The sequence below is a fragment of the Sporosarcina sp. genome (assembly GCF_029257255.1).
Lineage (GTDB): Bacteria > Bacillota > Bacilli > Bacillales_A > Planococcaceae > Sporosarcina.
The window spans coordinates 1-57,671 of the sequence record NZ_JARICI010000026.1 but is presented as its reverse complement, the minus strand read 5'-3'; the positions used below and the strand labels follow the sequence as shown (position 1 = coordinate 57,671).

The following is a 57,671-nucleotide window of genomic DNA, read 5'->3' as shown; positions in this document are numbered from 1 at the left end:
GCCGCCACCTCATCGCGTAAATCTAAGGCTCTCTTTTGCAAACGTATATCCTTCATAACCGACTTATAATCAGGATGATAGCGTCCAAAACGCTGAACCTCTTCATATTGTTCCTTCACTCTATTAAAATTAATGATCTCTTTCCGCAGATCAGAATTAGAATACACACGGTTGTATGCGTCTTGATAGGTTTTCACAACCTCAGAACGCAGCAGCATATCGGAAAGCTCTTCCGCCATATCGATGACATTCATCCATTCATCCGTCATCATCATAGATTGCCGCACCTCCTATCCCATCCATCATACCAAAAATCGATCGGTTCGACTATTCATTAAGAATCTTCTTCCGCTACCGCTTTATCAGTGAAAGCCAATTTCACCTCATCTATATCGCAGAAAGGCTCCGTTCGCGTACCAATTTGCTGTATTTTCTCATGTCCTTTTCCAGCAATCAATACGATATCTCCCTTTCCAGCCTGCCGAATTGCATAACGAATCGCAAGCTTACGGTCGAGCAGTACATCGATCGGCACCGCAAAACCCAAAGTGCCTGCCAGGATATCTGTAATGATTTGCGAAGGATCCTCCGAACGCGGATTATCAGAAGTCAAAATAACATGTGAACTGTACTGTGCTGCTACAGCTCCCATTTGGGGTCTCTTCTCGGGATCGCGATTACCTCCGCAGCCGAATACCGTCACGACATTCCGAGTTTTCTCTTCGCATAAAGTTTCAAGTACCGCCCGTAAAGCATCCGGTGTATGAGCATAATCCACAAACACATCTACCCCGCTCTGACTGTACTTTTCCAAACGCCCTTCAGGCAACTTCAGCACAGCCAGTTTAGAGACAGCTTTTTCGAATGAAAAGCCCACGGCCTGCAACGCACAAACCGCAGCTCTTGCATTCATCTCATTATGTTGTCCCGGAACCTCCACCCTAAATCCATTTATTGATGTGAGAATTCTGTTTATGTGAGTTTCACTAAAATACATCACTTTCCCCGTCGCTTCTCTACTCATCTCTACGCATACCGGGTCACTTTCATTCACAACTAATTGATCCGCCAATGAAACCAGACGTTTCTTCGCATCGATATATGCCTTTCTACCGCCATGTTCCGCATAGTGATCCACACCTACATTCAAAAGAATACCAATTGTTATAGAGCAGTGAGCAAGGCGATTAGAAGAAAGTCCGATTGAGGAGGCTTCGAGGATGACATGTGTCACCTGCTTCTCTATACATGTGCGCAATAGAGGATGTAGCTGCTCTGCCGGCATCGTCGTCAGCGAATCAGCAGGTGTCCCGGTCAGGACGCCGTCTATGAAGATCCCTGTCGTTCCAATCACCGCTGCTCTCACTCCATGTACCGCCAGCAACTGTCCGATAAAATGACTGACTGTCGTTTTGCCGTTTGTTCCAGTCACCGCAATCACTGTTAATTCGGAAGCTGGATTGCCTGCTAATTTCGCACTTGCGAACGAGATAAACAAAGAACTGTCCGGTACAACAAGTATGGTAACGCTGGGATGTATATGGCATAAATCCATGTTCACTCGATCCAAAACTATAGTAGTCGCACCTTTCGCTATTGCTTCTTCGATAAATTCCAGACCGTCGCGTAACGTGCCTTTTCTGACGACAAATACATAATCCTTCTTTACTCGCTTCGAATTTTCCGTAATACCTCCGACGATCTGCCGGATTGACCCTTGCAGCAATGTACACGGCCACTCCTTTATCAATTCAGATAAAAGCAAGGTGTCACGCCCTTTCCCGAACATTTTAATTACCACAGAATATAATGAAACGAAACATAATTTCACTTTATCTTATGAAGGTAATAAGAAGAATGTCACGAAGAAAGTTGGGATTCTATGATTATCCAGAAGTTCGGCGGGATCGCCATGCAGAATCAGCAACAGCGAGCAAAATGCATTGAGCATATTAAACATGGATTAGTAAAGTATCAATCGGTAGTTGTCGTTGTATCCGCAATGGGACGGGGAGGGGATGCATACTCAACAGATACTCTATTGAAAGTAACAGATGCCTTAAATCATTCAGGTGAAGCAAAGGACTTGGCCGCTGCCTGCGGAGAATTAATTTCATCGGCGGTGATGTCTGCTGAATTATCTAAAGAAGGAATCGACAACACGATCATCTATGGACAAAATACCGGAATCCGAACGCATGGTGAATTTTGCAATGCAACGATTGAAAAAGTTAATACCTCCCATATACTCAATACACTGCAGACACACTCATGCCTCATCGTCCCAGGCTTTCAAGGCATGAACGAGCAAGGACAGTTCATGACACTTGGCAGGGGCGGCAGCGACTTGACAGCCATCGCACTCGCAGAAGCACTGCAGGCAAGCCATGTTGAATTTTACAAAGATGTACCTGCTGTCATGTCCGCAGATCCTCATACGAACTCACATTACATCCGCTATGAGCGATTGTCGTTTACAGAGTTTCTCCCGCTATTAGACTGTCAGCATCCGATTATCCAAAAAAAAGCGGCGCTCTACGCAAAAGAACACGCGACACCTCTTCATATTCGAGGCATCGCGTCTGATGAGAAAGGTACATGGATCCTCCCTTAATTGTTCAAATCGCTCTTCTTTGTCTGCGCAATAAAGGACTGTGTATAGTATTTATTATAGACACCTACCCCTGTATGGGTAAAAGTAGGATTTAGCAGGACGTCCCGGTGCTTAGGTGAGTTCAGCCAGCCGTGAACTGTTTCAATTGCATCAATATAGTTAAACGCTGTATTTTCCCCAGCCTTGATTGAAAGAATCTCTGCCGCTTTCAAACGTTCTGCATAGTTTTCAGTCGGCTCATCCTCACGTGAACTGTATTTTTGAAAAGTCATTTCTTGGCTATGCTCCCATGACAGCGTAGCCAATTTTGAGTCTTCAATTAAAGCATTCACGCCATGTTCAACACGCAGCTGATTCGTCAATTCCAATGTCTGCCGTTCCATCGCGCTGTCTACTTCTGTTTGCACAGCGGAGGATGGCTTAGGCGCTTCAATCATTTCGCCTAAATAAGTCATATCATAAGGCTGATGCTTTACCAGCGTACTTGGGCTGATAAAACGAATCCCTTCCAGCTGCTCATCTACCTCGTCAATATATAATTGAACATATAAGTCCTGATAAGGTATTAAAATTCTATTTTTAATGTCTTCACTATTCAATGAAAAAGTATACGTATTATCTTTTATGTTTACATCGATTTCCGACTCGATCGGCGTAAAGCGGTGAATCTCCTGAACATTCTGACCAATTTCAAATGGTGCTGTATCTGCTGATTTATCTGCTGTATAAAGTTGAATGACCTTACCATTCAGCACACCTGCCATAAAGCTCGGTTTCCCTTTGTAAATCCACCACTCATATTGAAAGCTTGATGGTTCCACTATCGTCGGCTCTCCATATTCATTTATCAGGTTTTCTGCTTTTTGACCGACGTAAAGAGACATCCCTTCTTCTGGTCTCGGACCACCCTGTACGCCCATCGGTTCCCCTTTTTCCGGCACCGCAACAGGAGAACCGTGTTGGACAGGCGATTCAAGCGGTTCATTGACACTCACCCTATCATTCATAAAATAGAATACTCCCATGACCACCAACAACATTAGTAGTATCTTCCAGCCTACTCTCCACATGAAATCTTCCTTTCCTTTCTTTTATCTATCTCTGTCTTTAATTCATCAGTTATAAACCGTACATATTAATCGACTTTCGTTCTGAGTACAGATGATCATTTACTTTATTGTACAGAATAGATTTGCCCCCGTCATCTTTATCATTCCAGAAGAAAGCGTTGACACAATGTTGTCATTGCAAGTGATTTTAATTTGTTCTATGATATAATGGTATAAGTATTCGTTTGGACGAACATGAAGGGGGATTTACAGATGTATATTGAAAATATAGGCATTGATGGCCTTGTGTCTGACTTAAAGGTTATGGAAGAAGTTATGCTGAAGAACGGCCTGGTTCTTGAAGGTCAATGGGATTACGAGCGTGTAACTTTCGACAAGAAATTTGTCATTCGCGAAGGTACATATTATATGCGCATCTTCGGCACATTAGTAGAAGGCGATATTGATGGCAGAAAAGCTACAGTACGCTTAAAACAGCCAGTTCTTGGTAAATACTACTATCCTTTTGGTGTAGAATACGGCGAAGAAGAAGACTTCCCAGCCAGCTTAGTAAAAGATTGCGAATTAACAGCCAAAGCAGTCTTTGATGAATTAAAGCAATATACAGTGTAATAAAATAAAAAAGCCGAAGAGCACTATGTTCCTCGGCTTTTTCCTATTATTACGTCTATCGTTTGGTTATAATAAACTCAGTACGTATGTGGAGGACGATGACCTTTGAAATTGCTGACCAAACGAAATTTGATGATCATATTAAGTATTGTTGTTTTACTATTAATTACATTTTTTATCCTGCCCGTTTCCATACCCATTATTTTGGCTCTGTTGACTGCACTTTTTTTAGATCCTCTTGTAAAATGGGTCGAGCGAAAGTTTAAATGGAAGCGAAAGCTCTCTGTCATTGTCAACTTCATTGTCTTTGTGGGTGTCAGTGTTTTTCTTCTGTTTTACACGGTGAATACACTCATCGGGAAAATCGTTCATTTTACAAAAGAAATTCCAAACTACTTAAATTCACTTTCAAGCGTTTGGATCAATACCCAAAGTAAACTATTTCAATATACAGTAGGGATGCCGGAAGACATCATTTCGATGCTGGAGAATGAATTCAATGATATTATTGAATCTTTCCGTGTTTCGCTGATCACACTACTGAGTTATGATAAAATTCTGGGACTGATTTCAGAAATTCCAAACTTCTTGGTGAGTTTCATTGTATTCATGATCGCTTTGTTTTTGTTCATGTTGGAATTGCCGAACCTGAAAAATGCATTTTATCGTCATCTAACAGAAACAACCGCACAAAAAGTGCATTATATGACGAGCAAATTAAACAAAGTCATTTTGGGATTTGTTAAAGCTCAGTTATTAGTCAGTCTAATTGTTCTAGTCGTTTCGTTTATCGGACTGCTCTTGATTATCCCTAAATATGCCGTCGTTATGTCTCTGGTCATTTGGATCATAGATATCATACCAATTTTAGGATCCATTATCATCTTAGCTCCCTGGTCGATTTATCAATATGTATCAGGAGATATAGCGATGGGTACAAAACTTGCCATCCTGGCTGTTATCCTGCTGATCATCAGACGTACAATTGAACCAAAAGTGATGGGTTCCCAAATAGGTCTCTCACCTTTGCCTACATTGATTGCCATGTTTATTGGATTAAAACTATTTGGGGTACTCGGCTTTTTTATCGGGCCAATGCTCGTTATTCTTTTCAATACCGCAAGAGAAGCAGGCATCATAAAATTGAATTTCAAAGTGTAAAAAGGGTATATCTCCCTCTCGGAGATATACCCTTTTTTAGTAGTTAGAATCCTAAAATCGCTTTAAATACAGAAGTGGTTTCCCCTCCTGTATAAAACACATAAAGCAATAAAAATACAGCTACTCCTGTAATCGCTGTGAAAAACCAGATGATACTTGTGACTGGTCCCATTTTACGGTGGCGGTCCAGATTATTTTTAAATCCGGCAACCATTGTAATAACACCTAACACTGCTCCTGTTGTCGCAAGTATGATATGGAAAATCAAAAAAACTGTATAGTAAATCTTCAGTTCATCGGGACCGCCAAACGCTGTATTCCCGATAAAAATAGTTCTCGAAATATAGATGATTAAAAATAAAACAGCAGATACCGCCGCTGCCACCATGACTTTCTGGTGAGCCAGCTTTTTCTTCTGCAATATTAAATACCATCCAATCGCGACCAAAACAGCGGATAATACGATTAAAAATGTACTGATGGTCGGTAATAATGGAAGTCCCATCCCTGTTAACCCCTTCTTCTTTTACTCAGCCATGCATGGTTAAATTTTGACGTTTAATCAAGTCTTGACGAGTAATTTCATCTGCATTTTCTCTTTCGTATTTAGCCCAGCTTATGAAGATTCGTCCAATAACTACAACATAGACAATCTCCTGGATAACTTTCATTAAAATACCACCTAGTTGTTGATCATAAAGGGTTGGCATGTCCGTAAATAATTCAGGCCCTGACATTCCTAAACCCGATAACCCTGCGAGCGTGCTGCTAGGCACACATAATGCCATTGCTTTTAACCAAGCTTCTCCGCTGTTGTAAGTTTCGTATACAGGAACATCTACGAAGATAATTAATGAACAGGCAGGAGTGATTAACAGTGCACTCAGGATGACATACCCTATCTTTTTCAAACCATGAAGCTGAGGCTGCCCCTTTACTGTATTAACAACAGGCCACCATAAAAAGATTGCTGACATGAAAAGCGTAACTGTAAAAATGGTGTGCAGCGGCATGCTTAATTTAACCTGGTCTAAAATTAATGGATAGTGATACATAGAAAACATCAGTGTAAAGAGCAATAAACTAATGACTGGTCTCGTCAACAGCATAAATACCTTTCTGATTGCTGTCACAGATAAGAACTTTTCCCAAACCCAATTTGGAATACCCATGATAAAGAGCGGAGCAACCATTAATAACAAAATAGCCATTTGTGCCATATGAACCGAAAACAGAATATGACCGATCAAATCCATTGGCGATCCCTTCACGATATATAAAAGAACCATTGAAGACAAGAAATAAATCATATGATGTTTCGTTACAGGTTCAGATCCTTCAAAACGATCTCTCCATTTAACAGTAATTAAATAATATAATACGACGCCAAGAACGATAGCTAGTAAGAAATAAGGACTCCACAAAGCCCGAAAACCAAAAATACTTAAAGGCAAAACGGTCACTCTCCTTTTATAGTCAACCTGCTGTCAACATGTCGGTTATTCGATGCTGAGCAATTAATTATACATCAGCACGGATAAGTAAATGTATCTTTACCATTATACGAGCAACTATGACATAACTCAATGTACGAACTTTGACAATTTCATTACTATATAACCTTAGGCACGTTGATTTCCGCCGGCACAGCCTCAGCCAATCGAAAAACGAAGCGTTAGGAGCACATCTTTGCATTTCGCCACCTTCCACTCCAAACAACAACGTGTGGCGTAAGCTAATTTGGAGTCTACGCTAAAAACGTAACTCATCAGATGCAAATTGTTTTCTCATCTCGTATAGAGGATATTTACAGTGATAAAAAAAGGAGCCTATGGAATACATCCATAAGCCCCTACTTATTATTACCACCAAACGATTGTGACAAATGCTAAAGGAATCAAGAATCCTAAAAGAGCACCTGTAAACATAAACATCTGCGGAATGCCATGTCCTTTTTCGTTCATATGCATGAAGTAGTAAAGCTGGAGACCAACTTGTACTGCTGCAAACAAGAACAATGTAGGAATGACAAAGAATTTTGAGAATCCGGCAACGTCAGAAAGGTATGCGACTACCATAGAAAACGAAACGAGTGTTAAGAAAATCATCAAAGCAAACATCGCCACTTGATTACGCATAGATTCTTTTGCCCGTCGCTGCTGAAGTAATTGCTCAGCTGGAGATCGTTTAATAACTTGAATATCTGCCATCTTAACCCACCACTCCCATCAAGTAGACTACAGTGAAGATAAATACCCAAACTACGTCAATGAAGTGCCAGTAAAGTGAGAATGTATAATATTTTGTCGCGTTATACAAGTTCAGTCCGCGCTTGGAATTACGGAAAATCAATAATGTAATCCATACTAAACCAACCGCCACGTGAAAGCCGTGTGTACCTACCAGTGTGTAGAAAGAGGAACTGAACGCACTGTTATTGAACGTAAATCCTTCTTTAACATAGTGAGAGAACTCATAGACTTCTAACATCAAGAACCCAAGTCCTAAGAATGCAGTCAGGCCAAGCCATAATTGCATCTTTTTAAAATTGAAGCTCTTTAAATGATACATTGCGTAGACACTTGTCAATGAAGATGTCAAAAGAAGCATAGTCATAACAAATACTAACGGTAAAGTATATAGATCCTGAGTGTTAAAACCAAAGCCGCTAGGACCTTTATTTTTCAACGCCATATATGTTGCAAACAACGTAGCAAAGAGAATAGTTTCTCCACCTAGGAAAAGCCAGAAACCAACGAATTTGTTCTTTGCTTCCAAGGTAGCCTTCTCTGGATGAGCCGGCCATGTTTCAGGGGTGAATTTTTTGTTCAAATCCATTAGTTACGCCCCCCTTTGTTCTTTAAATCTTGCATGATTTGCTCTTTCGTCACGTAGAAGCCAAGGTCATCTTTCAATGAACGTACAGCCATACTAACAAAAGTAAATGCAAGTCCGAAAATTAATACAGGAAGTCCCCAAGATGTTTCTTGATGGAACATGGCACCAAATCCTGCAATAAACAGACCAAGTGACATTAACATCGGAATGATTGAACCGTGCGGCATATGGATATCCGTAATTGGTTCAGCCGCTGTAATTGACTCCTTACTGCCTTCCATTTTCTCGATCCATAGTGTATCCAGACCGCGAACTAACGGTGTTGCAGAGAAGTTATAGAATACAGGAGGTGATTCGATCGCCCACTCAAGTGTACGTCCGTCGCCCCATGGGTCATTTCCAACACGCTCATTTTTGACAGTTGTCATAATGATATTGATTACCATTACGATAAATCCAATTGCCATCAAAAGCGCACCGATTGTACTGATCATGTTTGCTATATTCCAGCCCTGTCCGTCCATATATGTCCAAACACGACGTGGCATTCCCCAGAAACCTAACCAGTGTTGAATTAAGAATGTCATGTGGAAACCAATGAAGAAGAATACAAACGTAATCTTTCCAAGGAATTCACTCAACATTGTACCGAACATTTTTGGCCACCAATAGTGAATTGCCGCAAATATTGCCAGTACTACCCCACCAACAATAACGTAGTGGAAATGAGCAACGATAAAGTACGTATCGTGTAACTGATAATCTAGTGGTGCTGCACCTTGCATAACTCCGGTAACTCCACCCATTACGAATGAAGGAATAAAACCTAGAGCATAAAGCATCGGAGTTGTAACTTTAATGCTACCACCCCAGATAGTGAGCAACCAGTTAAAGATCTTAACACCTGTAGGTACGGCAATTGCCATTGTGGCAACAGCGAAGATTGCGTTTGCTGTCGGCCCAAGGCCAACTGTAAACATGTGGTGAGCCCATACCATGAAGCCTAGGAAACCGATTAACACTGTTGCGAAAACCATTGCAGTATAACCGAAGAGACGCTTACGAGAGAATGTCGCAAAGATCTCAGAGAAAATACCGAAAGCAGGCAAAATCAAGATATATACTTCAGGGTGACCGAAAATCCAGAAAATATGCTCCCAGATAATCGTGTTTCCGCCCATTGTATGATCAAAGAAGTTACCACTGAACATACGGTCAAATGTCAAGAAGAACAATCCAACTGTCAATGGAGGGAATGCGAAAAGAATCATCGCTGACGCTACGAACGTAGTCCATGTAAACAATGGCATACGCATGTAAGTCATCCCTGGTGCACGCATGTTGATGATTGTAACAAGGAAGTTAATCCCTGCTATTAACGTACCACCACCGGCAATTTGTAAACCAATTGCATAGAAGTCAATACCATGACCAGGTGAATGTAGTGATAAAGATGCGTATGATGTCCATCCTGCATCTGGAACTTCACCGAAAAGCCATGAAATATTTAGGAATAAACCACCAAAGATGAACATCCATAACCCTAATGAGTTAATGAATGGGAATGCTACGTCACGCGCTCCGATTTGAAGCGGTACAATGGCGTTCATAAAACCAAATAGAATCGGCATCGCTGCCAAGAATATCATGGTTGTTCCGTGCATTGTAATTAAGTCGTTGAAAAGCCCTGCGCTTACGAGATCATTGTTTGGCGTCATCAACTGAAGACGAATGATCATCGCTTCGATACCACCAAGAACGAAGAAGAATAATCCCCCAAGGAGATACAGTATCCCAATCTTCTTATGGTCGACTGTCGTCAGCCAATCCCAGAGTGTTGCGCCAAAGCCTGTTTTTTGAGCAACTGAACTCACTATGTTACCTCCTATTCAATTTCCATTTGAAAATTATTTTTCGACTTTTAAGCCTAATAAATATTCAGTTAACGCATCCAGTTCAGCATCAGAAATCTGATCTTGACTGAATGAAGGCATTATGTTGCCTGGTTTATGTTTCTGTGTATCACGAATCCAGTCTTTCAGTTCCTTTTCATCGTGTTTTAGGAAACCTGCTACACGGTTACGGTCACCGAATGTCGCTAAGTTCGGGCCTTGTGCTCCCGACTCACCTACACCAGAAACTGCGTGACAGCCGATACAGCTTTGAGAGAATACTTCCTCACCGTCAGCATTCGCAACTACAGGGTCTTCAGCTGTTTTTTGCATAGCAGCTACCCAGTCATCAAACTGATCTCTTGGTAAAGTTTTTACTTTGAAGTCCATCAAAGCGTGGGAAGGCCCGCAAAGCTCAGCACATTTTCCGTAGAAAACGCCGTCTTTCAAGCCTTCTGATTCTTTTTCGAAACTTAAATAGAATTTATTGACGTTCTCAACGTTTGTATCCATCTTACCGCCAACTGCCGGTATCCAGAATGAGTGCTTAACGTCTGCAGCAATTAAGTTAAAGTACACTTTTTCATCTGTAGGTACAACCAGTTCCTGAGCAGTAACAATTCCTAAATCAGGATACTCGAATTCCCACCAATACAATTTTGCTGTTACGTCAACTACAAGGTTTTCGGCATTTCCGTCTTCATCGACAGCTCCCATTGCTTGTACGTCACCCAGTTTATACGTGTAATAAACTGTAGGGACAGCAAGGATCAGAACCAAAAGGATTGGAATGAATGTCCATACCATTTCAAGAGTGTGACTTCCTTCCACTTGTTCAGGTATATGATCTTCACCCAACTTGGAACGTCTGAAGCGTACTATTGCAATAGTAAATATCGCCACTACTACAACAATGACTAGTAACATGATTCCTGATGCTAACAGCAGCAAGTTAAACTGATCCTGAGCGACTTGGCCAGCTGGTTGGAATGTTGAAAGCTGCTCTTGTCCACAACCTGCTAAGAAAACTGCGAAAACTGCTAATAATGAAAAGAGACGCCACTTTTTGAGTCCTTTAATCATCGCTAACTAATACCTCTCTTTCTAAAAAAATGTTTTTCTACTATGGAGGACTAGAAGCCTCTCTATGATGAATTCCTGTTTCAAAGAAAGAATTCCGAAACGTTAGATGAATATAGAGAAAATAATCATGGAGACAAATAAAATTGTCATGTAATTCAATGAGTAGATAAACATTGAAGTGGCCCATTTCAAATCTTCTTTAGCTTTAAATCCTTTTAGGGCGAGATAAAGCCATCCGACATTCAACAAGGTTGCAAATACTACAAATCCTGTGCCTAGCTCTTGCAGCAGGAATGGCAGCGGGAATAGCAACAATACCCACATGAGCATAGATTTCTTCGTGCGTTCAAAGCCTTTTACTACAGGCAGCATCGGGATGTTTGCTGCACGATATTCCTCAGTTCTGCGCATAGCCAGCGCATAAAAGTGCGGAGGCTGCCATACGAACATAATCAGGAACAATGCCCATGCGCCCATCGACAGTGCAGGATCAACCGCAGCCCAACCGATTAAAGGTGGAACGGCACCTGACAAGCTTCCTACTACCGTGTTGCTGACATGCTGGCGTTTTGACCACATGGAATAAAGTACAACATAAGCTAATACTCCAATGATCCCCAACCAGCCAGCCATTGCGGAAGCAGAAAACAAAAGAACTTCCCCTGCCACGAGAAATGTAATGGCCAGCGTCAGCACAGCAGGCGTTTTAAATCTGCCTGTTACTGTAGGTCTCGACTTTGTTCTCGACATGATTGGATCGATATCCCGGTCAATCAGATTATTGAGTGCTCCGGAAGCTGCAATGATCAACCCGGTACCCAGAATTGCAAATACCAACAAATCGAAATTATGGAGAAAACTTTTCCCAGTGAATTGAAATGCCAAAAAAAGACCGGTGAACGTAGTGATCAAATTCGAATTGACGATGCCTATTTTGATAAGCGCCAAAAAGTCTTTCCATAAGGTAATCGGCTCCAATTTGGGATCTGCAACCGTCGAAAGCGTTCGACCGTTTGACATAATAACCCTCCTTTCAAAGTTTTCAGCAAAGACCCTAACACTTACTATATCGAAATTCGTCAGTAATTTCTAGACCATTTCGCAATTTATAGCTGTTTCGTGCAACCTAAGCGTCTTTGTCCTACACCTACTATATAGTAAAGCATTTCTATAAGACAATTGTGAAGTTAAAGAGGCTTTTTTATGAACAATTTGTGAAAAACCTTTCACCTCGGAGCTTTATCAGCTCCCGGTATTGTGTTTCAAAGTGATTTTCGATATTATAAAGCATGAAACGAATGATTCAACTGCATGGAAAATACAGACAGCGGCTTTGGCAGCATGCTGTGTTTTTCTATGTAATTGGATAACACAACAATAGATCGGCCACTAACAAAAGGTCAATTCATAGAAGAAGGTGTCTCATACTTGCAATATAATCGGTTTTTAAAATGGTTCGGCGTAGCTTCCACCATAGGCATGCTAGCTATCTTGCTTGGAGGAGCGCTCGTAACAAAGACAGACAGCGGGATGGGCTGCGGCAGACACTGGCCCGGCTGTAACGGACAATTGATTCCTGATGAAATTACCGCTGAAGTTCTCATCGAGTTCTCCCACCGCCTTGTAACAGGCAGCGTCGGCATATTAATTGTTATTCTGGCTGTATGGTCCTGGAAAGCCCTTGGACATATACGCGAAACAAAGTTTCTTTCTTTCATGGCTGTGTTCTTTTTAATTCTTCAGGCTCTAATTGGAGCAGCTCAAGTATTATGGGGACAAGGCGATTTCATTCTAGCTCTACACTTTGGCATTTCACTCATTTCATTCTCAGCTGTCTTTTTACTGACGCTGCTGATCTTTGAAGTGGATCAGAAATTTGATGCAGATAAAATAAGGATAGGTTCTTCACTCAAGTTTCATACAATTGGAGTAACCATTTATTCATATTTCGTCATCTACACAGGAGCTCTCGTGCGCCACACCAGTTCAGGACTTGCTTGTTCCGACTGGCCGCTGTGCCGTAATGGCGAATTCCGATTACCTCAGGACATGTATGAATGGGTACAGATGGGCCATCGCCTCGCAGCTGCCCTTATCCTTGTTTGGATTGGTTTCATAGCGATTAAAGCAATCAGACACTATAGTGACCAACGTGTCATTTACTGGGGTTGGATCAGCGCCTTTATATTAGTTCTGGCACAGGCAACGACTGGTATGATTGTCGTATTAACTAGATTGAATCTCTATGTTGCGCTCCTTCATTCATTGTTCATCACATTACTTTTCGGTTTACTCACCTACTTAGTACTGCTCGTTTCACGTAGCCATTCAAAATAACTACCTACATTACTTTTAAAGGCGCTCACTGCTGTTTAACACAGCTGAGCGCCTTTTTATATACATTTACCTACACAAAGACTCCTGCAGCCATAAACGGACTGCAGGAGACGAATATTAATGTTCTATTTCAATTAGCAAGTCACCTGTCGAGATAGAATCTCCAGGGCCCACATAAATCTCTTTCACTACACCATCAAATGGAGCCTGAATAGTTGTTTCCATTTTCATGGCCTCCGTGATGAGCAGGTGCTCTCCGCGTTTAACTTTAGCACCCAGAGAAATCGCTACCTGTAATACCGTGCCAGGCATTGTTGCTGCGATATGTGCTTCATTCGTCGGATCCGCCTTTTGTTTCTTCACATCTTTTGTTTCAATATGCATGTCTTGGATCACTACTTCACGCGACTGACCGTTCAATTCAAAATACAATACGCGCGTACCGTTCGGCTGTGGCTCACCAATGGAGACAAGTTTCACGATCAGAGTCTTCCCTACTTCAATCTCAATTTCGATCTCTTCGCCTAAACGCAGACCGTATAAAAATTGAGGTGTACCGATGACCGAAACATCACCAAACTGTTTTTTCGTCTCGATATATTCTTCGAAAACTTTTGGATAGAGAACATATGCCAGAGCATCGTGCATCGTTGCCGGCTTTTCCATCTTCACCGTTAATTCTCCCAGTACTTTTTCAAAATTAACAGGTTCAAGGAGTTCTCCCGGACGTACTGTGATTGCTTTACGTCCTTTCAGAATGACATCCTGCAATTCCTTCGGGAAACCGCCGTATGGCTGTCCAATCGACCCTTCGAAGAATTCAATAACGGATTCAGGGAAGTCAATTGTCTGCCCGCGAGAAATGACTGAGTGTTCATTCAGCTCGTTTTGAACCATAAAGAGAGCCATATCCCCTACCACTTTGGAAGAAGGTGTCACTTTAACAATATCTCCAAATAAGAAGTTTACGCGGGTGTACATTTCCTTAACTTCTTCCCAACGCTCGCCAAGTCCGACCGCTTTTGCTTGCTGCTGCAGATTGGAATATTGACCGCCCGGCATCTCATGCACATAAATCTCTGAATGCGGACTATTCATACCGCTTTCAAACGGCTTGTAGTACTTTCGGACATCTTCCCAGTAGTGTGAAAGCTTCTCAAGCGATTCTGTTTCTGCACGAACCTGACGCTTGCTGTCCTGCATCGCATAAGCAAGTGAATTGGCAGAAGGCTGAGATGTCATACCTGCCATGGAACCGATTGCAGTATCGACAATATCTACACCTGCTTCAATCGCTCTTGCATACATGAAGATTCCGTTACCGCTCGTATCATGAGAATGTAAGTGAATCGGCAGTTCAGTGGAATCTTTTAATTCTGAAATTAAACGATATGCCGCTTCCGGTTTCAACAGACCTGCCATATCTTTAATCGCAAGAATATGCGCACCGACTGCTTCTAATTCTTTAGCCATTTCTTTGTAGTAATTGACTGTATATTTCGCACGGCTGTCATCGAGAATATCTCCTGTATAACAAATTGCTGCTTCTGCAATTTTTCCCGATGCGCGGGTTTCATCGATTGCTACCTCCATACCTTTGATCCAGTTCAAGCTGTCAAAGATTCGGAACACGTCAATACCTGAAGACGCAGACTCTTTAATGAACTCCCGGATTACGTTGTCAGGATAGTTCGTGTAACCTACTGCATTTGCCCCTCTGAAGAGCATTTGGAAAAGCACATTGGGAATTTGCTCACGCAATCTTTCCAGACGATCCCATGGACTTTCCTTCAAGAAACGGTAAGCGACGTCGAATGTAGCGCCTCCCCACATTTCAAAAGAAAACAGATCAGGAAGCAAATGTGCGCTTTCTGTTGCGATCTGCGTTAACTCTTTTGTTCTCATACGTGTTGCCAATAAAGACTGGTGCGCATCACGGAATGTTGTATCCGTCAATAATACATCCTCTTGTTTGCGTACCCAATCGACAAGAGCATCTGCGCCCTGTTCATCCAAAATTTGCTTTGTTCCCTTTGGAAGCGCTGTCTTTAGATCTATTTCTGGAATCCTGACTGGATGTAAAACAGGTCTTGTCGGATCATCGATTCCCGGGAATCCGTTAATCGTCACGTTACCCAGATAAGAGAGCATCTTCGTACCGCGGTCTTGTCTGTTCGCAAACTCGAATAGCTCAGGTGTCTGATCAATAAAGCTTGTATTGTAATCTCCTGATAAGAAGTCTTGGTTGCATACTACATTTTCCAGGAATGGAATATTGGTTTTGATGCCGCGTATTCTGAATTCCTTCAAATTTCTGAGCATTTTAGCTGCAGCACTGCTGAATGTCGGTCCCCAAGTCGATACTTTTACAAGCAGCGAATCATAATAAGGACTGATGACAGAGCCTTGGTATGCGTTTCCTGTGTCTAAGCGAACTCCGAAGCCGCCACCTGAACGGTATACAGACATTTTGCCTGTGTCCGGCATGAAATCATTCAACGGATCTTCTGTAGTAACACGTGACTGTATCGCGTAACCGAAAAGCGGAATATCTTTTTGCTGTGGAATATTGATTATTTCAGAATGAAGCTTTTCGCCTTGCGCAATAAAAATCTGTGACTGGACAATATCAATACCGGTAATCATTTCAGTAATCGTATGTTCCACTTGAATGCGCGGATTGACCTCGATGAAATAAAATTCATTGTCAGCTACTAAAAATTCGACAGTACCAGCGTTTATATATCCAACATTCTTCGATAATTTGACAGCTGATTCACAAATAGCATCTCTCAATTCATCGGTTAATGAGATAGAAGGTGCAATTTCAACTACTTTCTGATGACGACGCTGGATCGAACAATCACGCTCGTACAAATGGACTATCTCTCCATATGTATCTCCAAGTATTTGCACTTCAATATGTTTTGGCTGATTAATATATTTCTCTACATACACTTCATCTGAACCAAAAGCGGATTTCGCTTCGGATTTCGCACGGTTATACGCTTCATCCACTTCATCGGCAGATTCAACGATCCGCATACCGCGTCCGCCTCCGCCTAGCGAAGCTTTGATAATGATTGGATACTTATTCTGAGCACCAAATTCACGAACCTCTTCTACAGACGTTACAGGTCCATCACTTCCGGGAATAACTGGGATATCTGCAGCAATTGCCTGCTCCCGTGCTTTCACTTTGTCACCGAACATTTGTAAATGTCTGGATGTCGGTCCAATGAAAATAATACCTTCTTCTTCCAAACGTGCAGCGAACTCTGCGTTCTCAGCCAAGAATCCGTAACCCGGGTGAATTGCATCGACATTTGCTTTTTTGGCAATCTCGATAATTCCTTCGATATCAAGGTAAGCATCTATCGGTTTCTTTCCTTCACCAACTAAAAATGACTGATCAGATTTATAGCGATGCAAAGAAGCTCGGTCTTCTGCTGAATAAATCCCCACTGTTGCGATATTTAATTCTGTACACGCTCTGAATACTCGGATCGCAATTTCGCCTCGATTTGCGACCAATACTTTCTTAATCTCTCTTCTCTCCACCAACAACACATTCCTCTCTACTTCGTTTTTTCATACTTCACAAACATCGTTACGTTCATCAGTATACCCAGCGCAATAGACAAGAAGACAACAGACGTACCGCCATAACTGATGAATGGCAGCGTAACACCTGTTAATGGGATCAATCCTGTTAAACCACCTAAGTTTACAAGAGTCTGAATGGCTATCAGGCTACCAACACCAGCTGCCAGCATACGTGCATGTGCATCTTTCGTGCGCAAAGCAACGATAAACGCTTTCATTACAATGAAAAACAAACCGCCAAGGACAATGGTTGTCCCTAATAACCCCATCTCTTCAGATATCACTGCCATAATGACGTCGGTATGAGGTTCCGGTAAATATCCAAGTTTCTGTATAGAATTTCCAAGCCCCACCCCTTTCAAGCCGCCGGCGCCGATTGCTATATAACCGTTGACTATTTGTAGTCCTGACCCCTGCATATATTCAAAAGGGTCAGTAAATGCAAGAATTCGTCCGACACGTGAACCCGTCATGACATCATCCCACTTTATCCATAAAAGGAGGCCTAAACCCACCCCTAGTACAGCAAAAAAAGCACTGATTTTCATATAATTCTTCCACTTCATACCACTGGCTGCAATTACAGACACAGCGATTAAAAACAAGATCATCGTTGCCCCAAAATCAGGCTCTAAGATTACTAATATCAGTGATATTGAAAGTATTGAAAACGTCGGCACTATAGTCGTTTTAATTTCATCGAGGGTGCCGGCATAAAATTTATTGGCAAAAACACCTGAAAAATAAATGATGAAAGCAATCTTCGCTACTTCCGTTGGCTGAATATTACCTAATTTTCCTAAAGCAATCCAGCTTTTTGCACCGACAGAATCACCAAATCCGATAAATTTGACAATAATAAGCAGAGCAAACATCACCCCGACTGTCGCATAGAGGAATTTTTTATTGCGGTAATGCCTGTAAGGTATGATTGAGGCAGCTAAGAAAGCTGGAATCGCAATGGCTAGACTGATGATCTGCTTGCGATAAAAACGTGTTGGTTCATCATTATATATATTTACTGACCAAACCATGCTGGCGCTATATATCATTATTAAACCAAATAGACATAATAACAAATATACTGCAAATAGGGAATAGTCAAAATTTCTTAAAATTCGGTTCATATAAGTCTTCATTACTAGCTACCTCATCGTCCTAAATAAAAAACTCAAACCGTTTTAGAAGTTTGAGTCTTTCATTTATTTTTTTGTATACAGTTCGTGCAAAATATTTAACTCTTTCTCTAACATAGTAAGGATTTCCCTGCCCTTTTCCTGCTCCACAAGACCAAGCTTCACAGCAAAATCAATCTCACGGGACAAACCGTACATTTGTGTATCAAGCACTTCCTCGTATAACGGACATTGCGGCATCGTTAAATTATCCATCTGCACTTTAATTAACTTCGCAATTTTATCCGCATCCGTATGAAGCTGCTTCATTGCTTTTTCTTTGTAAGTATCTTGAACTTCTATATCCATGGAGACGCCCCCATTATTCATTATTCCCGCAAGGTGTTAATGTCTAAATTGTATCTTTTGCAATTAAAAATTGCAAGTATTACTCCATGAAAAGTATAGATCTGTATGAAATCCTTTTCACTTTCATAATGAAAAGGTATACTTGAATTAGTTGAAAATGATTGAGGAGGAAGTATTTTGGAATTTATAGTACCTATCACAGGAAATGTAAAACATAATATTACTTTAGATCCGACCGTTTGGATTTTTGATGACAGACGCTTAGACTTAGATATTTTCTTTACAAAAGAGTTCGTGGAACGCGATGAAATGGAAGAGTATAAAGAAAAAATGGGCAAGCATTGGTCCCGCGAAATTATGGAAGGCAATACATTTCCTCCAACATTAAAGAGTGAAAAACGCTACGAGAAAGATAAAATGCTGACAGCAAGCTTCGCAATCGTTGTAGAGCCTTTTATTAAAAATGCCGAGCCAAATGCCGGTGCAAAGACATTTACACTCATTACAAAAGACAATGAAAAATACACGTATCCACTGGCGGAGTCTGCAAATATTCTGTTTAAATTCAGCCACGAAGGCAAGCCTTTACGCGAAGACGGGCCTGTTCATGCGCTGTTTAGAGACGGTTCGAACAAAGAGTCGCCGATCCGTAATGTGCAAGCGATCCAGGTGGACTGAAGGAGATGACCGCATGCGTGTCAAATGCGTCCTGTGCGACCAAATCAACCAGTTAGAAGATAGTGACCCTCTTGCTAAAAAGCTGAGAAACAAGCCAATTCACACGTATATGTGCCCTTCATGCAGGGAGCGCATCAGTGAAAAAACAGAGGCCCGCATAGCAACAGGCAACTTCATTTTCTACCGAAGTTCCCACTTAACTGAAAAAGATTTTTGATAGGTAAACTCCGCTGTGCAAGTTTTGTGCAGCGGGGTTTTTACTTCTAAAAAAGTAACGGGTTGCAGTTGAGATACCGTTTCCCTGCGTTACAGACGGACGCGTTCCGGAGGGCCCGCGGTGAGCCGACTTGGTCGCTTCGCTCCCCCAAGTCGTCTCACCTGTCGGGCTGATCCTCCCGGAGTCGCCGTCTTCCACTTCGGTACACTGGAGTGTTTTACAATACTTATTACGCTGAGTTCTATTTGAATAACATTGCAGGTTATTTAAGATTAACTTTTAATATTATGCAATTTCATACCTTAGTAATAGTTTCATTTTCTATAATTATCTAAGTTGTTCCAATTGTAATAGCGCAATAAAATTATAGAAAAATTCATTCAGGTGAAAGTAAAAACATGATCTCTATGCTGCAATTTCACATAAATAAAAACTGATCGTAGCGTAATTTGTTTCAAGTCGAGTCTCTTATTTCTCTTAAAATTATATTGAATACTACATTTTCTGTTACAAACACTATATTCTAAGCAACACTATTGAGAGTTCACAATAATAATTGCAAGAATTACTTTTACAACACTCGGTAATCCAAAATTAAATTTGCGAGCTTATTTCTAACCGCGAAACTGATAAATGTGGGGATTAGTTACTTCTTAATTAATACAAACTAGTGGACCGCAGCGTAAGGCGGCGACTCCCGGAGGATCAGCGTGCGCCTTGAGACCCCGCAGGAGCGCAGCGACGAGGAGGCTCAAGCCACGCCCTCGGGAAAGCGTCCGCCTGAAGCGCAGGGGAACGGTCTCCTACTACTTACCTGCATTGCCCTTAAACAACAAAAAAACTCCGCTGTTTATTGCACAGTGGAGTCTTTTTTGTATTCGTTCATTCGGCGTACGCGGTAAATTATTAGAATGGCAGCGGCGACGATCAAGCCTTCCATGATCGGAAGGAAAAAAGCCAAGAACGTCAGAACCAAACAGCCAATAAATAAAAACGTATAAATAACCGCGTTTTGCCAAAAGCTGATCTTTTTCGCAAAACCAAGCTTGTATACAATAGCAGACATGATGAAAATGAGGGCCAACAGAATATAGCCGGCTATGTCGAAATTTGGAGCCAGTTCATAAACCATGCGCGCAATTCCGGACATCCGATTGTAGACCATCTCTGAATCCTCTACTCTCATTCCATACATTCCCTTCTATCTAAATTATTCCCCAAGTTTTTTTCTTTTATTTGCCCGGTCACGTTCACTCTTATCAAGAACCTTCTTACGTAAACGGATCGTTTGCGGCGTAATTTCACAATACTCGTCGTCTCCAATATACTGAAGCGCCTCTTCAAGTGACATAATACGAGGTTTTTTCGTTGTAACCGTCTGGTCTTTCGTAGCGGAACGAACGTTTGTCGCATGCTTGATTCTCGTCAAGTTGATCGTCAAGTCGCTGTCACGGTTACTTTCTCCAACTACCATACCTGCATAGATCTCAGCACCCGTTTCAACGAACATTGTGCCTCGGTCTTCCAATTGCATAACACCATAACCTGTAACTGTTCCGTTTTCCATAGAAACAAGAACTCCGTGACGGCGGCCGCCAATTTTACCTGTTGTTACTGGCTTGTAGCAATCAAATGTATGATTCAAAATACCATATCCGCGAGTTAGTGTAAGGAATTCTGTTGTATAACCAATCAATCCGCGTGCCGGGACTAAGAAAATCAGACGAACTTGTCCATTTCCATTATTGATCATGTCGATCATTTCACCTTTACGCTCACCGATAGATTCGATAATTGAACCTGTGTGCTCTTCAGGAATGTCAATTTGTACACGTTCGAAAGGCTCTGAACGCACACCATCAATTTCGCGGATGATAACTTGCGGTTTAGATACTTGCAGCTCATATCCTTCGCGGCGCATATTTTCAATCAAGATCGACAAATGTAACTCACCGCGTCCTGAAACGATCCATTCATCCGGAGAATCTGTTGGATCTACACGTAAAGAAACATCTGTCTCTAACTGCTGATCTAAACGCTCCTGGATCTTACGGGCTGTCACCCATTTACCTTCGCGCCCTGCAAAAGGACTGTTGTTTACTAAGAAACGCATTTGAAGTGTTGGCTCATCAACGTGAAGTTCCGGAAGAGCTTCTGGATGATCAGTTGGACAAACAGTCTCTCCGACGTCAATATTACCCATACCTGAAACGGCAACCAGATCTCCTGCGTATGCTTCTTCAACTTCTACTCTTTTAAGGCCCATAAAGCCATATAATTTTGTAACTCGAAGATTTTTCACAGAACCGTCACGTTTCAAGACGGAAACTTGTTCTCCAACCTTCATTGTACCACGGAAAATACGTCCGATACCGATACGTCCGACATAGTCGTTGTAATCCAAGAGTGATACTTGGAACTGCAAAGGCTCATCGCGGTTATCAACAGGCGTGGGAATGTTTTCTAGAATGGAATCATAAAGAACACGAAGCGTGTCTTCCTGTTCAGCCGGATCCGGAGACAAACTTGCTGTTCCGTTAAATCCTGATGCATATACAACAGGGAATTCCAATTGCTCATCGTTCGCATCTAGCTCGATGAATAATTCTAGTACTTCATCTACTACTTCTTCAGGACGTGCAAAGTCGCGGTCAATTTTATTGACAACCACGATTGGCTTCAAATTCGTTTCAAGTGCTTTCTTCAGTACGAAACGAGTTTGAGGCATACAGCCTTCAAAAGAATCGACAACAAGGATAACGCCGTCTACCATGCGCAGGATTCGCTCTACTTCTCCACCGAAGTCAGCGTGTCCAGGTGTATCCATGATATTGATTTTTGTGCCTTTATATTCAATAGCTGTGTTCTTAGCTAGAATCGTTATTCCGCGTTCACGTTCCAACTCATTCGAATCCATTGCGCGATCATCCACGTGCTCATTTGATCGGAAAATACCTGATTGTTTTAACAGCTGGTCAACTAAAGTAGTTTTACCATGGTCTACGTGGGCAATAATTGCTATATTTCTAAGATCTGTACGTACGTTTGTCATTTTTTCACTCCGTTTATCTTTATTTCAGATGTTCAACTGTGTTATTATAGCACAAGATAGTACAATTCAATAATATTTAATTTTATATGGAGGGATTTTTTTGAAAGACATTAAGTGGATTTTCGTAATTTATTCACTTGCAGCCGTTTTATCTATGTCTGCAATTGGCGTTGGAATAGGCATGCGCAGCATTTTATTAGTCGTTCTTGCCATCGCCGCCCTCATCTTTATTATGGGTAATGGTTTTAAAACAAAAGCACGTATGCGCAGAGAAGGTACTCTTTAAACCCATTTTTATATACAATTTCGTCGAATATATAGGTAAAGGGACTGCAGATTAAACCACATTGGTTTAACAGACAGCCCCTTTTTTATTTTAGTCGGATATAATTTGTCAATATTTCTTTATGCAAGTTTGGTCTTGTCACTATAAATGAGTCCGTACCAAGCAAATGTGGTGTTTCCCCCTGTAAATTCGTAGCCATCGCTCCTACTTCCTGCGCGATGACAATGCCCCCCGCTATATCCCACGGCGCCAAACGCATGGAAATATATGCATCAATTCTTCCAGATGAAACGTAAGCAAGCTCTATTGCAGCTGAACCATAGGAACGCGTCCCCCTGCAGCGAGTGACCAATTCAATGATTTTATCATTATCCACTCTGCCGTTCGGTACTACCCAACTCGCATTGATGCCAATCACCGCTTCTTCGAGAGGCGTAATTTCCAGCTGCGGAAGCCGCTCATCATTAAAGTAGGCGCCCTCGTCTTTTGCTGCATGGTATAAATCATCCGCCATTACATCATATATATAGCCCAGCATCCCCACGCCGTCTACATAAATCCCCAATGAAATCGCAAAGTTTCTTTTTTGATGGATGAAATTCATAGTCCCGTCAATCGGGTCTAAAAACCAAACTATTCCATCTAATGAAGAAATTCGATCTCCAAATCCTTCTTCTGATACAATTTTGTGATCAGGAAAGTCTTCTTTTACACGCTCAATGAAGAATAGTTCCACTTCTTTATCAATATTCGTCACTAAATCGTTGGCATCAGACTTCGAATCAATGTCTATCGTATTAAAAAATGACACACGTATTTTGTGGCCAGCCTCTTTTATCAACGATTTTGCATAGCGATCGATTGCATTAAGATTCATCTTGCCACCTCTTCCCATTCCGACTAGTGCTAGTATAACATAGAGCAGAAGGAACAAAAGAGAAAACGGTTACACCTAATTAAGTAAAAAGGCATCCCGTCACATTTTCTTCAATTCTGAAGGAAATGAGGGATGCCTCTTACTGATTGACTCTCACGCTGTGAAAACATCTAAAGTCTCCAACTCATTATGAATTTCCGCTAAACGCTCTTTACTTTTCTCGACTTGTTTTGTATCTTCTTCTTGCAGTGCATCAAACAGAGTAGCTAATTCGTAATCAAGTTCCAAATGCAGTGTACGGAGATATTCTCTTTCTACGTCTTCTTTACGAATAAAATGAACAACTTGTTTCATGAGTAAGCACCCCTTTAATTAGTATTAGCTGAACTAACCGTCTTATGATAAGGTATGTGAAAATTCCGACTTTAAGTGGTTAGAAGCCTTGTTATTTTAAATTATTCCCCGTTTATTGATAAGATAAACGTAGACATTTCAAACTGGAGGAGAATTTTATTGACTAGTACCTATTGGACAGCAAAGGATTTTGATGTTTTTACGATTGAAGGACTCGAATATCGGATGGAGGCATTGCAGCAAAAAATTCAGCCAAAGTTCAGAGAATTGGGAGACCATTTTTCACACCACCTTTCTGCGCATGGTAAAGGAGAGTTTTTCCCGCACGTCGCGCGACATGCTAGACGGACCGTAAATCCACCTAAAGATAGCTGGGTCGCATTCGCACCCGCAAAGAGAGGATACAAAGCGCTGCCTCACTTTCAGATTGGCTTATGGGGCACTCATTTATTCATCGTGTTGGCAATTATTTATGAAAATCCTGATAAGAAAGGCATTGCCGAACGACTGAAAAAAAATGTAGACGAACTTCTTTTGCTGCCCGACGATTTTATTGTTTCCGGCGATCACATGAAGCCTGAAGCTGAGGCAATCTGTGAAACAAATAAAGATGGACTTGAGAAAATACTGGAACGACTGCAGACTGTCAAAAAGGCAGAGTTCCTTGTAGGGCGTCATCTACCGAAGGAACAAGCAGTCAAAATGACAGAGGAAGAGTTTTATCGCTATGCAGATGATACGTTCAATCGCTTACTTCCAATTTACGATATTGTGATCCATTCTTCCGATTGCTATTCATTAAAATGAAAAAACGATGACCGGAAAATTTCCAGGTCATCGTTTTTTTACATTTTCAACAGATCGCCAGACACACTTTCCTTTGCCAATTTCACGACTTGAAAAGCGACATATCCGCTGCTCTCTTCAAACTCTTTACAGAGCGTTTTTTCTTCTGCCATTGAAGGAACTACTTTTTTAAATAAACGGTAATGATTCATGAATTCTTCTCTTTCAACAGAAGATTCATAGGCCTTCTCTACTTTTGTAAAAAAATCGATTACTTTCACAACTTCGTCAGTCGACCAATCCGCACGCAACGGATACTGATACTCAGCCATCTATTAACCTCCTATACTTCGCCCCATTTTTTTCGTACTGTTTCAGCTTCACTGCGCATGCGGGCAAACAGATCCGCAACTGTCGGGACGTCATCAATCATTCCAGCAATTTGGCCCGCCCAGCCGAAACCTTCCTGCATAGAACCTTCATGAATGAATTTACAGTTAGCTTCCCCGCTAATATAACTTTTTAACCCTTGATAACCCGCACCTTCAGATTCCAATTCTAGAATTTTTGACGTCCAATCATTTGAAAGCGCCCGTGCAGGAGCACCAATTGTCCGCTTGATTACCGCGGTATCTTGCTCAGAACTGGCTAGCAGCGCTTCAATGTAAGCCGGCGATGCATCGACACATTCTTTAGTTGCAATGAAACGTGTGCCCATTTCAATACCTTCAGCACCTAACGCTTGTGCCGCCATCCAGCCACGCCCGTCTCCTATACCACCCGAACCGATAACCGGAATGCTCACAACATCTGCTATACGTGGAATCAACACCATCGTGCCGATGTCATCGCGTCCAAGGTGGCCACCGCCTTCCTGACCAACTGCAATGACAGCATCCGCACCGATTTCTTCAGCTTTTTGCGCCTGCCTTCTTGCAGCCACCAACACCAGCTTTTTCACAGTAGTTCCTTTCAGCATATCAAATAGAGGCGCTGGATTTCCACCCGTTACAGAGATAATCTCTACATTTTCTTCGAGAGCAGCTTCCACCATCGCTTCAAACGATCGGCCGTGGTTGCCAATTGCGAAGTTCACACCAAATGGTTTAGCAGTCTTCTGCTGCACTCTATGAATCTCCTGCTTTAATGATTCTGGTGAAGGCAAACTCATAGCAGTTATCTGCCCCAGCCCGCCAGCTTCAGACACTGCTGCAGCAAGATCGGCGTATGCTAAGTATGCAAGTCCTCCCTGCACAATCGGATAATCGATCCCGAATAACTCTGTCACTCTTGTATTCCAGTTCAAGATCTCACTCCTTCTCCATTTAAAAACAACCCATGAGAAGTAATTCCCATGGGCTGTTATATCATGTTGTTTTATTTTGTCATCATGTGGATCGGTTTACCAAGAGCAACTTCAGCTGCTTCCATGGAAATTTCACCTAATGTAGGGTGTGCGTGGATCGTCATAGAGACATCTTCAAGTGTCATGCCTGCTTCAATGGCTAAGCCCATTTCAGCAATCATGTCAGATGCATTTTCTCCAACGATTTGTGCTCCTAGAAGCAATCCATCTTCCTTGCGTGCAACCAGCTTCACAAAGCCTTCTGTTGCATCCAATGAAAGCGCACGGCCATTAGCTGCGAACGGGAATTTACCGCTCACTACTTCATAACCTTCGTCTTTAGCCTGTTGTTCATTCAGACCAACTGTTGCAAGTTCCGGATCAGTAAAGCAGACAGCAGGAATTGCCATGTAGTCCACTTCAGACTTTTCTCCAGAGATTGCTTCAGCAGCAACTTTCGCCTCGTAAGAAGCTTTGTGTGCAAGCTGAGGACCTGCAACGATATCACCGATTGCATATACATTCGGTACGTTCGTACGGCACTGCTTGTCTACTTCTATAAGACCGCGGTCAGTCATCTTCAAGCCAAGTCCTTCAAGACCGATTTCGTCTGTGTTCGGACGACGTCCAACTGTCACTAAACAGTAGTCCGCTTCAACTTTCACTTCTTCACCTTTTGCTTCATACGTAACGACAACGCCGTCTTTTGTTTCTTCAACGCCTTTTGCAGATGCTTTCACAACTACTTCAACGCCTTTTTTCTTAAGGCCCTTTTTAACGATTTGCGTCATTTGTTTTTCAAAGCCCGCAAGAATATCGTCAGCACCTTCAAGAATCGTAACTTCAGAACCGAGGTTCGCATAAGCAGAACCAAGCTCAGTTCCGATGTATCCGCCGCCGACTACTACTAACTTCTTAGGTAGTTCCTTCAATGCAAGTGCACCTGTAGAGTTGATAACACGGTCAGTGAATTTGAAAGATGGAATTTCAACAGGACGTGCACCCGTTGCAATAATCACGTTATTGAATTTATATGTCTGGGCAGATTTCTCCGTCATAACGCGTACAGTATTCGCATCAACAAAATATGCTTCTCCGCTTACTGTTTCCACTTTATTCCCTTTCAACAGACCTTCAACGCCACCTGTCAATTTAGAAACTACACCTTCTTTAAACTTCATTGCTTTAGAGAAGTCGAGTTTGACAGATTCCGCAGTGATTCCCATAGTATCAGACTCTTGAGCTGCTACTAAACGGTGTCCTACAGAGATCAATGCTTTGGACGGAATACATCCAACGTTCAAACAAACGCCGCCAATCGTATTTTTTTCTACAATCGTAACCTTCTGTCCAAGTTGTGCTGCTCGGATTGCTGCAACATATCCTCCTGGGCCTGAACCTACTACGAGTGTATCTACTTCAATTGGAAAATCTCCTACTACCATGTGCTTTACGCCTCCATTAATAAAAGTGATGGGTTACCTAGTAATTCCTTAAGATAGTTTAACGCTAATTGACCCGTTACGCCATCAATTACTCGGTGATCGAACACCAAAGATAATGCTAACATAGGTGCGGCTACAATTTCACCATTTTTCACAACAGGTTTCTCAGAAATTCTTCCGACACCTAGAATTGCTACTTCAGGGTGATTAATAATTGGAGTGAACCACAGTCCTCCAGCAGAACCGATATTCGTGATCGTACATGATGCATCCTTCATTTCTGCGGCTTGAAGTTTTCCATCACGTGCTTTTCCAGCCAGTTCATTCACTTCATTTGAAATATGGAATACGGATTTACGATCTGCATTTTTCACGACCGGCACCATCAGGCCTCGATCTGTGTCTGCAGCGATTCCGATATTGTAATAATGTTTCTGAATTAATTCATCTGTCGCATCGTCCAGTGATGTATTTAACTGCGGGAATTCACGGAGCGTGGCAACCAGTGCTTTCACTACATATGGCAAGTACGTTAATTTAATATCGCGTTCTGCCGCAATCGCCTTGAATTCTTTACGATGTGCTACAAGCGCCGTGACATCTACTTCATCAAGCAATGTGACGTGAGCTGCTGTATGCTTCGAATTTGACATCGCTTTTGAAATAGCTTTTCGCATAGGAGAAAGCTTTTCGCGTGTTTCCGGGAATTCTCCTTCAAATACAGGTTGATTAGGAGCTGTTGTTTCTTCAGCTGTTTGACCGGATATTTCCTGAGTTTTAGCTGTTTCAGAAACCACCTGCTGCCCACCTGATTTGAATGTATCGATATCTTCCTTCAATACTCTGCCATTTTTCCCGCTTCCCGCCACTTGTGCAATCGTAACGTTTTGTTCTCTTGCATATTTACGTACTGACGGCATCGCAATAACTCTGCGGTTTTCATCTGGGCTGTCGGCTGGTTTCACAGTTGCTTCCGGCTTGGAATCAAGCTGTTCATCAGCTGGCTGATCAGGTTTCTTAGCCCCTTCTACACCAACTGTTTCCTGCACTTGCTCATGCGATTTTTCTGCACTTTCTTCTGTAGATGAATCTGAACTATCGCCATCTTCGTGATCAGGAATATCATGGTCCGGTGCATCGAAACGAACTAACTTATCTCCAACTACAGCCACCGTACCTTCGCTGACATAAATTTCTTCAATAGTCCCTGAAACAGGGGATGGTATTTCTACAACTGCTTTATCGTTCTGAACCTCTAATAGCGTATCATCTTCCTGAATTGTATCGCCGGCTTTAACAAACCACTTTACGATCTCACCTTCATGTATACCTTCTCCAATGTCTGGTAAACGAAATTCATAGGTCACGTAATTCACCCTTTCTGGATTATCCAGCATTCACTTCCAATCAACTTCATTCGAAATGAACACTGGACTCAATTAAAATGTTAGGACTTCTTTTGCTTTCGCTGCAATATCTTTAGCGTTTGGCAACCAAGTGTTTTCACCGGCAGCAAATGGATACACTGTATCTGGAGCTGTTACCCGTAAAACAGGTGCTTCTAAACTTAAGATTGCGCGTTCAGTAATTTCCGCCACTACGTTCGCAGCGATTCCTGCTTGACGCTGTGCTTCTTGTACAACTATTGCACGGTTTGTTTTTTCTACTGATTTAATGATAGTTTCTACGTCTAACGGCTGAATAGTGCGCAAGTCGATTACTTCAACTGAGTAATCTTCTTTTTCTAATGCTTCTGCCGCCTTCAAACTTTCTTGAACCATCGCACCGTATGCAATGATCGTCAAATCTGTTCCTTCGCGCTTCACATCTGCTTTACCTAAAGGAATCGTATACTCCTCTTCAGGAACTTCCTGTCTAAATGAACGGTATAATTTCATATGCTCTAGGAAAATTACAGGATTATCATCTTTTATTGCTGAAATGAGCAATCCTTTTGCATCGTACGGAGTCGAAGGAATAACTACAGTCAGACCTGGCTGTGAAGCTACAATTCCTTCCAAACTGTCCGCGTGCATTTCAGGAGTCGCTACACCACCGCCAAATGGCGCACGGATTGTAACCGGTGCGTTAAAATGACCGCCAGTTCTGAAGCTCATTCTCGCCATCTGTCCGCTAACGGAATCCAGTACTTCGAATAAAAATCCAAAGAATTGAATTTCCATAATAGGACGGAAGCCGGTTAATGCTAAACCAATTGCCAGTCCGCCGATACCGGATTCTGCAAGTGGCGTATCAAATACACGGTCTTCCCCAAATTCTTTATGAAGACCTTCCGTCGCACGGAAGACACCTCCGTTTGCGCCTACGTCCTCCCCGAATAGTAAGACTTTTTCATCGTTTTTCAGTTCTGTACGAAGCGCATCTGTGATCGCTTGAATCATTGTCATCTGTGCCATTGGTCAATTCGACTCCTTTCGTGCGTACTCATCTGCTTGTTCTTGTAAGTTAAATGGCATATCGCCTTTATACATAATTTTCATAAAGTCAGTTGCTTTTTGCTTAGGTGCTGCATCAGCTTTCTTTATAGCTTCTTTAATTTCTTCTTTTGCACGTTCAATCACTTTTTCTTCTTGTTCTTTAGACCAGATGCCCTTTCCTTCCAAATACGCTCTGAAACGGACGATTGGATCTTTCTTTTCCCATGCATCATCGATATCAGAAGTACGGTAACGTGTCGGGTCATCCCCAGCCATTGTATGTGGACCATAGCGGTAACACATTGTTTCAATAAGTGTCGGTCCGTCTCCATTGACCGCCCGCTGCCTTGCATCACGAGTCGCTACGTATACTGCTAGCGGATCCATCCCGTCTACAAGTACACTCGGCACACCTGCTGCCACACCTTTTTGCGCTAATGTTTTAGCTGCAGTCTGTACATCAACATGAGTGGAAATCGCATATTGGTTGTTCTGAATAATGAAGATCGCAGGCACCTTGTAAGCTCCCGCAAAGTTCAATCCCTCATAGAAGTCACCTTGAGATGTTCCGCCGTCACCTGTATAAGTGATAACAACTGATTTTTGCCCTTTTTTCTTAAAGCCCAGCCCAACACCAGCTGCTTGAATATATTGTGCACCAATTATGATCTGTGGAGGGAAGATATTTAAACCATCAGGAAGAATACTGCCTTCATAGTGTCCTCTTGACCAAAGGAAAGCCATTTCCAGCGGCCAGCCGTGGAATAGAAGCTGAGGAACATCACGATAACCAGGAAGAATAAAGTCATCCTTTTCCAACACATACTGAGATGCGAGCTGTGAAGCTTCCTGCCCTGCAGTTGGCGCATAGAAACCTAACCGCCCCTGTCTATTCAATGAAATAGAACGCTGATCCAAAATTCTTGTATACACCATGCGATCCATTAACTCGACTAATTCATCATCAGAAAGTTTCGGATCTAAGTCTTTATCAACAATTTTTCCTTCTTCATTAAGAATTTGTACCATTTCAAATTGGCTTTCAATCAATTGAAGCGCTTTCACTGGATCATACTGATTTCCTTTTTTAGCTACCATATCTTGATCTCTCCTTCATATCTGTATTATACTATTTTCGAATAAAATTAATACAACGTGGTATATTTTTAAGTATACTCAAAACTGAGCGCATGGTCAACCATTGTAATAACAGAGTTTTAGTAATTAAACACTGTTTCACAAAAAAACACTGTACTAACACAATATCGAAACTGTAATGGTACAGTTCTTCCGTGTTCACTGTTTTTCCTATTACATCTACTTCCCTTAACTCCATAAAAAAGTAGGGAGAAACCCTCCCTACTCTTTACTTTCCTTAATCTACGTCTTCTAAACTTTCCAAGACACGCGTTCCTAACCGATTAACCTCAGCAGTCGAAGCATTAAACTCTTCAACCGACAACTGAACCGTAACAGCCAATTCGTTTATTTCTTTCACTTTTTTCTGAAGTTGACTCGCACGAACCTCCCGATCCTCTAATTGAGTATATAATTGAGTTTGTGCATCAATTAGGTTTTTATAATCCAATATAAATTTTTCATGCAAAGTATATCGCTCTTCCAGAGTCGCAAGCATTTTCTCAGTTTTTTTCTTATCTTCGCGTTTTAACGTCTTCAGCAAATCCGCTACTTCGTTCGTTTCATCTCTCGCCTCGCTGACAGTCATCTCTTCTTTTTCTATCATTTCTGTTCTGTTCCTGGCTGATTTTTTTAATGAAGCGACCTGCTTTTTCACTTCAGGATATTGGTCCTGCGTCAGCTCCATCGTTTTAGCAAATATTTTTTGCTCTTTCTCTTCCTGCTGATTCAGCTTCTTTACAACGCTCAGACTTTGCGATTCCTTTTCATTAATCACAGCAAGTGCATCTGTCAACCGCTGTCTTTCTGAAGTTTCATTGGAACAAGCCACCAGTATAAGCGCAACTGAAAAAAATACTAAGATGTTCTTCAAAATAAAACCTCCTATTAAATGCGTACATTTCCCTTTAACCATTTTTACGCTTCGTTTATACTTAACATATACTATCTAATAGCCACCATATCCGAAGGGAAGAATAAAAATGATTTTAATGAATGATATTATACGTGAAGGGCACCCTACATTGCGCGTTAAAGCAAAAGAGATGTCCTTTCCATTAAGTACAGAAGACCGCCAGTTATGTGACGACCTACTTGAATATATCGTCAACAGTCAGGATGATGAGCTATGCGAAAAATACAACCTGCGCTCAGGAATTGGCTTGGCAGCACCGCAAGTGAACGTTTCAAAAAGAGTTTTTGCCCTGCATATTCCAGATGAAGAGCCACCGCTGACGAACTTTATTGCCATTAACCCGAAGATTATCAGTCATTCTGTAGAAAAAACGTATCTGTCATCCGGCGAAGGCTGTCTGTCAGTCGATCGTGATGTAGAGGGATATGTACCTCGCTATTCACGAATTACAATTAAAGCTTATGATAAGGAAGGCAACCAAATAAAGAAACGTCTTAAAGGTTTGCCTGCTATTGCATTCCAGCACGAGTTGGATCACTTAAACGGCATCATGTTCTATGACCATATCGACGAAAGTGCTCCTTACAAGGATATCGATGGAGCTACGCCATTCGAAAGAGAGTAAAGGAAAAAACCTTGACAGATCAACAGAATTATGGTACACTCTTGTCAAGGAGTGATGACGCCATGTACAAACGTCTGAAACGTAAATTACTTAGACGACTTAATGGCCTGCTCGGTAAAAAGACGATTGCTTAGATATTTACGCCTGCCAAGTAAATTGGTGGGCTTTTCTTTATTTTAAAGCGGTTAAATGCTATTATTGAAAATATATCTTATATCGAACGAAAAAAAGGAGAGTTCACTATGATTTTTAAAGTTTATTACCATGAAAACGTACACCAAGTTCCAGTCCGCGAAAACACACAAAGTATGTACGTAGAAGCAGAAACAGAGAAAGCAGTGCGCGATCAGTTACAAGATCGTAAAATTATGATTGAATTTATTCAGAAGCTGGAAGGCGAGCATTTAGAGTATGAACAAGCTTCTCCGCACTTCCAGGTTGAGCAGGTCTAATTTATGAAATCGATTAAAAATAACGAAACAGCCGTTTTTGCTCTAGGCGGACTAGGTGAAATCGGTAAGAATACGTATTGTGTGCAATTCCAAGATGAACTTATCATCATTGATGCCGGAATTAAATTTCCTGAAGATGAACTGTTGGGCATTGACTATGTCATTCCAGATTACACATATCTTGAACGCAATGTCGACAAAATCAAAGGACTTTTCATCACACACGGACACGAAGACCATATCGGCGGTATTCCTTATCTTCTGAAAAAGATAAATATCCCGGTATACGGCGGGAAGCTCGCCATTGGATTATTACGCAATAAACTGGAAGAACACGGTTTACTACGCACAACAAAACTTCATGAAATAGAGGAAGATGATTTCATAAAGTTCCGTAAAACGTCCGTCTCTTTCTTCCGAACGACACACAGTATTCCCGACGCATACGGAGTCGTAGTAAAGACACCATCAGGAAATATTGTTCATACAGGCGACTTTAAATTCGACTTTACACCTGTAGGCGAACCTGCCAACTTGCATAAGATGGCTAAAATTGGCAGTGAAGGTGTGCTGTGCCTTCTTTCCGACAGTACAAATGCTGAAATTCCGAACTTTACAATGTCCGAAAGAAAAGTCGGCGATAGTCTGAACGATATCTTCCGTACAGTAGACGGCCGTATTATTTTCGCGACGTTTGCATCGAACATTCACCGTTTGCAGCAAGTAATTGAAGCAGCACAGAATTTCGACCGCAAAGTTGCTATCTTCGGACGAAGTATGGATAACGCAATTACAATTGGACGGGAACTCGGTTACATTGACGCACCGAAAGACTTATTCGTTGATGCACAGTCCCTCAATCGTCTTCCAGCTAACAAAGTCATGATTCTATGTACAGGAAGCCAGGGAGAACCTATGGCTGCTCTGTCACGTATTGCTAACGGTACACACAGACAAGTACAGATACAGCCGGGAGATACGGTAATCTTTTCTTCCTCCCCAATCCCAGGCAACACGCTTAGTGTAAATAAAACAATTAACTCCCTGTTCCGTGCAGGTGCTGAAGTAATTCACGGGCCATTGAACAATATCCATACATCAGGTCACGGTTCACAGGAAGAACAAAAACTGATGCTGCGTCTTATTAAACCAAAGTACTTTATGCCGATTCACGGTGAGTACCGAATGATGAGTATGCACTCAGAACTCGCTGTCGATTGTGATGTAGAACCGGATAATATCTTTATTATGGGGAATGGCGATGTGCTTGCACTTACAGGCGATTCTGCAAGGCTTGCAGGCCGTGTACCTTCCGGTGATGTTTATATTGACGGAAGCGGTATTGGTGATATTGGAAACGTTGTACTGCGCGATCGTCGAATTCTATCAGAAGACGGATTAGTTATTGTCGTAGCTACTATAGATACAAAGAAAAACAGACTAGTATCCGGTCCGGATTTGATTTCCCGTGGATTCGTTTACATGCGCGAATCAGGAGCGATGATCAACGAAGCACAGTATATGCTGTCTAAGACATTGCAACGTAAACTGGCAAGTAAGCCCGACTCCGTTAATCAACTGAAGAGTGAAATTATAGATACACTGGTTCCATATCTTTACGAGAAGACGAAGCGTAAGCCAATGATTCTTCCAGTCATTATGGAATTGTAAAAGAAACACAAAAAGCAAGTGCGAATATGCACTTGCTTTTTTTGCTTTTCATCAAATTGTGTTCAGTTTTGCAACTTAGAATTAATATGTATGGACCCGTTGCACAAATTAGCAATAGGTATGAATGTAGTGTGAGTTTGCAGTTTAAACCCGCTTCGGCGCTGGGGGATTGCCTTACGCTATGAGCCAGCTGGCAAAGAACGTACATCACTGCCTTAATTTCTGAAAGAACCAGAAATACGGCAAATCGAATCCTTCGCAGTTCGATTAGCAACGGCCGACCCCGCAGTTGTGCCTTCGCTGGTTTGTAAAGGTATCATTCCTTTAGGTTCAAACTGGTTGTAATTCATTTTTTCTCTAGGCGAATGTTGCGTAAGACACTTTACCATTACCGTAGACTTAAATGATATGTTCAAACTGCCACTCACATAAAAAGTATTGAAACACCACCCAGTGTACCGGAGTGGAAGGCGGCGACTCGGGGAGGATCAGCCCGATAGGATGAGACAACTAAAGGGAGCGAAGCGACCAGTTGGCTCACCGAGGGCCCTCCCGAAAGCGTCCGCCTGGAACGCAGGGAAACGGCCTCTTTCCACTTAACCATCTTTCACACACACTATAATAAGCCCAGACAGCAATACAACAGGTTGGCACTTGTTGTTTAAACATCCACCAGTAGTATCTCGAGGCCTAAAACTCTATTTCAATTAATGCAATGCTTTACGCTCAAACCGATGGATGTCCAAATCAGAACCTATGACGATCAATACGTCATTCACTTCAATTTGCTCAATCGCTTGCGGTGATACCAAAATATGCGTACCCCGTTTAATAGCAACGATGTTGACACCGAACTTTGCACGAATATCCAAATCGATCAAAGAAGAACCGGCGATATGATCATTCGCCTGAATCTCCACGATAGAATACTCGTCAGACAGCTCCAAGTAATCCAAAATGTTATTCGACACCAAATTATTCGCAATCCGTTTCCCCATATCCCGTTCAGGATGGACGACCTGATCTGCTCCAATTTTCCGCAGCACTTTTTCATGATAATCATTTTGTGCTTTCACGGTAATTCGCGGCACACCTATTTCCTTCAAAATCAACGTTGTCAGGATACTAGACTGTATATTCTCCCCGATCGCAATCACCACATGCTCAAAATTCCGAATACCTAAAGACCGTAAAGCCGCTTCATCTGTCGTATCAACGGCTACTGCCTGCGTAGCGATGTTCGCATACTCTTCTACGCGTTCCTGTGAAATATCAATTGCCATGACATCTGCTTCCAGCTCAATCAGTTCTTTGACGATACTGCCACCAAACCGTCCAAGACCGATCACCACGAATTCTTTTTTCATCACATTGCTCCTCACATTAGGGTCTCAGTTATCGCAATCCCATCTTAAATTTCAGGAATAACTCATTATACACTCCCAGTGTCTCTAAACCTAAATTTTCATAAACTTCGAGATTTTCCCTCGCCTCTTCGTCGGGATAAAAACGTTCATCATTTACCGTTTCTTCATCCATGAAAGCAAGAGCTGCCTTATTAGGTGTGGAATAGCCTACATACTCAGCATTTTGCGCAGCCACTTCCGGTTCCAGCATAAAGTTAATGAATTTATAGGCACCCTCGATATTTTTGGCGGTTCTCGGAATCACAATATTGTCGAACCATAAGTTTGACCCTTCTTTGGGCACAACATAATCGATATCTTCATTTTCCGAGATCATATCCGCCGCCTGCCCTGACCAAGTTAACGCCACGGACGCTTCATTATTAATCATCAGCTGTGTCACTTCATCACCGATTACTGCTTTCACATTAGGCCCCATCGTTTCCAGTTTATCCGATGCCTCTTTTAATTCTTGCAGGCTGGTAGAGTTCAGTGAATAGCCACGTGAGTTCAATACGACTCCAAGAACTTCTCTCGCACTGTCTACGATAATCAGTCTCTGTTTTAGAGATGCATCCCACAAGCTTTCCCAACTTTCAAAAGTCTGACCTTCCAAAAGCGATTGATTAAAAGCGATGCCTACCGTTCCCCAAAAGTAAGGAATAGAATACGTGTTGTCTGTATCAAAAGGTAAATTCATAAAATAGGGATCGATATTTTTGATATTTGGAATCTTACTGAAATCCAAAGGAATCAGCAGTTCCTTGTCCTCCATCATTTGAACAGCATATTCAGAAGGAACCGATAGATCGTAAGAGGTTCCCCCCTGCTCGATTTTCCCCATCATGCCTTCATTCGAATCAAAGGTTTCATAGATGACTTTGATCCCTTCACGCTCTTCAAACTGCACCAGAAGGTCGGGATCGATATACTCGCCCCAGTTATAAACTGTAATCGTATCTTTTCCAGCACTACCTGTTTTATGTTCCAGCTGGTAATTGGTAAATAGTAAAGCGCAAGAAATGAGCAGAATAACTGCAGCACTGCTAATAAGTCCCTTCATCGCTTCACCCCCTGATTAGATGACTTTGTCCGGTTACCGATCATATAATAACCAAGCACCAAGAACATTGTGATGACGAAAATCAAGCCTGACAGCGCATTAATCGTTAACGTAATACCTGTACGGGCCATAGAGTAAATTTCTACGGACAGGGTAGAAAAGCCATTTCCTGTGACGAAGAAAGTTACCGCAAAATCATCCAGTGAATAAGTCAATGCCAAAAAGAATCCGGCGAAAATACCCGGCTTTATATAAGGAAGCACAACACGCGTCAACACATCTTTGCGAGATGCGCCGAGGTCAAGAGCTGCGTCCACTAATGTCGTGCTCATCTCAAATAGCTTCGGCAGCACCATAATCACTACAATCGGAATACTGAACGCAATATGTGAAATCAGTACAGATGCAAAACCGAGTTTCACGCCAATTAAGGTAAATAAAATTAGGAATGAAGCGCCTATAATTACATCTGGACTGACAATTAAAATATTATTGAGTGACAGAATCGTCTGGCGCATAGATTTATTACGCATGAAGTAAATCGCAAGTGCACCGATCACACCAATCGTTGTCGACAGGAGAGCAGACAGCAATGCGATGATGACGGTGTTCATGACAATGATCAGCAAACGCGTATCCTGAAAGACAGCTTGGTAGTGTTCTAATGTAAAGGATTCAAATTTCGACATGCCGCCACCCGAGTTGAATGAGTAGTAAATCAAATAAAAGATCGGAGTATACAAAATTAGAAAAACGGCCGCCAGATAGATTTTTGGCAGACTACTTAACTTTCCCATTTGTATTACCTCCTTTCTCTTTTCCGGATGTAAGCGCCATAATTAAGAACATGAAAATGATTAGGAATACGGCAATCGTGGAACCCATCCCCCAGTTTTGTGTGACCAGAAACTGCTGTTCAATCGCCGTTCCGAGAGTAAGAACTGTATTCCCTGCAATCAACCGTGTGATCATGAACAAAGACAGCGCTGGAATGAATACGACTTGCACGCCCGATTTCACTCCATCAATCGTCATCGGCCAGATCACCCGCTTAAATGTTACCCACGCATTCGCACCCAAATCTTTTGAGGCATCAAGCAGTGCCGGATTAATTTTATCCAGGGAGTTAAAAATCGGTAAAATCATAAACGGAATGAAAATATAAACAGAGACAAAAACAAAACTAAAGTCAGTAAACAGGATTTGCTGACTTCCGATCCCAATCGTCTCTAAAAAGGCATTAATCGGTCCATACAGTCCCATCAATCCAATGAATGCATACGTCTTCAGCAATAAATTAATCCAGGAAGGAATGATGATCAGCAATAGCCATAACCGTTTATGTCTGGTTTTCGTTAAAAAATAGGCTGTCGGATACGATATGAGTAGTGAAAAGAACGTAATCAAAAACGCATACCAGAACGAACTCATCGTCAGTTTAAAATAGACGGACGTGAAAAAGTTTCGATAATTGCCGAGCGTCAGGTTCCCTGATAAATCGAAAAAGGAATAATAGACAACGACCGCTATTGGCGCCAGTACAAAAAGCAGCATCCACACAGCATACGGTACGGCAAAGACAAAGCGCAGCGGATTATTCTTCATCTTCCGCCACTCCAAACGACTCAAGACGCGCATCGAAATCTTCTTCTGATTCATTCAAACGCATGACATGAATATCAACCGGCGCAAAATCCAAGCCAATCATCGTGCCGACATCCGCTGGCTTCGTTGAATGGACAAGCCACTCATTGCCGTCCGCATCATATGTAGACAGTTCATAATGGACTCCTCTGAACAATTGCGTATCCACCGTGACGCTCAGTTTCCCCTGCTCAAGTGTAGTCATTTCCAAGTCTTCAGGACGGATCACAATATCCACTTTTTCATTGGGATAAAATCCGCCATCAACACATTGAAATTGTTTTCCGGTAAACTCTACGAGATAATCTTCTACGATACGGCCCGTCACAATATTCGATTCTCCAATGAAATCAGCAACAAACCGGTTGATCGGTTCATCGTAAATATCAATAGGTGTTCCGGATTGTTGTATTTCCCCATGGTTCATAACAAAAATTTCATCTGACATGGCAAGAGCTTCTTCTTGGTCATGTGTGACGAAAACGAAGGTTTTTCCCAATCGTTGTTGCAGTTCCCGCAGTTCATACTGCATCGCTGAACGCAGCTTCAGATCAAGTGCAGATAACGGTTCATCTAATAGAATTACTTCTGGATCATTAATAATCGCACGCGCAATCGCTACCCGCTGACGCTGGCCACCTGACATTTCCGTTATTTCGCGGGATTCATAGCCTTCTAAGTTGACGAATTTCAGCGCTTCTTTGACTCTGCGGTCGATGTCATTCTTTTTCACTTTTTTAATGCGCAGGCCAAATGCGACGTTTTCATAAACATTTAGATGAGGAAACAGTGCATAATCCTGGAATACGGTGTTAACTTGCCGTTCATTTGCGGGTACAGAGTTAATTTTCTTTCCATTAAAGAAAATGTTTCCGTCTGTCGCTTCCGTGAAGCCTGCAATCAGACGCAAAATAGTGGTTTTTCCGCACCCTGAAGGACCGAGTAATGTATAGAACTTCCCCCGCTCCATTTCAAATGAAACGCGGTCAAGAACAGTCGTTGATTCATTGTATCGTTTCGTAACATTTTCAAAGCGTATAATCGGTTGATTGGTCAATATGATTCCTCCCTGCATTGACATAAAGTCGAGTACTTCAATTGAAGTCTTGTAAACTTAATCATTATACACAAAACGCCCGTTAAAGCAAATAAAGTCTTGTATTCGAGCCGAAATTTACTTACGGGAAAATAGTCGTGAAAATTGTTTTTTCATGTTTGTCATAGTAAAATGAAACCACCTATTAAGGAGGGATTGAGTTGGAAGACCACTTGTTTTTTTATTTGGACTCTGATGCCAAGCGGAATCGAAAATTAGAATCATCTACAAGAGAAAATCATCTTGAAGGGATTTTCCTGATGAATAATAAAAAGATCCGCACATGGAAAGAGATGGCTTCTCATTGTGTTGAATGTATGGAGCCGCTCCATTACAGCGAAGAGTTTGACGCACGTTATTGTAAAGATTGTGATGAGTGGCGCGAAATGATTTGTGATCCAAATTGCGAAACGTGTCAAACACGTCCTTTAAAACCTTCTGACTGCCAACAAGACTTTGAGTAAACTATAAAATAGTTTACCCGAATCTTTTACATACAAGACTTTTTATTGTTTTAATAATTATTATTATCTTCAAATCATTCAAATTGTAATTCATTCCAATATTTGATATTCTAGATTAGAATTGTGCAACACAGATTTGGTTCTGCACAATAGATAATTGGAGGGATTTATATTATGGCTGAACGTATGGTAGGTAAACAAGCTCCCGATTTCACAATGGAAGCAGTATTAGCTGACAAATCATTTGGTAAAGTAAGTTTGCAAGACAACATTAAAAATGACAAATGGACAGTGCTTTTCTTCTATCCAATGGACTTCACATTCGTATGTCCGACTGAAATCACAGCAATGTCTGACCGCTATGATGAGTTCGAAGACTTAGATGCAGAAGTAATCGGTGTTTCTACTGATACAATCCATACACACCTTGCATGGATCAACACAGACCGTAAAGACAATGGTCTTGAGCAATTGAAATACCCATTGGCTGCTGATACGAATCACTCTGTATCACGCGAATACGGCGTATTGATCGAAGAAGAAGGAATCGCATTGCGCGGTCTTTACATCATTAACCCTGAAGGAGAACTTCAGTATCAGACAGTTTTCCATAACAACATCGGGCGTGACGTGGATGAGACACTACGTGTACTTCAAGCATTGCAAACTGGCGGCCTTTGCCCTGCAAACTGGCGCCCAGGTCAAAAAACACTTTAATTTTGCACAAGCGTCCCCACGTATTACATTACAGTGGGGATTTTTTATCATTATATTATCCAATTAGCTAGGAGGAACTCTTTATGAAATTACGTACACCAATGCCTGAACTTGAAGGCGCAACAGCTTGGTTAAACGGCGAAACTTCTAAATCTGAATTGGTTGGTGAAAAACCGACACTAATTCATTTCTGGTCTATAAGCTGCCATCTTTGTAAAGAAGCTATGCCAGATGTGAACAACTTCAGAGATAAGTATAAAGACGAATTAAACGTAGTGGCTGTACATATGCCGCGTTCAGAAGACGATTTAGATCTTGATCAGATCAAAAAAGTAGCCGCTGAACATGACATCACGCAGAATATCTTCGTAGACAGCGAATTAAAACTGAATGACGCATTTGAAAACCAATACGTACCTGCGTACTACGTATTCGACAAAGACGGTCAGCTCCGCCACTTCCAAGCAGGCGGCAGCGGCATGAAGATGCTGGAAAAACGCGTTAACCGAGTATTAGACGAAATGAAAAAAGAAGATTAATTGCGAAGCGGCTCCTTTGGAAGGGGTCGTTTTTTATTGGAGTAAAATTTGATTTGCAAATAGAGATCATTTCCCTGCATTTCAGGCGGACGAGTTCTGCAGGCCCGCGAAAATCGTCACATCTGTAAAAGAGATCCTAGACTACAGACACAGTCCGGCCTACTCCCCAAAGATATTTTAACTATTTATTCGTACAAGCATCGAAGCAGAGCAAGTGTATTAGCATTTTCTTTATGATACGATAGAGTAAAATATTCCGGAAAGCGAGCAAACATATGCCCCAACAATCAAATAATCTGACCCTTTATATTTTAATGTTTAATATGTTCATCGCCATGGCCGGCGTTGGACTCATCATCCCTATAATGCCTGAATACCTAGGGACTTTCGGCGTTGCCGGACAGGCACTTGGCATGCTGATCGCCATCTTTTCATTCGCTCAATTTATTTTCTCGCCTCTTTCTGGAAATCTTTCCGATCAGGTTGGCAGAAAACGTATCATCATTATCGGTTTGGCAATTTACGGACTTTCTCAATTAGCCTTCAGTTTATCAACAGAGCTGTGGATGCTGTACATCGCCCGCTTCTTTTCAGGGTTTGGTGCTGCCTTCATTATTCCGCCCACCATGGCATTTGTGGCTGACATTACTTCCCTCGAAAAGCGCGGTCGCGGAATGGGACTTCTCGGTGCTTCCATGTCCTTAGGATTCATGATTGGACCCGGAATTGGCGGATTTTTATCAAAAATAAGCTTGGTATTTCCTTTCTATGCAGCGACAGGGGCATCAATCTTCGCAGCCATTATTTCTTTATTATTCCTGCCGAATCCTAAACCCGTGTTACAAGGAACACTGCTGAATGAAAACTTATTTCAGCAGATGCGCCGTTCGACAAAGACGCCCTATTTTGTCATGTTGATCGTCATGTTTGTCTTTTCATTCGGATTGGCCAACTTCCAATCGACTATTTCACTATATGTAGACCAGAAATACGGTTACACACCATCACAAATTGCGGTCATTATTACAGTCGGCGGATTTGTAGGGGTCATAATCCAGACATTCGTGATCGATAAATTGTTCAAACGCTTTGGCGAGATGCGTATTATTCTTATCAATTTGCTAATCGCGGCCACTGCTATGTTCTGCATTCTTTTCGTTAATAAATTCTTTATGATTTTACTGGTCGCAACCATCTTTTCCACCGCGACCTCACTTCTCCGCCCGGCAGTCAATACGCTCGTATCGAAACTCGCCGGTACCGAACAAGGCTATGCAGCCGGCATGATGAACGCTTATATGAGCTTAGGTAATATGATAGGCCCCGCAACAGCAGGCTATATTTTCGACATTGATATGCGTTCGCCTTATATTGTCGGAACGATTATTTTACTGCTATGCTTCATATTAGCTTCAGTCTGGGCAAAGCAAAAGAAAGAATTGCTTAATTCCTCCCGCACGACATAATAAATAAAAAATGGCCTTCCCTTTTTATTCAGCGGGAAAGCCATTTTTTATTGCTCCTTACGCAAGATCTCTGCATACTTCTGCACGATCTCGACGAAAGCATTCACTTGTTTTAATTCGAATGTAGAATTATAACCAATCAGCCATGTATCACGTGTTAGCTCGAACTCTTCTTCACTGTTCAGCAAAGGGATACGATTGACCCGCTCATCTCCTGAAAGAGTAATGGAAGGTAAAATCGCGTAACCTACACCATTTAAAGCCAGCTGTTTACATGTCTCGATCTGATCCACAATAATTTGGCGGCTTGGATTTTGATTGAAATGCTTATGCCACCAACGTTGAATTTCCATATAATAATTTGAATCACTTTTAAACTGAATGAAATGTCGGTTGGTATCTTTGAGTTCATCAATTGTAGAAATTTCCCGATCGACAAGATACAGCTGATCCCGGAACAAATACACACGGTTACTCTTCCAATCCGTCTGCCCTCTGACGATTCCAATATGTGCCTCGCCTTCGTACAAAGCTTTGGAAATTTCGGAACTCCAGCCCGTCATCAAAGAAATTTTCGCATCCGGATATAACGTGACATAGTCTTTCAGAACTTGTGGAAGCCAAGTCTGACCGATTATCGAAGCACAGGCAATTTTCAGCGTTCCATGGACTTTATCTTCAAGCGACGCAATCATTTCCAGTGTTTCATCGCGTTTTGCCAGCGATTCTTTTGCATATGCAATCACATGCTCACCCGCTGGCGTAGGTTCCAGCCCCTTCTGCGAACGAATGAATAGCAGCATCCCCCATTCTTTTTCGATGGTCTGCAGACGTTGTGACAAGGCAGGCTGTGATAAATGCAGACGTTCCGATGCTTTGCGCATATTTCCTTCTTCCGCCAAGGCTTTTATAATATCAAACTCAGTTGTTGACATGCTCATACACCTTTCCTCTTGGAATTCGTAAAATCAGCAGTAGACTGATCAGCGCTAATACAAATATCGCAATGTACACCCAATGCAGTGAATTAGCCAGTCCTTTCTGCAGACTCAGCAACTCTTGTAAAGGAATGGATGTGCGCCCTTCATTCGTTAGCATCATATTCACATCATCGACTGTGTACGCTAATTTCTTAGAGGCGAAGTATGACAGCAGCGTGCCATTCAATATGGCGCCGAATAAGGAAGCACCGATGGTATTACCAAAATTCTTCATGAACATATTCGCGGCTGTTGCAGAACCTCTCTGCTCGCGCGGCACCGCTCCTTGTATGGTGACAATGAAAGAAGTATTCGTCAGTCCCATTCCAATTCCGATAAAGAAACTAGAACAAGCTGCCCAGACAGGTCCCAAATAAGCATTCATGAGAACAAACATCAATGCACCAATCACTAATGAAATACCGCCCGCAAGAGAAACCAGAAACGGCCCAAACCGCAGCAATAAATGTCCTGCCATCGAAGAAGCTAAAGGCCAGCCAATCGACATAGTCGTTAAGGTAAATCCGGCAATAATCGCCGGCTGCTCCATCACCCCGTATACATAGGTAGGAAGATACGATGAAATTCCAATCAAAATTATACCTGTGGTTAAAGAAACCAGATTCGCATATAAAATGACAGGATTCTTCCATATACTAAATGAAATCAGCGGATCATCAGCCCGTTTTTCCTGTTTAAAGAATAAAATGAACAGGACAGCTGACAATGAAAGCAACAGCAAGCTACTGGCTGACAGACGCTCGAAAGCCTGGCCGCCTTCTACCAACCAGATCAGGACTGAAGATAATCCGGCAGTTAACAGGAATGCCCCTTTGTAATCAATCGAGGCTTTCTGCGTCTTCTTCGGTTCATGCAAAAACAGATAAATTCCTGCCATTGAAAGAAGCCCAAGCGGTACATTGATCCAAAACACGAACTGCCAATTGACATATTGGACAAGTAATCCACCAATGATCGGTCCAGAAACTGCGGAGATCCCCCACACGCTCGACAGATAGCCCTGAATTTTTGCACGTTCTTCTGTTGTGTAAATATCACCTACGATCGTTGTCGCGATCGGCATGACCGCTCCAGCACCAAGTCCTTGTATCAAACGATAGACAATGAGCTGTTCCATTGAAACTGCAAAGCCACAAAGGATTGAACCCAATAAAAAAATCGTTAGACCTACAAAGAAAATGGGTTTTCTACCGAATAAATCTGCAAGCTTTCCATAAATCAGGACAGTGACCGTGCTCATTAGTAAATAAGATGAAAAAATCCAGCTATAGCGTGAAAAGCCGCCAAGTTCTGAAGCAATTGTGGGCATCGCAGTTGTAACAATCGTCGCTTCCACTGCACTGACAAACATCGCAAGCATAACAGCGGCAAGAACGAGCGGCTTTTTAGTTTCTTTCTGCAAGTCTCTTCTGACTCCCCTCTATAAGAAAAAGACTCCGTTAAAGGAGCCTTCGGTATAATTATCATCATAGAATTTGTTATAGGTAAGCAATTCTCATTTACTGAGAGCTATAAATATATTTCTTGAATTCTTTTAAAATCACTCGTCTGGTTAAAATCCCTGCGAATGTTCCATCTTCTTCTGTCACACAAAGAAACGGATGATTAATTAGTAGATCCATAGCTCGCTGAAAACGATCCGTTACACGAATAGTGGGAAGTGAAGTATCCATAATCTCATCCACTTTAATATCTTCCAATCGCTCATACTCAATACGTTCCAATCCTAAAATGGAGTCTGTAATCATACCAATTCCGAGCAAACCTTTTAAATGATACTGATGGTCTAGTACAGGAATGGCAGAATACCCTGTCTTCGTTAAAACGAGAAGAGCGTGCTCTGCGTTATTGCCGATTTGCACGTGGGCAACTTTTTCCGAAGAAATGATTTGGTCGGCAATCGGTGCAAAGAGAAAATCTTTATTATTTATAGAAACCATACGTAATCGCTCCTTCTGTTCATCATCCAATACAAAATATCTAAAAGTTCGTTTGCCTGCATCCATTCCATCATACCACAAATAACCTTTTTTCACCTCAAAAGAAGGATAGTTTCCACAAACAAAAAAACCTCCTTCTTTAATAGAAAGAGGCCCAGTAATAAAAAATCACAATGAAGGTAAAGACAGATGCCACGAGTATAATCCATAACAGTGGATTCATTGTAAATGGATGATTTGCAGCAGTTTCAGGAATTTGATCCTTTTCATTAAGCTGCAGCGCACGGCTTGATTTTCTAAGTCCCGCTAAACAAATTGCCAGCATAATGGCACTGACAAATACCATCGGCCATAGCCAAATATCGAACATGATCGTCCACTCCTCCACTTTCGTATTGAATTAGTAGGATGTGCAGGATGATGGAATTTATGTGAAGATATTCGCGTGAAAAGCGGCTTTTTAAGTACTTTTTCTAGATTATGTCCACTGTTCAGAAATCCTTGAGCCATCTCGCAATGACAGTCATTCCCAAACTGTGCGCAAGATTAATAATCGTTTTAGCGATTGCTTCATTTTTTTGTCACTCTCTATATCGTGTATAAAAGAACGGTCAATCTTTATAATATCAATGGGGTAGAATTGCAGAAAGAAGCAGAACTTTCATTTGAGAGTCGGAATTAGTTTCTAGGATGCTAAACATGTCGGAGTGAACTTAGTGATTTTCCTTTTGTAGAAAATGATCAAATGGTTCTTTGCTGTGCATGTGGAAATTCTAAAAAAGCAGAAAGCCCTGTTCAGCCTTCTGCCATAAAGATTAATCAATATAATGTTTAATCAAAACTTGCGTGCCTTTTTCGCCGTACCCCTGCTCCAGCAGCTCTGAATACGTCTGTCGCGCGAGCTTTAGACCCGGCAAGTTTAAATTCAATCTTTCTGATTCCTGCAACGCAATATTCAAATCTTTGACGAAATGCTTCACGAAAAATCCTGGTTCATAATCCCCTTCAATAATGCGCGGCCCCAGATTAGATAAACAAAATGAGCCTGCAGCGCCTGACACGACTGACTGCAACATAGTATCTGGATTTAAACCTGACTTCATCGCATATGACAATGACTCACATGCGCCAATCATATTTCCTGCAACAATAATTTGGTTGCACATTTTTGTATGCTGGCCAGAGCCCGCTGCGCCCTGATAGATAATTTGATTGCCAAACACAGATAGAACAGGCAATAAACGATCAAAAAGATCTTTTTCTCCGCCACACATGATCGAAAGTGTACCGTTACGTGCTCCCACATCGCCGCCGGAAACTGGTGCGTCAAGTGACTTCATATGAAGTTGCTCAGCTTTTTCTGCAATTTTCACAGCTAAGTCGGGACTAGAAGTAGTCATATCCACAACTATTTGAGAATGATGTCCATTCGCGAAAATACCACCCTCTGAAAAATAAACTTCTTCTACGTCGGAAGGCATGCCGATCATCGTAAAGACGATATCCGCTCCCTTTACAGCATCTCCCACAGTATCCGCCCACTTGGCTCCCATTTCTACTAGCGAATCTGCTTTGGATTTCGTTCTAGTAAAAATGGTTACGTCATAAGAAGCTTTCAGCAAATGTTTCACAATGCTTGCTCCCATAACACCGGTTCCAATAAAAGCAATTTTCTCTTGATGCATACTAACACTCCTTTGGGCTATTTCTATGTACTATCGTATCGAAGTTTAAATATTTTTACAATGAAGCAAGCAAAAAAAAGAGGACCAATCATATAAATATGACTGATCCACAAAAGGGGGAAATGAGAATGTTGCTGTGTTCAAATATATTATCCCCCGGTTTGTATCTATATAAACCTAAATCACAAAATTTCTTTTAAACCATTTTCTGCTTTGTATTTTTCGTATTCATTAATCAACAAATCCAGTTCACGGCTCAGCGACACGGTACGGTCAGAATGTAAACCTTCATACTCTGCAACTTTCAAAAGTTGCGCTCTGAGACGTTCAATTTCAAGTTCACGGTTACACTCCACCTCATACACCTTCCATCACAAGTAGCATTGCTGTTCATTATACTAAAAATATGTACCGATTGCGCCATAAAGTTATCGACATATTCCGACAGTTCTGTCTTTTAATTAAATAATTTTTAATAGATAACCCTTTACCTTTTGTAAGTTTTCAGGCAAACTAGAAAGTAATTCTCAAGAAAAAGTTCTTACCGCTCTACTATTTAGAGTAATTCATGAAGATAGAAAGGAAGTTACATGATGACAATTGCAGAAGTCGGGGATATTATTGAATTTAAAGAAGGATTGCAAGGAATTGTAGAAAAGGTCAATGAAAACTCTGTTATTGTGGATTTGACATATATGGAGAATTTCGAAGAGCTAGAGATGGAAGAAAAAACGGTGATCAACCATAAACGGTATAAAATTATACACAGCACAAAAGAATGAAACCTTCTCACTGCTGTTCCGTCCCATAAATAGAATTGTAAATAAAGGAGTGTCACATTATGAACATCAAATGGGGTATTATTTCCGCTTCGTTAGCAGCCTCTTTACTTCTTGCAGCATGCGGAACTTCCGACGCAGATGACAATGACAAAAATGACGTGAGCGATATTCCTCCTGTAGAAGAACCTGCAGCTGAGCCAGAGACAGAAATTGATGGCGATGCTGTTGATGAAAATGCAGCGACAGACAGTACAGGCCAAGGTGACTTACTAGCAGAAGCAGTAGAAACGAAAAGCGATGAACAGAATTATTCTATCATGGTAATTCCTGGCTATACGTTAACTAGTGAAGAACCTGGAAGAGACAGCTTATATTCAAAAGATGACGGCGCAACATTCATGCGTATTGAAACGACTGAAAAGGGCGGAGAAGCTTTTAATTTCGATGAGTGGTACAAAAATATGGAAGAACTCTTAAAAGCATCCAGCAACGGTACTGAGCCCGAAGAATTGACAGAGGAAGCTGATCTTCCTAAAGGTGAAGGTATCCTTGACGTTAAAGGAGCTAAAGCCGAGTCTAATGAAGGCTATTTCGAAGGCTATGTCATGGAACGTGAAGATAAGTTAGTACGAGTAACTATTTACGCTGCTGAAGACAATGAACAAATCAAGGAATTTAGACAAATGGCTTCTACAATTAAATAACAGTTAAAACCCGATCATAAGTAAAGCTGATCGGGTTTTAACTTTACAACTGGTATGAAACTAATTCTAACTGGTTACAAAATGTGAATTAAGAAGAATAAACTGCACGAGGGAAATTTACACGGAATTCGGTTCCTTTACCTAACTCACTCTTAACAGAAATGCTCCCCCCGTACTCATTCACCGTTTTTTTAACAAACGGCAGTCCTAGTCCAGTTCCTCCTTCTTTCGTAGAAACGAATGGCACAAAAATATTCTCCATGATTTCTTTGCTCATTCCTATCCCTGTGTCAGCAATCAGAACACACACATTATGTGGATCACTTTCATATACGCATACACTTAAGGTATCATTAGGTCCCATTGCTTCCATTGAGTTTTTTATAAGATTGACGAAAATTTGTTTCACTCGATTGGGATTGCCTTTAATCAGCACCTGTTCCTGAGTCAGATTTTCATTTTCCAGGTTGATTTGATCTAGCATTGCTTTAGGTCGCAATAAGACCAGAACTTCTTCCACAAGTGAAGATAACGAGAAAAGGCTCATTACGTCTACAGAAGGTTTAGAGAGACTCAGCATTTCATTAAGAATCTCATTCATCCGCTTAACTTCCTCTTGAATGATCGTGACGTATTTTTGTGCATTGCCTTTTACTTCGTGTTCTAACAATTGAAGAAAGCCCTGAAGGGTTGTCATTGGATTTCTAATTTCGTGAGCCACGCTGGCTGCAATTTCACCCGTCGTGGATAATTGAACAGAATGAGCCAATAATCGCTGTAAATTTTCCTCTTCTGTCACATCAAGTAATTTTACAATAATAATATTGGTATCTAGATCTAATTGTGTGATGATATTGTAAAAGTAGATTTGATCTTGGCCATGATAGGTCCATCTCGTTTGAGTGAAACCAGTTTTACGTGTATTACGTAATAAGGAAGCAAAACAAAATTCACTTTCATGATGAAACGCTTCGAGGAATGTTTTAAAATGAATAAGTTCCGTATTCCGGCTAAAAGCAAGCTCTTTAAACTCCCGGTTGACTGTAACAAATAGTCCCATTTCATTGATGATCGCCATTGGTATATTCGCTTCATTAAATGCATTTTCATACACTTTAAAAAAATCATTTTTATTCTTTGTGATTTTTATTGTGATTATTGCCCTTTCACTTTGCGGCTGGTATATAATATAGCACGATGCACAAATATTTTTTTGAAGAAGATGTCCTGTTAATCCGTTTTTGACATAACCACCCTGAAAATCTCGATCCTTCAATTGCAATTCGACTTGTCCAAGAAGGTCAGTATCAAACAAATCCGAAATATGTTTCGGCTCATTATCATGATCCATCAAACATTTCATCGCTTTTGTCATACCTAGAATGTCACCATTTTTATTAACCATAATTTTGTAAGAAGAGCTTTCGAGAAATTGATCACTATCCACTGTTTGCATAACCATATCACAACCCCCTCGTTCAGATCTTAATCGTTATAGGTTATAGGTTTAAAATCTTTATATTCGAAAAGTTTAATAATTGAAAATATATGCTATGAGTACCCATTATGCCACATATCCAAAAAGCGTTACATAGGTATTTATACTCTTTTAATTTACTATTTATACTATTATTGAGGAATAAGGAGTTTTATCATGAATATCGTTATATCCACTTTAAACGCCAAATATATACACACCAATATCGCAATTCGTTATCTAAAAGCTTATGCAGAGCCGGAGTATTCATGCAAACTGGCTGAGTTTACAATAAACGATCCAACATTATCAATCGTTTCCGAGTTATATCAGTATTCACCCGATGTTGTCGGATTTAGTGTTTATATATGGAATATAGAAGAAACATTAAAAGTTATTCGTTTGCTAAAATTAACAAAACCCGAAACCATCATTGTGTGCGGTGGTCCAGAGGTCTCATACGATTATGACCAATGGCTCGAGAAGGTTCCTGAAATTGATTATATAGTCATCGGCGAAGGTGAACAGACATTTAAAGATCTTTTAACAGCTATTGATGATAAAAAAGAAATTTCAAGCGTCCAGGGAATAGCTTATCGAGAAAATGAAGGCTTGAAAATTACTGCACCTGGTCCTAAATTGGATTTGCGCACGTTACCCTCTCCTTTCCGTTTCGAAGAAGATCTGCCGAACCTGTCTACACGGGTCATGTATATCGAAACAAGTCGTGGCTGTCCTTTCTCGTGCCAGTTCTGCCTTTCTTCTATAGAAGTCGGCGTACGTTATTTCAACCGGGAAGCAATTAAAGAAGATATACGTTATTTAATGAAGCATGGGGTAAAGACGTTCAAATTTGTCGATCGTACATTTAATATCAGTCGAAGTTACGCAATGGAGATGTTCCAGTTCTTAATTGATGAACATTTACCGGGAACCGTATTCCAATTTGAAATCACGGGAGATATCATGCGTCCCGAAGTAATTGAATTCCTTAACGAAGAAGCACCTCCTGGTTTATTCCGTTTTGAAATCGGAGTTCAGTCAACAAATGATCTGACAAATGAACTCGTGAAGAGACGCCAGAATTTCACGAAGCTTTCACGCACTGTCACCATGGTAAAAGAAGGCGGGAAGATCGCACAGCATCTAGATTTAATTGCAGGTCTGCCTGAAGAAGATTACAGTTCTTTCCGGGATACATTCAATGAAGTATTTGCATTGCGACCAGAAGAACTTCAGCTCGGTTTCTTAAAGCTTTTGCGCGGCACTGGCTTGCGTATACAAGCGGAAGAATTCGGTTATCGATATATCGACACAGCTCCTTATGAAATCGTCTCTAACAATGTGCTGTCTTTTGATGATATGCTGCGCATCAAGCAAACAGAAGATATTTTGGAGAAATATTGGAATTCAGGTCGTTTTATTCACTCAATGGAGTATATTGTCACGGAACTGGTGGAGACACCATTCGACTTCTTTCAGCTGTTTGGTGCCTTTTGGGAGAAGCAGGGGTGGTCTCGGATTGGTCATCAATTCGAAGATCTGTTCACCCGGCTGGAACGCTTCTTGAAAGAAGTACTGAAGGTGGATACACGAATTGCAGTCAGTTTGCTCAAAATAGATTACTTACTGCATCAGAAATTCCTGCCGCGAAGGATTTGGTGGGATTCTGAGTTAGCAGAAGATCAATTGAATGAAATAAACCAGCTGCTTGTACGCTCTCCGCATATATTGGGAGAAACATTTGAAGCATTCGGCCATACCAACCGGACGATCCGTAAACAAGTATTTATTACGCAAACAGCAGCTAAATTAGAGGAAGACTTCACTGTCACAGAGGCTCCAGGTTATCTGATTGTACAATACACTCCGACTCAGAAAGCACAGTATTTCCATCTGTCCGAAAGTGTGCTTCTCTCTCTACAGAAGCAATTAACATAAAAAGCAGGATTGAGAGGTTTTTCTCTCAATCCTGCTTTTTTACATTCATCACCCAATAATCACACGTTCTTTTGGATAATGATACGGTGTTTTATTTGTCCTACCGCCTAACGTGTAGATAAATGAAATTAATCCAACCCGTCCAATGAACATCAATACCATGATGACCAGCTTCCCTACGGTTGATAAATCGGAAGTGATGCCAAGCGACATACCGCAAGTTCCGAAAGCGGAAGTAATCTCAAACAGTAAAGGTACAACCGGTATGCCAGGTTCTGTAAGCAGAAGCAGTAACAGCGCGGTCATTACCATAAAACAAGCTACCAATATAACCGCATAGGAACGGAATACGTCGATTAATTTAATTTGACGCTTGAATATATGAATGACGTCATTCCCTCTGGCAAAGTTGATCAGAAACAGTAGGGCAATCGCAAAAGTTGTTGTACGAATCCCTCCGCCTACAGAACTAGGCGAAGCACCGATGAACATCAGTAAGCTGACGAATATGTCTGTTGCTTCACTGAAATTCGTCACATCGTATGTGACCAGGCCAGCAGAACGCGCGGATACAGAATGAAACATAGAAGTAAACAGCTGCTGATGCCAGCTCATGCCTTTATACGAATGAAATGATTCCAGCAGCCAAATCATCAGTGTACCGAAAACCAGCAGTAAACCAAATGTGGCTGTTGTGATTTTAGTGAAAAGAGAAAAACGGAAATGCGGTACTTTTTTCGAAAAGAAAGCTTTAACTTCGATCAGTACTGGAAACCCGATGGCCCCTAATATAATTAAGATCATTAGAATTAGCTGCACAAAATAATCATCTTGATAAACAATCATGGACTGGCCGGTTATGTCAAAACCGGCATTCGTCGTAGCTGAGACTGCCATAAACATCCCGTTCAGCAGAGCTTCACTAAATGAGTCATAAAAACGATAAATATATAATGTCAAAATTGCTCCACCGATCAGCTCAATCACAACGATTAATTGTATGATATGGCGGATCAGCTGCACGACCCCTTGAAGTGAATACTGGTTTGTATCGATCATGATCAACTGACGCTCTCGCATGCCGATACGTTTTTTGACTAGCAGCCAGAAGAATGTACCAATCGACATGATGCCAATTCCTCCTAATTGCAGTACGAGCATGAGCATACAGAGACCAAAGACAGAGTAGGTCTCCCCAATACTGATAGGAGTCAAACCAGTAACACTGACAGCACTCACAGCCGTGAACAAGCTGTCAATGAACGCAACTTTCACGCCGGGCTTGTAGACGCCAGGCAAGTTTAGCAACAGAAAAGAGGAAGCAATGGCTAAGAAATAATAGAATACTATGATTTGAGCTGGTGTAAACTTTTGAAAAACTTCCCTGGAAAGCCTCATCTTTTTCAAATTCCTTTCATAACGGAAACTTCATTTTCCTACTTTATCAAAAGCGTTGCCAAAAAGATAGCGTTATCAGGTATTTTACACTCTTTTACAGATTGTAAACCAGTCATTCACGATGCACCAACAAGTAAACCAGTGTGCTGGTAAGTAGAAGAGAAATCGTTCCCCTGCGTTCCGGGTGGACGCTCCGGAGGGCCTGCGGTGAGCCAAGCGAACAGCAAAGGGTTCGCTTTGCCGTATTTCTGTGAACTTTACAAAAATTAAGGCAATACCGTGTTCCTTCTACAACCTATGGTCACTTCGTTCCCCTAAGTCGTCATCACCCGTCAAGCTGACCTCCCGGAGTCGTCACCCTGCACTTCGGTACACTGGCTTGTTTTACAATAATTTTTATGGAATCCTTCACACCCCCTTATATATTGTGATAAGAAAAGTTGAAAATATTATACTAGAGCTAGTTTTCCTGTGAAAAAGTAGACAAAATCAAAAACAGCTCCCTCAACTTAAAGAAGGAGCTGCGACAAGTTATTTTTTTATTTTCTGTTTCGCAACTGCAAGCAGATAGCCGCCAATTGCCAAGATTAACAATACTGCCCAGAATGTTGTTTTCCACAACGTTGAGTGCGGGAATGATTCTGGGATGATGAGCAGTGCAGGGTGTGCAAGTGTTAGGACTGCTAGCTTTACCCCTACCCAGCCGACAATTAAAAAGGCTGCAGTTTCGAGTGTTGGATATTTCTCGAGCAAAATGACAAATTGTTTTGCTGCGAAACGAATCATGATCAGGCCGATCATTCCACCGAGAAGCATAACCGCAAACTGTCCGCCGTTGATGCCGCCAATATGGAAATCGCCTAATTCAGGCAACGTCACTGCAAGCGCGACCGCTGCAAGCATGGAATCTAATGCAAAGGCGATATCCGCCAATTCTACTTTTAACACGGTCATCCAGAAACCAGATTGTCTTTTAGGCTTCTTATTCGGATGATTCGCTTGATGGTGGGTCAGTTTATCGTATATATTTTTACCGGCTATAACTAATAGATAAGCCGCACCAATCGCTTGGATTTCCCAGAATTTCACGAGGAATGTGATCATGAACAATGCCGTGAAGCGGAAAACGAATGCTCCGAACAAGCCATAAAATAGTGCTTTCTTTTGCTGCGGTTTTGGTAAGTGTTTGACCATGACTGCCATAACGACCGCGTTGTCTGTTGCGAGTAAGCCTTCGAGTACGATCAGTACGATGAGTACCCATGCGTATTCTAATAAAATCGGATCCAACGGTATTCCTCCCTGTTTTTTACAATATAAAAAGACCCTCACCTAATAATAGGCAAAGGTCTCGCTAAGTCGGAATTTAACGTTCAAAATCCAGCTATCATAACCGATGACTCGTAACAGCCATGTATTGACGATTATGAAATAGGTTTCCCTATAGCTACTCCCCTTTGACATTTGCGTCAAAGTTATTAAGTTATTGGATACTTTTAAAGTATTATAACATAATAACTTTGCTTTGCAAATAGTTTAGGTGCTGTCAGTATATATTCTTAGATACGATCTGTAACGTGTATTCCCAATGCCATTATACTTCTCCTTGCAGTGAAATATTCAAAAACGCGTTACATACAAAAGACCGGCAGTGAGATTGGATCTCTCCTGCCGGTCTCCTTTGTTTATTTAGATTTTACTTCTTTGGCACTGCGTCTCGTCTCGCGATCCAACAAGCTATAAATTACCGGCACGATATAAAGTGTCAGGAATGTCGAGCTAATCAGACCACCGATGACTGCGATGCCCATTGGCTGATTCATTTCTGTTCCTTCACCGAGTGCCAGCGCTAATGGCAGCAACCCGAGAATTGTTGTGAGAGCTGTCATTAGGATTGGACGTACACGGTCTCGGACAGAAGAAATAATCGCATCATATGAGCTGAGTCCTGCTTCTTTTCGTTGATTGATGTAGTCGACAAGAACAATTCCATTGTTGACCACGATTCCGACGAGTATGAGCACTCCAATGACCGCCGTAACGCTGACCGGTGTGTTGGTCGCCAGAAGTCCAAGTGATACCCCGATGATCATCAAGGGCACAGAGAACATGATGACAAATGGATATTTAAACGACTCGAACTGTGCAGCCATGACAATATATACTAATACAACAGCCAAAATAATGGCCATCAGCATATCATTAATCGCACTTTCGAATAGTTCACGATCTCCACCGTATGAAAGTTCCACTTCATTCGGCAGATTGAGATCATCCACCAGATCGTTCACACGCTTCGTCATTTCGCCCAGAGATTCACTGGACAGGTACTTCACCGTGAATGAAATAGAATGCGCCTGATCTACGCGCTGAATCGCCACAGGACCTTCAGCAATTTTCACATTGGCTACATCTTTCAGTTTCACATACGTATCAAGCGGAGTTTTCAGCTCAAGCTCTTTTAATTTATCTACACCGTTGCGGAAGCTTTCGTCGTAGCTGACATTCACACCGATTACTTCGCCTGTTTTCCAGACAATCTGTGTAGCGAAAACACCGCGAGTCACGTCACTGACGGTCTGCGCAATTTGATACGGCGCAAGGCCGGCATCCGACGCTTTCTGTCGGTCTACTTCTATTTTCACTTCCTCAACTGTATCCACTAAATCATTTTTGACTTCTGTAACAGAATCCATTTTTCGCAATTCTGTGTCGAGTTTTGTGACAGCTTCATCCAAACGTGCTTCATCGGTATCATGTAACGAGAAGTTCAGCGTGTTTGGGCTGGAGCCTGCAGCTGTCTGCATATTGAAGCTGACATCTGCGTCATCCCCAATTTCATCCAGTACTTTCGGCTGCACTTTGTCTACAAATTCAAAAACAGAACGGTCACGCTCATCAAGCGGCACTAATTTGACGGAAATCTCGGCCATATTGCCTTCCGAACCGCCCTGTGCCATGCTTTGCTGTGTACCTCCGACCAAACTTACATATACTTCCACGTCTTTTTCTTTCTTGATTTTCTCCTCAATTCGTTTTACCACATCATTTGTCGAATCAAGAGAAGCACCGTTCGGCAATTTCACATTGATATTGAAGAATCCTTCATCTGTTGAAGGAAGAAATTCGGTTCCAACTTTGAACAGACCAAATCCGCTTGCCCCGAGCAGCACAGTTGTCAAGACCAGGACAATGATCCGATGACCGAGAGCCCATTTGACAGTCTTTTCGAATGTCTGCCATTTTTTCGAACGGCGTTTTCTGGCATTACGGTTTGTATTCGGTGTTTTCAGCATACGGCTGGCGAGCATTGGAACAACTGTCAATGCCACAACCAGTGAAGCTGCTAAACTGAATGAAATAGTTAAAGCG

General features: G+C 41.6%; 56 protein-coding genes and 1 pseudogene (1 of these 57 running past the window's edge). 18 read left to right on the top strand and 39 right to left on the bottom strand.

Annotation, left to right across the window (positions count from 1 at the left end; genetic code table 11):
• A protein-coding gene (locus Q1J64_RS06130; RefSeq protein WP_301108197.1) for a YlbF/YmcA family competence regulator crosses the window boundary here: on the bottom strand, nucleotides 1-275 show its 5' portion. Its footprint begins 169 nt before the window's first position; only the first 275 of its 444 coding nucleotides appear in the window; it begins with the start codon at nucleotides 273-275; its stop codon lies off the left edge, out of view.
• A gap of 59 nt (nucleotides 276-334) precedes the next feature.
• The gene (locus Q1J64_RS06125; protein WP_301108196.1) at nucleotides 335-1,765 is read right to left on the bottom strand and encodes a UDP-N-acetylmuramoyl-L-alanyl-D-glutamate--2,6-diaminopimelate ligase; all 1,431 of its coding nucleotides are present in this window, start codon (nucleotides 1,763-1,765) and stop codon (nucleotides 335-337) included.
• A 117-nt stretch (nucleotides 1,766-1,882) separates the two neighbouring features.
• On the opposite strand from Q1J64_RS06125, the gene Q1J64_RS06120 reads away from it, so the two are divergent.
• Entirely contained in the window at nucleotides 1,883-2,614 is a 732-nt protein-coding gene (locus Q1J64_RS06120; protein WP_301108195.1) for an amino acid kinase family protein, read from the top strand.
• Here Q1J64_RS06120 and Q1J64_RS06115 read toward each other — a convergent pair.
• Nucleotides 2,611-3,621: a CAP domain-containing protein gene (locus Q1J64_RS06115; protein ID WP_301108194.1), complete on the bottom strand. Its 1,011-nt coding sequence runs from the start codon at nucleotides 3,619-3,621 to the stop codon at nucleotides 2,611-2,613. The two genes, Q1J64_RS06120 and Q1J64_RS06115, sit on opposite strands and share 4 nt — an antisense overlap.
• Before the next feature lie 315 nt (nucleotides 3,622-3,936).
• On the opposite strand from Q1J64_RS06115, the gene Q1J64_RS06110 reads away from it, so the two are divergent.
• On the top strand, nucleotides 3,937-4,296 hold the full coding sequence (locus Q1J64_RS06110; protein ID WP_301108193.1) for a YugN family protein: 360 nt from the start codon (nucleotides 3,937-3,939) through the stop codon (nucleotides 4,294-4,296).
• A gap of 105 nt (nucleotides 4,297-4,401) precedes the next feature.
• A complete protein-coding gene (gene ytvI, locus Q1J64_RS06105; RefSeq protein ID WP_301108192.1) occupies nucleotides 4,402-5,457 on the top strand; it encodes a sporulation integral membrane protein YtvI in 1,056 nt (351 codons plus the stop codon).
• Between the two features lie 43 nt (nucleotides 5,458-5,500).
• On the opposite strand, the gene Q1J64_RS06100 is transcribed toward ytvI, so the two are convergent.
• The 7 genes from Q1J64_RS06100 to cyoE all read right to left on the bottom strand — a co-directional run bounded on the left by Q1J64_RS06100 (nucleotide 5,501) and on the right by cyoE (nucleotide 12,290).
• A complete protein-coding gene (locus Q1J64_RS06100; RefSeq protein WP_301108191.1) occupies nucleotides 5,501-5,962 on the bottom strand; it encodes a DUF420 domain-containing protein in 462 nt (153 codons plus the stop codon).
• A gap of 25 nt (nucleotides 5,963-5,987) precedes the next feature.
• Nucleotides 5,988-6,911 carry a cytochrome c oxidase assembly factor CtaG gene (ctaG, locus tag Q1J64_RS06095; protein ID WP_301108190.1) on the bottom strand — a complete coding sequence of 308 codons (924 nt, stop codon included), beginning with the start codon at nucleotides 6,909-6,911 and terminating at the stop codon, nucleotides 5,988-5,990.
• Nucleotides 6,912-7,319: 408 nt separating this feature from the next.
• The gene (locus tag Q1J64_RS06090) at nucleotides 7,320-7,667 is read right to left on the bottom strand and encodes a cytochrome C oxidase subunit IV family protein (protein WP_301108189.1); all 348 of its coding nucleotides are present in this window, start codon (nucleotides 7,665-7,667) and stop codon (nucleotides 7,320-7,322) included.
• A gap of 1 nt (nucleotide 7,668) precedes the next feature.
• The gene (locus Q1J64_RS06085; RefSeq protein WP_301108188.1) at nucleotides 7,669-8,295 is read right to left on the bottom strand and encodes a cytochrome (ubi)quinol oxidase subunit III; all 627 of its coding nucleotides are present in this window, start codon (nucleotides 8,293-8,295) and stop codon (nucleotides 7,669-7,671) included.
• On the bottom strand, nucleotides 8,295-10,169 hold the full coding sequence (locus Q1J64_RS06080; RefSeq protein WP_301108187.1) for a cytochrome c oxidase subunit I: 1,875 nt from the start codon (nucleotides 10,167-10,169) through the stop codon (nucleotides 8,295-8,297). The genes Q1J64_RS06085 and Q1J64_RS06080 overlap by 1 nt, the downstream gene beginning before the upstream one ends.
• A 33-nt stretch (nucleotides 10,170-10,202) precedes the next feature.
• Entirely contained in the window at nucleotides 10,203-11,270 is a 1,068-nt protein-coding gene (coxB, locus tag Q1J64_RS06075) for a cytochrome c oxidase subunit II (protein ID WP_301108186.1), read from the bottom strand.
• A 102-nt stretch (nucleotides 11,271-11,372) separates the two neighbouring features.
• The gene (gene cyoE / locus Q1J64_RS06070) at nucleotides 11,373-12,290 is read right to left on the bottom strand and encodes a heme o synthase (protein ID WP_301108185.1); all 918 of its coding nucleotides are present in this window, start codon (nucleotides 12,288-12,290) and stop codon (nucleotides 11,373-11,375) included.
• Nucleotides 12,291-12,698: 408 nt separating this feature from the next.
• Here cyoE and Q1J64_RS06065 point away from each other — a divergent pair, with 408 nt between their 5' ends.
• Nucleotides 12,699-13,607 (top strand): COX15/CtaA family protein, encoded by a 909-nt coding sequence (locus tag Q1J64_RS06065; RefSeq protein WP_301108184.1) that lies wholly within the window; start codon nucleotides 12,699-12,701, stop codon nucleotides 13,605-13,607.
• Nucleotides 13,608-13,724: 117 nt separating this feature from the next.
• On the opposite strand, the gene pyc is transcribed toward Q1J64_RS06065, so the two are convergent.
• The 3 genes from pyc to Q1J64_RS06050 form a co-directional block, all read right to left on the bottom strand.
• Nucleotides 13,725-17,171 carry a pyruvate carboxylase gene (gene pyc / locus Q1J64_RS06060; protein ID WP_301108183.1) on the bottom strand — a complete coding sequence of 1,149 codons (3,447 nt, stop codon included), beginning with the start codon at nucleotides 17,169-17,171 and terminating at the stop codon, nucleotides 13,725-13,727.
• A gap of 14 nt (nucleotides 17,172-17,185) precedes the next feature.
• On the bottom strand, nucleotides 17,186-18,352 hold the full coding sequence (locus Q1J64_RS06055; RefSeq protein WP_301108182.1) for an FtsW/RodA/SpoVE family cell cycle protein: 1,167 nt from the start codon (nucleotides 18,350-18,352) through the stop codon (nucleotides 17,186-17,188).
• 63 nt (nucleotides 18,353-18,415) lie between these two features.
• Nucleotides 18,416-18,697 carry an Fpa/YlaN family protein gene (locus Q1J64_RS06050; protein ID WP_301108181.1) on the bottom strand — a complete coding sequence of 94 codons (282 nt, stop codon included), beginning with the start codon at nucleotides 18,695-18,697 and terminating at the stop codon, nucleotides 18,416-18,418.
• Between the two features lie 177 nt (nucleotides 18,698-18,874).
• Here Q1J64_RS06050 and Q1J64_RS06045 point away from each other — a divergent pair, with 177 nt between their 5' ends.
• Together Q1J64_RS06045 and Q1J64_RS06040 are read left to right on the top strand one after the other, a co-directional pair.
• Entirely contained in the window at nucleotides 18,875-19,375 is a 501-nt protein-coding gene (locus Q1J64_RS06045; RefSeq protein ID WP_301108180.1) for a peptidyl-prolyl cis-trans isomerase, read from the top strand.
• Nucleotides 19,376-19,388: 13 nt separating this feature from the next.
• On the top strand, nucleotides 19,389-19,592 hold the full coding sequence (locus Q1J64_RS06040; protein WP_301108179.1) for a YlaI family protein: 204 nt from the start codon (nucleotides 19,389-19,391) through the stop codon (nucleotides 19,590-19,592).
• An 850-nt stretch (nucleotides 19,593-20,442) separates the two neighbouring features.
• Here the strand turns inward: Q1J64_RS06040 and Q1J64_RS06035 are convergent.
• Together Q1J64_RS06035 and typA are read right to left on the bottom strand one after the other, a co-directional pair.
• Nucleotides 20,443-20,778 (bottom strand): YlaH-like family protein, encoded by a 336-nt coding sequence (locus Q1J64_RS06035; protein ID WP_367183412.1) that lies wholly within the window; start codon nucleotides 20,776-20,778, stop codon nucleotides 20,443-20,445.
• A 24-nt stretch (nucleotides 20,779-20,802) separates the two neighbouring features.
• Nucleotides 20,803-22,644, bottom strand: coding sequence for a translational GTPase TypA (gene typA / locus Q1J64_RS06030; protein WP_301108177.1), 1,842 nt, complete (start codon nucleotides 22,642-22,644; stop codon nucleotides 20,803-20,805).
• A gap of 100 nt (nucleotides 22,645-22,744) precedes the next feature.
• Between typA and Q1J64_RS06025 the strand changes: the two genes are divergently transcribed.
• The gene (locus tag Q1J64_RS06025; protein ID WP_301108176.1) at nucleotides 22,745-22,930 is read left to right on the top strand and encodes a YlaF family protein; all 186 of its coding nucleotides are present in this window, start codon (nucleotides 22,745-22,747) and stop codon (nucleotides 22,928-22,930) included.
• Nucleotides 22,931-23,015: 85 nt separating this feature from the next.
• Here the strand turns inward: Q1J64_RS06025 and Q1J64_RS06020 are convergent, their stop codons facing one another.
• Nucleotides 23,016-23,807: an inositol monophosphatase family protein gene (locus Q1J64_RS06020; RefSeq protein ID WP_301108175.1), complete on the bottom strand. Its 792-nt coding sequence runs from the start codon at nucleotides 23,805-23,807 to the stop codon at nucleotides 23,016-23,018.
• Nucleotides 23,808-23,960: 153 nt separating this feature from the next.
• The gene (locus Q1J64_RS06015; RefSeq protein WP_301108174.1) at nucleotides 23,961-24,161 is read right to left on the bottom strand and encodes a YkzI domain-containing protein; all 201 of its coding nucleotides are present in this window, start codon (nucleotides 24,159-24,161) and stop codon (nucleotides 23,961-23,963) included.
• A 159-nt stretch (nucleotides 24,162-24,320) separates the two neighbouring features.
• Between Q1J64_RS06015 and Q1J64_RS06010 the strand changes: the two genes are divergently transcribed.
• Nucleotides 24,321-24,968: a YktB family protein gene (locus tag Q1J64_RS06010; RefSeq protein ID WP_301108173.1), complete on the top strand. Its 648-nt coding sequence runs from the start codon at nucleotides 24,321-24,323 to the stop codon at nucleotides 24,966-24,968.
• Between the two features lie 38 nt (nucleotides 24,969-25,006).
• On the opposite strand, the gene Q1J64_RS06005 is transcribed toward Q1J64_RS06010, so the two are convergent.
• From Q1J64_RS06005 to Q1J64_RS05975, 7 genes are all read right to left on the bottom strand, one after another.
• Nucleotides 25,007-25,279, bottom strand: coding sequence for a UPF0223 family protein (locus Q1J64_RS06005; RefSeq protein WP_301108172.1), 273 nt, complete (start codon nucleotides 25,277-25,279; stop codon nucleotides 25,007-25,009).
• Nucleotides 25,280-25,290: 11 nt separating this feature from the next.
• Nucleotides 25,291-26,253, bottom strand: a complete 963-nt coding sequence (locus tag Q1J64_RS06000) for an NAD(P)H-dependent flavin oxidoreductase (protein WP_301108171.1) — start codon at nucleotides 26,251-26,253, stop codon at nucleotides 25,291-25,293.
• Nucleotides 26,254-26,324: 71 nt separating this feature from the next.
• The gene (gene lpdA / locus Q1J64_RS05995; protein ID WP_301108170.1) at nucleotides 26,325-27,737 is read right to left on the bottom strand and encodes a dihydrolipoyl dehydrogenase; all 1,413 of its coding nucleotides are present in this window, start codon (nucleotides 27,735-27,737) and stop codon (nucleotides 26,325-26,327) included.
• Between the two features lie 5 nt (nucleotides 27,738-27,742).
• Nucleotides 27,743-29,104 carry a dihydrolipoamide acetyltransferase family protein gene (locus tag Q1J64_RS05990; protein ID WP_301108169.1) on the bottom strand — a complete coding sequence of 454 codons (1,362 nt, stop codon included), beginning with the start codon at nucleotides 29,102-29,104 and terminating at the stop codon, nucleotides 27,743-27,745.
• 72 nt (nucleotides 29,105-29,176) lie between these two features.
• Entirely contained in the window at nucleotides 29,177-30,154 is a 978-nt protein-coding gene (locus Q1J64_RS05985; protein WP_301108168.1) for an alpha-ketoacid dehydrogenase subunit beta, read from the bottom strand.
• Nucleotides 30,155-30,157: 3 nt separating this feature from the next.
• Nucleotides 30,158-31,273 carry a pyruvate dehydrogenase (acetyl-transferring) E1 component subunit alpha gene (gene pdhA / locus Q1J64_RS05980; protein ID WP_301108167.1) on the bottom strand — a complete coding sequence of 372 codons (1,116 nt, stop codon included), beginning with the start codon at nucleotides 31,271-31,273 and terminating at the stop codon, nucleotides 30,158-30,160.
• Between the two features lie 277 nt (nucleotides 31,274-31,550).
• The gene (locus Q1J64_RS05975; RefSeq protein WP_301108166.1) at nucleotides 31,551-32,186 is read right to left on the bottom strand and encodes a YkyA family protein; all 636 of its coding nucleotides are present in this window, start codon (nucleotides 32,184-32,186) and stop codon (nucleotides 31,551-31,553) included.
• Nucleotides 32,187-32,295: 109 nt separating this feature from the next.
• On the opposite strand from Q1J64_RS05975, the gene def reads away from it, so the two are divergent.
• From def to rnjA, 3 genes are all read left to right on the top strand, one after another.
• Nucleotides 32,296-32,853, top strand: a complete 558-nt coding sequence (gene def, locus Q1J64_RS05970) for a peptide deformylase (RefSeq protein ID WP_301108165.1) — start codon at nucleotides 32,296-32,298, stop codon at nucleotides 32,851-32,853.
• 242 nt (nucleotides 32,854-33,095) lie between these two features.
• Entirely contained in the window at nucleotides 33,096-33,305 is a 210-nt protein-coding gene (locus Q1J64_RS05965) for a DNA-dependent RNA polymerase subunit epsilon (protein WP_301108164.1), read from the top strand.
• A gap of 3 nt (nucleotides 33,306-33,308) precedes the next feature.
• Nucleotides 33,309-34,976, top strand: a complete 1,668-nt coding sequence (gene rnjA / locus Q1J64_RS05960; RefSeq protein ID WP_301108163.1) for a ribonuclease J1 — start codon at nucleotides 33,309-33,311, stop codon at nucleotides 34,974-34,976.
• Between the two features lie 707 nt (nucleotides 34,977-35,683).
• Here rnjA and Q1J64_RS05955 read toward each other — a convergent pair.
• The 5 genes from Q1J64_RS05955 to Q1J64_RS05935 are packed head-to-tail and all read right to left on the bottom strand — an operon-like array spanning nucleotide 35,684 to nucleotide 40,146.
• On the bottom strand, nucleotides 35,684-36,343 hold the full coding sequence (locus tag Q1J64_RS05955; protein ID WP_301108162.1) for a potassium channel family protein: 660 nt from the start codon (nucleotides 36,341-36,343) through the stop codon (nucleotides 35,684-35,686).
• Nucleotides 36,344-36,371: 28 nt separating this feature from the next.
• Nucleotides 36,372-37,445 carry an ABC transporter substrate-binding protein gene (locus Q1J64_RS05950; protein WP_301108161.1) on the bottom strand — a complete coding sequence of 358 codons (1,074 nt, stop codon included), beginning with the start codon at nucleotides 37,443-37,445 and terminating at the stop codon, nucleotides 36,372-36,374.
• Nucleotides 37,442-38,242, bottom strand: coding sequence for an ABC transporter permease (locus Q1J64_RS05945; protein ID WP_301108160.1), 801 nt, complete (start codon nucleotides 38,240-38,242; stop codon nucleotides 37,442-37,444). Before Q1J64_RS05945 ends, Q1J64_RS05950 begins: the two co-directional genes overlap by 4 nt.
• Nucleotides 38,226-39,050, bottom strand: a complete 825-nt coding sequence (locus Q1J64_RS05940) for an ABC transporter permease (protein ID WP_301108159.1) — start codon at nucleotides 39,048-39,050, stop codon at nucleotides 38,226-38,228. The genes Q1J64_RS05945 and Q1J64_RS05940 overlap by 17 nt, the downstream gene beginning before the upstream one ends.
• A complete protein-coding gene (locus Q1J64_RS05935) occupies nucleotides 39,040-40,146 on the bottom strand; it encodes an ABC transporter ATP-binding protein (protein WP_301108158.1) in 1,107 nt (368 codons plus the stop codon). The genes Q1J64_RS05940 and Q1J64_RS05935 overlap by 11 nt, the downstream gene beginning before the upstream one ends.
• A 200-nt stretch (nucleotides 40,147-40,346) precedes the next feature.
• Here Q1J64_RS05935 and Q1J64_RS05930 point away from each other — a divergent pair, with 200 nt between their 5' ends.
• From Q1J64_RS05930 to Q1J64_RS05915, 4 genes are all read left to right on the top strand, one after another.
• Entirely contained in the window at nucleotides 40,347-40,649 is a 303-nt protein-coding gene (locus tag Q1J64_RS05930) for a hypothetical protein (protein WP_301108157.1), read from the top strand.
• Nucleotides 40,650-40,823: 174 nt separating this feature from the next.
• Complete coding sequence (locus tag Q1J64_RS05925) at nucleotides 40,824-41,366, top strand: peroxiredoxin (protein ID WP_099688339.1); 543 nt, start codon at nucleotides 40,824-40,826, stop codon at nucleotides 41,364-41,366.
• 83 nt (nucleotides 41,367-41,449) lie between these two features.
• The gene (locus Q1J64_RS05920; RefSeq protein ID WP_301108156.1) at nucleotides 41,450-41,905 is read left to right on the top strand and encodes a TlpA family protein disulfide reductase; all 456 of its coding nucleotides are present in this window, start codon (nucleotides 41,450-41,452) and stop codon (nucleotides 41,903-41,905) included.
• Nucleotides 41,906-42,180: 275 nt separating this feature from the next.
• Nucleotides 42,181-43,371, top strand: coding sequence for an MFS transporter (locus Q1J64_RS05915; protein WP_301108155.1), 1,191 nt, complete (start codon nucleotides 42,181-42,183; stop codon nucleotides 43,369-43,371).
• Between the two features lie 47 nt (nucleotides 43,372-43,418).
• Here Q1J64_RS05915 and ccpC read toward each other — a convergent pair whose 3' ends face one another.
• From ccpC to Q1J64_RS05885, 6 genes are all read right to left on the bottom strand, one after another.
• Nucleotides 43,419-44,306 carry a transcriptional regulator CcpC gene (gene ccpC, locus Q1J64_RS05910; RefSeq protein WP_301108251.1) on the bottom strand — a complete coding sequence of 296 codons (888 nt, stop codon included), beginning with the start codon at nucleotides 44,304-44,306 and terminating at the stop codon, nucleotides 43,419-43,421.
• The gene (locus tag Q1J64_RS05905; RefSeq protein ID WP_301108250.1) at nucleotides 44,293-45,732 is read right to left on the bottom strand and encodes an MDR family MFS transporter; all 1,440 of its coding nucleotides are present in this window, start codon (nucleotides 45,730-45,732) and stop codon (nucleotides 44,293-44,295) included. The genes ccpC and Q1J64_RS05905 overlap by 14 nt, the downstream gene beginning before the upstream one ends.
• Before the next feature lie 139 nt (nucleotides 45,733-45,871).
• Nucleotides 45,872-46,312: a cyclic-di-AMP-binding protein CbpB gene (cbpB, locus tag Q1J64_RS05900; protein WP_301108249.1), complete on the bottom strand. Its 441-nt coding sequence runs from the start codon at nucleotides 46,310-46,312 to the stop codon at nucleotides 45,872-45,874.
• A gap of 139 nt (nucleotides 46,313-46,451) precedes the next feature.
• Nucleotides 46,452-46,682 carry a hypothetical protein gene (locus Q1J64_RS05895; RefSeq protein ID WP_301108154.1) on the bottom strand — a complete coding sequence of 77 codons (231 nt, stop codon included), beginning with the start codon at nucleotides 46,680-46,682 and terminating at the stop codon, nucleotides 46,452-46,454.
• Between the two features lie 445 nt (nucleotides 46,683-47,127).
• Nucleotides 47,128-48,018, bottom strand: a complete 891-nt coding sequence (locus Q1J64_RS05890) for an NAD(P)-dependent oxidoreductase (RefSeq protein ID WP_301108248.1) — start codon at nucleotides 48,016-48,018, stop codon at nucleotides 47,128-47,130.
• 161 nt (nucleotides 48,019-48,179) lie between these two features.
• The gene (locus Q1J64_RS05885) at nucleotides 48,180-48,353 is read right to left on the bottom strand and encodes an aspartyl-phosphate phosphatase Spo0E family protein (protein WP_301108153.1); all 174 of its coding nucleotides are present in this window, start codon (nucleotides 48,351-48,353) and stop codon (nucleotides 48,180-48,182) included.
• A gap of 243 nt (nucleotides 48,354-48,596) precedes the next feature.
• On the opposite strand from Q1J64_RS05885, the pseudogene Q1J64_RS05880 reads away from it, so the two are divergent.
• Together Q1J64_RS05880 and Q1J64_RS05875 are read left to right on the top strand one after the other, a co-directional pair.
• Nucleotides 48,597-48,779 (top strand): annotated as a pseudogene (locus Q1J64_RS05880) (YkvS family protein); the annotation flags it as partial.
• 59 nt (nucleotides 48,780-48,838) lie between these two features.
• On the top strand, nucleotides 48,839-49,483 hold the full coding sequence (locus Q1J64_RS05875; protein WP_301108152.1) for a hypothetical protein: 645 nt from the start codon (nucleotides 48,839-48,841) through the stop codon (nucleotides 49,481-49,483).
• A gap of 88 nt (nucleotides 49,484-49,571) precedes the next feature.
• On the opposite strand, the gene Q1J64_RS05870 is transcribed toward Q1J64_RS05875, so the two are convergent.
• Nucleotides 49,572-50,945 carry an ATP-binding protein gene (locus Q1J64_RS05870; RefSeq protein ID WP_301108151.1) on the bottom strand — a complete coding sequence of 458 codons (1,374 nt, stop codon included), beginning with the start codon at nucleotides 50,943-50,945 and terminating at the stop codon, nucleotides 49,572-49,574.
• Nucleotides 50,946-51,137: 192 nt separating this feature from the next.
• On the opposite strand from Q1J64_RS05870, the gene Q1J64_RS05865 reads away from it, so the two are divergent.
• Nucleotides 51,138-52,901 (top strand): B12-binding domain-containing radical SAM protein, encoded by a 1,764-nt coding sequence (locus Q1J64_RS05865; RefSeq protein WP_301108150.1) that lies wholly within the window; start codon nucleotides 51,138-51,140, stop codon nucleotides 52,899-52,901.
• A gap of 48 nt (nucleotides 52,902-52,949) precedes the next feature.
• On the opposite strand, the gene Q1J64_RS05860 is transcribed toward Q1J64_RS05865, so the two are convergent.
• The 3 genes from Q1J64_RS05860 to Q1J64_RS05850 form a co-directional block, all read right to left on the bottom strand.
• Entirely contained in the window at nucleotides 52,950-54,299 is a 1,350-nt protein-coding gene (locus tag Q1J64_RS05860) for a TrkH family potassium uptake protein (RefSeq protein WP_301108149.1), read from the bottom strand.
• A 531-nt stretch (nucleotides 54,300-54,830) separates the two neighbouring features.
• Nucleotides 54,831-55,589: a TerC family protein gene (locus tag Q1J64_RS05855; protein ID WP_301108148.1), complete on the bottom strand. Its 759-nt coding sequence runs from the start codon at nucleotides 55,587-55,589 to the stop codon at nucleotides 54,831-54,833.
• Between the two features lie 395 nt (nucleotides 55,590-55,984).
• On the bottom strand, nucleotides 55,985-57,671 hold a 1,687-nt coding region (locus tag Q1J64_RS05850), incomplete at its 5' end, for an efflux RND transporter permease subunit (protein ID WP_301108147.1).

What these genes read in the sequence shown, in the direction of transcription:
- Q1J64_RS06120 (WP_301108195.1), top strand. Translation starts at nt 1,883, where the DNA reads ATGATTATCCAGAAGTTCGGCGGGATCGCCATGCAGAATCAGCAACAG.
- Q1J64_RS06115 (WP_301108194.1), bottom strand. Translation starts at nt 3,621, where the DNA reads ATGAATGATAGGGTGAGTGTCAATGAACCGCTTGAATCGCCTGTCCAA.
- Q1J64_RS06110 (WP_301108193.1), top strand. Translation starts at nt 3,937, where the DNA reads ATGTATATTGAAAATATAGGCATTGATGGCCTTGTGTCTGACTTAAAG.
- Q1J64_RS06100 (WP_301108191.1), bottom strand. Translation starts at nt 5,962, where the DNA reads ATGGGACTTCCATTATTACCGACCATCAGTACATTTTTAATCGTATTA.
- Q1J64_RS06090 (WP_301108189.1), bottom strand. Translation starts at nt 7,667, where the DNA reads ATGGCAGATATTCAAGTTATTAAACGATCTCCAGCTGAGCAATTACTT.
- Q1J64_RS06085 (WP_301108188.1), bottom strand. Translation starts at nt 8,295, where the DNA reads ATGGATTTGAACAAAAAATTCACCCCTGAAACATGGCCGGCTCATCCA.
- coxB (WP_301108186.1), bottom strand. Translation starts at nt 11,270, where the DNA reads ATGATTAAAGGACTCAAAAAGTGGCGTCTCTTTTCATTATTAGCAGTT.
- cyoE (WP_301108185.1), bottom strand. Translation starts at nt 12,290, where the DNA reads ATGTCAAACGGTCGAACGCTTTCGACGGTTGCAGATCCCAAATTGGAG.
- Q1J64_RS06055 (WP_301108182.1), bottom strand. Translation starts at nt 18,352, where the DNA reads ATGAAGACTTATATGAACCGAATTTTAAGAAATTTTGACTATTCCCTA.
- Q1J64_RS06050 (WP_301108181.1), bottom strand. Translation starts at nt 18,697, where the DNA reads ATGGATATAGAAGTTCAAGATACTTACAAAGAAAAAGCAATGAAGCAG.
- Q1J64_RS06040 (WP_301108179.1), top strand. Translation starts at nt 19,389, where the DNA reads ATGCGTGTCAAATGCGTCCTGTGCGACCAAATCAACCAGTTAGAAGAT.
- Q1J64_RS06035 (WP_367183412.1), bottom strand. Translation starts at nt 20,778, where the DNA reads ATGAGAGTAGAGGATTCAGAGATGGTCTACAATCGGATGTCCGGAATT.
- typA (WP_301108177.1), bottom strand. Translation starts at nt 22,644, where the DNA reads ATGACAAACGTACGTACAGATCTTAGAAATATAGCAATTATTGCCCAC.
- Q1J64_RS06020 (WP_301108175.1), bottom strand. Translation starts at nt 23,807, where the DNA reads ATGAATCTTAATGCAATCGATCGCTATGCAAAATCGTTGATAAAAGAG.
- Q1J64_RS06015 (WP_301108174.1), bottom strand. Translation starts at nt 24,161, where the DNA reads ATGAAACAAGTTGTTCATTTTATTCGTAAAGAAGACGTAGAAAGAGAA.
- Q1J64_RS06005 (WP_301108172.1), bottom strand. Translation starts at nt 25,279, where the DNA reads ATGGCTGAGTATCAGTATCCGTTGCGTGCGGATTGGTCGACTGACGAA.
- lpdA (WP_301108170.1), bottom strand. Translation starts at nt 27,737, where the DNA reads ATGGTAGTAGGAGATTTTCCAATTGAAGTAGATACACTCGTAGTAGGT.
- Q1J64_RS05985 (WP_301108168.1), bottom strand. Translation starts at nt 30,154, where the DNA reads ATGGCACAGATGACAATGATTCAAGCGATCACAGATGCGCTTCGTACA.
- pdhA (WP_301108167.1), bottom strand. Translation starts at nt 31,273, where the DNA reads ATGGTAGCTAAAAAAGGAAATCAGTATGATCCAGTGAAAGCGCTTCAA.
- def (WP_301108165.1), top strand. Translation starts at nt 32,296, where the DNA reads ATGATTTTAATGAATGATATTATACGTGAAGGGCACCCTACATTGCGC.
- Q1J64_RS05965 (WP_301108164.1), top strand. Translation starts at nt 33,096, where the DNA reads ATGATTTTTAAAGTTTATTACCATGAAAACGTACACCAAGTTCCAGTC.
- rnjA (WP_301108163.1), top strand. Translation starts at nt 33,309, where the DNA reads ATGAAATCGATTAAAAATAACGAAACAGCCGTTTTTGCTCTAGGCGGA.
- Q1J64_RS05955 (WP_301108162.1), bottom strand. Translation starts at nt 36,343, where the DNA reads ATGAAAAAAGAATTCGTGGTGATCGGTCTTGGACGGTTTGGTGGCAGT.
- Q1J64_RS05950 (WP_301108161.1), bottom strand. Translation starts at nt 37,445, where the DNA reads ATGAAGGGACTTATTAGCAGTGCTGCAGTTATTCTGCTCATTTCTTGC.
- Q1J64_RS05945 (WP_301108160.1), bottom strand. Translation starts at nt 38,242, where the DNA reads ATGGGAAAGTTAAGTAGTCTGCCAAAAATCTATCTGGCGGCCGTTTTT.
- Q1J64_RS05940 (WP_301108159.1), bottom strand. Translation starts at nt 39,050, where the DNA reads ATGAAGAATAATCCGCTGCGCTTTGTCTTTGCCGTACCGTATGCTGTG.
- Q1J64_RS05925 (WP_099688339.1), top strand. Translation starts at nt 40,824, where the DNA reads ATGGCTGAACGTATGGTAGGTAAACAAGCTCCCGATTTCACAATGGAA.
- Q1J64_RS05920 (WP_301108156.1), top strand. Translation starts at nt 41,450, where the DNA reads ATGAAATTACGTACACCAATGCCTGAACTTGAAGGCGCAACAGCTTGG.
- Q1J64_RS05915 (WP_301108155.1), top strand. Translation starts at nt 42,181, where the DNA reads ATGCCCCAACAATCAAATAATCTGACCCTTTATATTTTAATGTTTAAT.
- ccpC (WP_301108251.1), bottom strand. Translation starts at nt 44,306, where the DNA reads ATGTCAACAACTGAGTTTGATATTATAAAAGCCTTGGCGGAAGAAGGA.
- Q1J64_RS05905 (WP_301108250.1), bottom strand. Translation starts at nt 45,732, where the DNA reads ATGCTTGCGATGTTTGTCAGTGCAGTGGAAGCGACGATTGTTACAACT.
- cbpB (WP_301108249.1), bottom strand. Translation starts at nt 46,312, where the DNA reads ATGGTTTCTATAAATAATAAAGATTTTCTCTTTGCACCGATTGCCGAC.
- Q1J64_RS05895 (WP_301108154.1), bottom strand. Translation starts at nt 46,682, where the DNA reads ATGTTCGATATTTGGCTATGGCCGATGGTATTTGTCAGTGCCATTATG.
- Q1J64_RS05875 (WP_301108152.1), top strand. Translation starts at nt 48,839, where the DNA reads ATGAACATCAAATGGGGTATTATTTCCGCTTCGTTAGCAGCCTCTTTA.
- Q1J64_RS05870 (WP_301108151.1), bottom strand. Translation starts at nt 50,945, where the DNA reads ATGGTTATGCAAACAGTGGATAGTGATCAATTTCTCGAAAGCTCTTCT.
- Q1J64_RS05865 (WP_301108150.1), top strand. Translation starts at nt 51,138, where the DNA reads ATGAATATCGTTATATCCACTTTAAACGCCAAATATATACACACCAAT.
- Q1J64_RS05860 (WP_301108149.1), bottom strand. Translation starts at nt 54,299, where the DNA reads ATGAGGCTTTCCAGGGAAGTTTTTCAAAAGTTTACACCAGCTCAAATC.